14 protein-coding genes are annotated in these 40596 nt (G+C 38.7%); 2 read left to right on the top strand and 12 right to left on the bottom strand.

Translation table 11 applies throughout. The features are described 5' to 3' along the window. The 3 genes from CKF54_RS06715 to thiI form a co-directional block, all read right to left on the bottom strand. Positions 1-7581 (bottom strand): hypothetical protein (locus tag CKF54_RS06715; protein WP_147396836.1); only part of this gene is annotated, 7581 nt, incomplete at its 3' end. A gap of 61 nt (positions 7582-7642) precedes the next feature. Then, the gene (locus CKF54_RS06710) at positions 7643-8392 is read right to left on the bottom strand and encodes a 16S rRNA (uracil(1498)-N(3))-methyltransferase (protein ID WP_119525591.1); all 750 of its coding nucleotides are present in this window, start codon (positions 8390-8392) and stop codon (positions 7643-7645) included. A 135-nt stretch (positions 8393-8527) separates the two neighbouring features. Further along, positions 8528-10006 (bottom strand): tRNA uracil 4-sulfurtransferase ThiI, encoded by a 1479-nt coding sequence (gene thiI / locus CKF54_RS06705; RefSeq protein WP_119525590.1) that lies wholly within the window; start codon positions 10004-10006, stop codon positions 8528-8530. 2992 nt (positions 10007-12998) lie between these two features. Here thiI and CKF54_RS06700 point away from each other — a divergent pair. Together CKF54_RS06700 and CKF54_RS06695 are read left to right on the top strand one after the other, a co-directional pair. Then, entirely contained in the window at positions 12999-14714 is a 1716-nt protein-coding gene (locus CKF54_RS06700; RefSeq protein WP_119525589.1) for a hypothetical protein, read from the top strand. A gap of 100 nt (positions 14715-14814) precedes the next feature. Continuing rightward, a complete protein-coding gene (locus CKF54_RS06695; protein ID WP_119525588.1) occupies positions 14815-23205 on the top strand; it encodes a hypothetical protein in 8391 nt (2796 codons plus the stop codon). A 965-nt stretch (positions 23206-24170) separates the two neighbouring features. Here the strand turns inward: CKF54_RS06695 and CKF54_RS06690 are convergent. The 9 genes from CKF54_RS06690 to CKF54_RS06650 all read right to left on the bottom strand — a co-directional run bounded on the left by CKF54_RS06690 (position 24171) and on the right by CKF54_RS06650 (position 40411). Beyond that, the gene (locus tag CKF54_RS06690) at positions 24171-25223 is read right to left on the bottom strand and encodes a fimbrial protein (protein WP_119525587.1); all 1053 of its coding nucleotides are present in this window, start codon (positions 25221-25223) and stop codon (positions 24171-24173) included. A gap of 8 nt (positions 25224-25231) precedes the next feature. After that, positions 25232-27766 (bottom strand): fimbria/pilus outer membrane usher protein, encoded by a 2535-nt coding sequence (locus CKF54_RS06685; RefSeq protein WP_119525586.1) that lies wholly within the window; start codon positions 27764-27766, stop codon positions 25232-25234. Between the two features lie 257 nt (positions 27767-28023). Next, complete coding sequence (locus CKF54_RS06680) at positions 28024-28740, bottom strand: molecular chaperone (protein WP_119525585.1); 717 nt, start codon at positions 28738-28740, stop codon at positions 28024-28026. 65 nt (positions 28741-28805) lie between these two features. Further along, positions 28806-29363, bottom strand: a complete 558-nt coding sequence (locus tag CKF54_RS06675; protein WP_222987556.1) for a fimbrial protein — start codon at positions 29361-29363, stop codon at positions 28806-28808. A 1887-nt stretch (positions 29364-31250) separates the two neighbouring features. Then, positions 31251-32252 carry a fimbrial protein gene (locus tag CKF54_RS06670; RefSeq protein ID WP_222987555.1) on the bottom strand — a complete coding sequence of 334 codons (1002 nt, stop codon included), beginning with the start codon at positions 32250-32252 and terminating at the stop codon, positions 31251-31253. Between the two features lie 56 nt (positions 32253-32308). Then, positions 32309-34780 carry a fimbria/pilus outer membrane usher protein gene (locus CKF54_RS06665; protein WP_262407826.1) on the bottom strand — a complete coding sequence of 824 codons (2472 nt, stop codon included), beginning with the start codon at positions 34778-34780 and terminating at the stop codon, positions 32309-32311. Between the two features lie 232 nt (positions 34781-35012). Beyond that, on the bottom strand, positions 35013-35729 hold the full coding sequence (locus CKF54_RS06660) for a fimbria/pilus periplasmic chaperone (RefSeq protein ID WP_119525581.1): 717 nt from the start codon (positions 35727-35729) through the stop codon (positions 35013-35015). Between the two features lie 66 nt (positions 35730-35795). After that, the gene (locus CKF54_RS06655) at positions 35796-36356 is read right to left on the bottom strand and encodes a fimbrial protein (protein ID WP_119525580.1); all 561 of its coding nucleotides are present in this window, start codon (positions 36354-36356) and stop codon (positions 35796-35798) included. Between the two features lie 2303 nt (positions 36357-38659). After that, positions 38660-40411: a BspA family leucine-rich repeat surface protein gene (locus CKF54_RS06650; RefSeq protein ID WP_119525579.1), complete on the bottom strand. Its 1752-nt coding sequence runs from the start codon at positions 40409-40411 to the stop codon at positions 38660-38662. Positions 40412-40596 lie beyond the last annotated feature (185 nt).

Raw genomic sequence — 40596 nt, 5'->3', positions numbered from 1 at the left:
TTGCTCTTGAGTTTGCTCTTGAGTTTGTTCTTGAGTTTGAGCTTGAGATTTTTCTGTATTGTCCTCTGCTTTGGTAGCCTCTTGGCTATTTAAGTTTTGTCCCACAATACGGTCAAAGATCTCAATTAGCTGTTGTTGACTTAAAGGTTCAACTTCAGCTTCTTGCTCAAGATTCCAATAGTACTCAAAAATCGTATCAGCTAACGATTGCTCTACCTGATTAGTAAACCTTTTCTCTCTATTTAAAGAGAAGTTATAGTACCAATCAAAGTCAACGGTTCCACGATAATGGATTTTAAAGAGCTCACCTTTAACCGCTCCGAGATAACCACGCTGAGGTTTACCTTTGCTTTGCGCTTGGCTATTACGCCCTTTGCTTGAAGTTTGCTTCGAGCTTAGGTGCGCATCATCTCCGGTTGAGTTGTTAGCAAGTCGATCTAACTCTTTGCTAAGCATCTCAGTTAGCTCTTGGCTAGATAGATCTTGACTAGAGTTATCTCCCGAAGCTATTACTCCAAGATACTGATTTACCACTGGCAATTGTCCCGCAGAACCCACCATTGGCGCCGGAACAACTTTAGCTCCAGTTGCACCTTTTGGTGCAAGTTTTTGGATTTTCTCTTGCACTTTAGCGACAAGATCAGCTTCTGGAGAAAGGATATCAAAGAGGTCAAGGTTAGGGACATCTTTAACAAACTCATGGTAGCGTCCAAGTTTACTTAGATTTGCTTCGGTAGCACGCAGAGCAAGATCTCTTTGGTATAAAGATAACTCTTGATACTCATTAATTTGATCTTTGACCTGCATGATTTGCTCGCTCAGAGACTTATCTTGTAAACTCGGTTTAGGTAAAGTAAATTTATTAGTTTCATTTACTTGTACCTGAGCTTCAAGCGCTTGCTCCATTCTTACCAGCTCGTATAACTCGGTAACCCCAACCTCATGCGTAACTGGAGGTAGTTTAATTCCAGGCTCACGAGTTAAAGTCGAAACTTGCTCTGCAGAGAGTTTACCTTGGGCTAGGGTATCATCTTTAACCTTATCCAGAGTTTTTTGCGAAGCTTGCTCTTTTAATTGTAAAAAGGCATGGGCTTCTTGCTGGATGGCACGTCTTTGTTCTGCTACTTGGGCAAAGTAAGCAGTACGTTTTTGCTCAAGAGCTTGGCGACTAGCTTTTTTGGCTTTGTCTATTTGGATCTCTTCCCAAGTTTCTAGTTTAAAGAGATCTTGCAGGTTACCTTCAACAATACGTGCGTATAGTTTTTTACGTAAAGCTATCTCTTCTTCTTGAGAAAGGATTGAGTAGTTGACAAAGTTACGATCGTTAGCTTCGCTCACGAGGATGTCAAATAAAGAATTTGCTTCTGGAATTACACCTTCAACCTCATGCACTAGAGCTTGCGGTAAACGCGCAGCTAGTTCAGGATCTAGCTCTTCCTCGCGACCTGTGAGTGCTTGTTTAGCCACATGGTCAACAAACTCTTCACAATCATCTTCAGAAGCAAAGTATGGACGATCGTTAGCTATAACCATGCCCTGATCTGCCAGCGGATTGTACTCTTTATCTGCCAAGAACTTAGTACGCAGATTAAAACGCTCTGCGTCCGAATAATCGGTACGTTCTTTAACTTCATACTTAGCATTGTCTCTTTCTTTATTACGAGCAATGCGAGCATCAAGCATTTGCGATAAAGTGTGCATGCCGTTTACTGCCATGCGTGGAGTAAAACCACGTGCTTTTAAGATAAAGCAAGCACCAACTAGATCTTGGATTAGATCTATTTGCTTAGAGTCTTGCTCTTGATGCATGTGGTAATAGTCAACCCCTTTACGTCCGGTAATGCCATTTATACGAATTAAACGGCGGAACTGGAATTTTTGTTGCACTATCTGACGGGCAAAAAGATCAATGAGCGCTTTAGCTGGGAGCAATGGATAGCGCGCAGCTAGGCGTTGGTAGAGCGCAGGATCTTCAAGTACTTTACGCACATGCTCGTATTTGAGCTTACGGAAGTTACGCACGGAGAACTTAATTTGCTCATAGTAGTCGCTTAACTCGTTAACTGCTTGTTTTAATAAGAAGTCATCGAGGTTATTCATAGCGTCGTTGTAGATACGACGATATACACGTGCTGGAGTTTGTTTAAAGAACTCATCTTCAACACGTTGACGATAAGTCATCTCTACACGTTTACGTCTACTTACGCGCGGTAAAGGCTCAAGTGGAGCTAACTCTTTGCCCTCGCCCTCTTTGCTTGTACCTTTGCCACTAGACCCTTTAATACCTTTAGTACCTTGTCCACTAGCACCGGTAACATTTAAAACACTTGCAGCCAGAGGGTTCCCTTGAATAAAGGCTTGACCTTGCTCTACAACTTGTAATAGCGCTTGGTATTTGTCAAAATCAACTTGCCCCTCGTAAACATTACCCTCAACTGCTGGTAGCTGTAACGTTTGTTTAGTACGTTTAAGCCACGCATTTTTGAGGTCTTGGGCAGTTTCTAAGCTTTTGCGATTACGATGAATGTACTTGTAAACATACTCAAGCAGACTTAAATGGAAGTGAGGCGTTACCTCTTCAAAGATCTGGTTAATTACTTGGGTACCAGGACTTACACTTAAAACGCGTGCAAGATCTTTACACCAATCTAACTCGAGCTCAAACGCCTCTTGCATCATCGCGCTTTGTTGTTGCTCCACATATAAAGTTGAAGCATCAACTTTTGGATTTAAGTTACGTTTGATTACTTTGAGTTTAATTAAGCGTTCTTTGTTTTTCTCTTTAAAGTCGGTGAGAATTTGCTTAATCGCAGCGGCTGGATTTTGTAAATACAAGTAAGCATCAGCGTAGTGCTGCATTTTTGCGAGGTTAACATGGTTAACGGTCGCAAGGAAGTCATCTACGCTTGCTCTAAAATCATTGACCGCTAGGAGTTCATTAACCACAAGGTTAAAGTCACTCATTGCCTGTGAAATGCACTCTTTTAAACTATTTTTTCTACTGCTATCTAGTTTAAAAGATTTTTCATAGAAGTCATTGGCACGCTCTTGCAGATCAAAGATTGGTGTACTACCAACTTCGGAATTAAACTTACTGTCAGCTGCAGAAAGAAGAATACTTTCTTTACCTTCAAGGAGCTGTCTAAGCGCATAGGCTTTAGCCCCACCGCGCATAAAAGCTTGACGGAAGTTTATCCACACTTCTTTATCATTTTGCAACAACTGCTCTTTATTACGTAAGAGATTACTATTACGTCTTACTGCCCAACTATTGAGGCGTTTACGAGTGTTACTGTAATCATTGGCAATATAAAGCACTGCCATTAAGTCATGGAACTGCCCCGTTGCACGCTCTTGATTAAAAGCTAACTCTGCATAGTTCGGCACAGCAAAGTTTGGTGGCGAAATAGCGGTAGTTTCCTTGGTATAAGCCACAGTGTAAGCTGGATCAACTTCTAGGCTCTCTTCCCCTTGTAATGCTTGCAGTAGTTTTTCAAGCTGTTCAAGTTGGGCATGGTAGTTTACTGGTACTACTCTCTCATTTAACTCTTTTAAATGCGGAGTAAGAAGTTGGGTAAAGCTACGCATGAGCTCGGCAAAGATTTCCGTGCTTACAGTTTTGTACGGCTTAAATGGAATTTTATGCTGTACAGCATACTGAATAATTGCTTGCTGGAAGAAAGCAGCATAACTAATTTCTTCGCTATTCCCAAGGTACGGAAACTCACGGGTAGCAGCTGCCTGTTTACCTTTAGCTTGTTTAGCTTTACTTGCAGGAGCTTTGCCTTTAGCTTCTTTAGCTTCTTTAGCTTTTAAGCTTTGGTTAAAATGCGGAACTCCTAACTTCTCATGCTTCTCTTTGCTGTTGAAGTGCATATCTATCAAGAATCTATAGATAGCAATATGTCCCTCGTGTGTTGGCGTTGCTTTCTCAATTAACTGGTGCAGTAAAACCCAAGGAATATTTGCTTGAGCTCCATAATCTTTTGCTGGTTCAAGCGAGTAGTCTACTTGTACTTTGTAATAAGTAGGTTGCTCATGTTGCCAGATACTACTTGCAAAGAACTTAGCAAAGACATTATCTTGCAGGTTAACTACCAGACTAAGAGGTTTTGGCTCTTCGGTCACTTGATAATTAGCAAGTTCTGACAGATTATTGTCAAAAAGAGCACGCTCGTACATAGGTACGGCTAGAAGCTTAGGTAAAACACGCGTGTACGAGAACTTATTGTTCGCGCGTCCTACGCGCGCACTATCTTCTTGTGATACTGGACGATAGAAAACAATATCAGTCCCCACGTAGATTTTAAACTCTAAGCGTTTTAAATCATCGAAGTTAACTAGGTCAGCTAAACGATACTTGTCAAATACTAGAGGTAAAGCATAGTTCTCTGGAATTAAGAACTTAGTTTTGTCTTTACGTAACTCATGCCATGCACGGGCACTGCGCGCTGCCAGTTTGCACGCAAACTGATGCTCGGCTTGCAGCGTTAACAGTTTTTGCACATTTTGCACAATAAAGTTAAAGTCAATAACTTCTTTACGCTTAGTATTTAAGGTTGCTAGTTGTTTTTCAACATGAACATGGTTGAATTTACTATTGCCCTTGCTGTACTTACGCTCAGCTTGCGCTTGGCTTTCAAGCGCTTGACGCTCTTGACTAAACTCTGCACTTTGCGGGATATGGTAGTTCTCTTCAACCTCGTCTGCGTTAACTAGTTTGTCCTTAACAAGTGCTGACAGTTTTACTTTTACCCCACCAAAGGTAAACTCTGGCTCTTTATCTGCAACCTCTGGTGCACTTACCAGCTTAACCGCCTCTGCCAAGGTTTTACCAATTAACCCCGCTGCTTTAAAAGTTTGATAAACCGTGTTTACTAGTGGTTTTACACGTTCATCAAGGTAAGCGTTGCTGAGCACTTCGAGTTGCTCTTGCGGGAAAGTAATGATTGAGTTAGTGTCAGTGGCGTAATCTTCGAGTTGGGCAGCATATTTTTGCATTACCACACTACCAAGATCTGGAATGTCGTAATTTTGCTCGAGTTGACGCACTTCACGGTTTACTTTGCGCAGTGCATGCATTACTTCTAAGCCGCGTAAACGCGCTAAAAAGTATTCATCGATACTTAAGTAACCTAAAGCAAACTGCAGGGTAATATAGTCGATATAGAAAGCAAACTCTGGCGTGTTTTCTTTGTCCGCAAGATAAGAATGGTAAATGTTATGCACATTTGCCATAGCTCGCGGATCTATATCCCCTTTTTCTTCAAGGATCTCTTTGAAGATCTCGGTAAACACTTGATGCTCAACAAAGTTTTCTTTGTCGATTTTGGCATTAAGTAGTTGGGCAGCACTTTCTATTTCTTTACCAGCTTGCTTGCCTGCTTGTTCACCCGCTTGATTACCAGCTTGTTCGCCTGCTTCTGTACCAGCTTGAGCTAAAGGTCCTTCAAGTTCTTCAAGCAGTTGTTTAAAGGCTTTAGAAGTATATTTTGGCGTAGCTTTCCCTGTGTGGAGGCTAAGCGCACTTTCATTAATACTTTCAGCTTGTTGGAATTGGCTTTTACCAACATTGGCAAACAACTGACGTCTAAACTTGTATTTGCGTAAAAACAGTTTTTCTAGTTTGAGCTGTAAAACTTTTAAATTGTTGATAAAAACTTTGGCTTCTCTGCCTGGAGCAACGCTACCAAGGACACGGTAGTAGAGATCTAGATCTTCAATATAGTCAAGACCCATGATCTCAGCAAAGTAGCCTTGCAGATGTCCTGGAGTTAGCATATGCCAATCGCTTTCATCAAGCTTTTTCTTACGGACAAATGCTTTAGTCAGAGCGGTAAAGGCATTATCGACACGACTATCTGCCCCTAACAGAGCTCCAAGGTAATCCCAAGTTGTTAGTTCTGTTGGCGCGGTAAACCACTGTTGGTACGGAATTTGCAGTTTATGCGCTAATTTCTCTGGGCTAATAAACTCTTTTTTGTAAACTCTTTTCCACTCTTTTAAGCTATCGTCTGTTGCCATTCGATGGACAAAGCTGTCTGAGCTAATAGCACTTTGCAGTGAAGATAAGAATTTTTGCACCAGAGTTTGGAACTCTTTGTCGTTAACGTTTTTCTTCCAAAAGCTAGCGGCAATTTTCTCTAACTCACGACAAGCATGCTTGTGGACATTAACATAGCCTTTTCTTGGAGGAAGACTTTGAATAACTGCTTGTAGGTCTGTTAAGAAAACTAGTTGCTTTTCATAGCTATGGCTCAGGTCAAAGGGATATAACTCGGTTAGAGACTGACTATAGTCTTTGTCCTTAAGAATTACATCAACAAAATCAACTCTGTGGTTTTGCTTACGAAGTTGCTTTTGAATCTGCGCTTCAACTTTATCTAACTCATTAGCTACATGTTCTTTGTACTCAAACTCAAAGTAATTAATGAGCTCGTCATACTGTGTACATGGCTCTAAAGTTGCTTTTTGCAGAGCCATGATTTTTCCCAGCTCTGGATGAAGAGATGGATAAACTTCATCACCCGATGGGTACACTTCAAGCTCTTGCATTAAAGTAGGAGGACCTGGCTCGATCATTTTGTGTAAAGCGCGCTCAAGGCGTTTACCATGCTTTTCTTGCGCTTCTTTATCAAGTTGAGATTGCTCGTACCAGTCATAGTCACGAGTTTTCTTGTCAGTAATTGCAATGATTGCACGATTAAACCAGTCTTGACCAATTTGTTCGTCTAGTTTACCTTGCCCTGCAGGATCATCTTCGCCTAGCATTTGCGCTACTTCGAATTTCTTAGCAGCTAAGAAGTCATTGAACTCTTGGTCAGATTTCTCAAGATAAGCACGTAATCTTTCACTATTGTTACTTACCTTTGCACTTGTCCCAAAAATCCCTTCATCTTCAACCTCATCAATGAGGTTGTCCACCTCTTCTTCCGAATAAGAAGCTCGCAGCACTACTTGCGCTGGCTCTTCTCGCCAGGAAAAACGTAAACCTTGTTGTAAAGATTTTAGTTTGTTTTGTGCTAACTTAGCGCTATAGTCATTCTTGAGCTTAAGCTTTTCCATGGTCTCTGCAGCGTAGTCACGCTCAAGAGACTCTTGGTAGCTCGCGCGTAAATCCGCACTTGCTTGGTTAACTGCACGTAAGTCGTCTTGGTAATCAACAAAGAACTGTTTGATCTCAGTTAAAAAGCGTCCAGTGTGCTTACGGTCAAGGTAGTAAGTATGCTGATTAGCATTGTCATACATTAGTAAGCCAAGATCAGCTACTTCACCCCCGTAATAAACGGGGATGTTATTTAAATCAGTTCCAGCGAGCTTAGCTAGCTCTGGATCTAATTTCAGCGAAAAAGTATGTTCAGTTTTTTGTCCCAGATCAAGTGCTAAATACCCGGCACGGTTATCAAAAAACGTGCGATAGTCTTGGCTGGTAGTGCCAAGATAATCGCTTAGTGATGGCGCTTCGCCATCTCTGTCCGGTTGCTTTACTCTATGTAAAATTAAATAGTACTTGTCACTTGGTAAAGCAAAGTCACTTGCCTTGTAATTAAAGACAAAATACTTATTTAAGTAGTTACGCATATTATCCTTAGATTAGCGCTTAGTTGAAGTTAGATAACTTCACCTAAGCTAATGCTACCGATTAAAGGTCACCTAATACTGCTTGCAAGATCGAGATGGCTGCTAAACCTGCGGTCTCAGTGCGTAGTACACGCGGACCAAGGTTATAGTCACTAAAGCCAACTTTAGTTGCATCAGCAATTTCTTTATCTGACAATCCTCCCTCTGAACCTATGAGAAGATTAATACGAGTGTACGAGCCACTAACTTCTCCTAGTCTTTGTCCAGCAAAAGGATTGAGGTTCACAAACAATTCTTGACTATGATCGTTTGTTGCAATTTGTTTATAAAAATCTGCGAGATCTATTGCCGGATTTAACTGCGGAATAGTATCGCGATAACTTTGTAAGCAAGCTGAGATAATAATCTCACGCCAGCGTTGCATTTTTTTCTCCAAACGCTCGCCACTTAGGCGTACTTCACATCTCTCGGTAAATACTGGAGTAATCTCTTTAACTCCCAGCTCAACCGCTTTTTGAATAGTGAGGTCCATACGGTCACCACGAGAGATACCTTGGACTAAGTGAAGATGAAGAGGTGATTCGTTGGTAGCTTGCACGTATTCTTGCAGGTCAACTTGGGCACTACGTTTACTCACGTTTACAAGCATTCCTACGTAATGTCCACCCGAGCCATCAACGACGTGAATGGTTTCTCCGTCTTTAAGACGGAGAACTTTACATAAGTGGTTAAACGAGCCCTCTTCAAGTTCAAGCGTATAAGGTAAAGTTACCTCTAACACTTGTGGATGGTAAGTTCGATATAGACGCATCTTTTTTATTTCCCTTATTGCTATGTCACTGTAGTGCTATTTCACAGTAGTGTCACTATGGTGCTATTTCACAATAGCGCTACTTAGGTAACCCAGTTACCCTAGTAGCGCATTACTGTAAATAACCTTAACTAACTATTGTTCAAACTTGTAATCTTTACTTAAAACTACAACGTTTTTATAGCCGTTCTCAATAAGGTTAACTGCTTGGATACGGCTTAATAAGCCTTTAGTACAGTAAAGAACATAGCGTTTACTTTGGTCAAGGTCACCAAACTTGTCAACTAAGTGGAAGAATGGAATGTTAATCGCCGGTACAGGCCAAGGGTTATTTGCATTTTCAAAAGTCTCTTGGTCACGTACGTCAATGATTACATCTTTGTCGCTGTATAGTTGAGAAACAAAAGTTAATTGCGTTGCTTCGATATGCGCTAGATCTTGCTGTGCAAGTTCACGCATGTTTTCAACTTTGGCAGTCTCAATAGCTTTTGCTACTAAGGCGTCGATATCAAGTTTAGCTTCTTCTTGTTCAAGCTGTTTAACGTCAGCAGCAATGGTAGGTTTTTTCCCCATAATGCCACAGAACTCTTGGACACGTGCAGAGATCTCAGCAGTTTGAATTTGTTGCGCTAAGTGAATAATCTCTTCTTTGTCCATGGCAATTAATGGACGAAGAATTGGACGCTCACTTACCTGTTCAATTACTGCAAGATTCTTTAACGTTTGCGAGCTCACTTGCCCTAAAGCTTCACCGGTTACTAAACCATCAATGCGTAAGCGTTGAGCGATCGCATTGGCAACACGGTAGAACATGCGTTTTAAACAAACGCCGGTATAGCCATCGCTTACTGCGTTGGCAATATTGATCATAATGTCGTAGAAGTCTACGGTTACAAACTTCACATTGTGTGAAGCTGAATAACCTTGCCAAATTTTACGCGCAATACGTTTTACGTAATACTCGTGCTCTTGACCACCAAGGTTAAAGAAGAGGTAGTGCAGTTTACAACCACGACGAATCATTTGGTAAGAAGAAACCGCAGAGTCATAACCCCCAGAGATCATTGACAATACTGCGTCTTGGGTTCCAATTGGGAAGCCACCTAAACCAGAGAAAACATGCTCAATTAAGAAAGCTTGATCGTTTTCGATTTCAATTTGTACGGTTTCTTGAGGATTAGTTAGTTGTACTTTACTACCCTCGATATGTTGGCGTAACCCACCACCAACATAACGCTCAATATCAATTGAACGCACTTCATGCTTACCTTTACGTTTTACACGCACGCAGAAAGTTTTATTTTGTAAACGCTCACGGTTTAACTCTAAAACTTCTTCAAAGAGTTGATGCATGTCAGTAAAAGGAACAAGTTTGATTTTGAGGATCTTTTGGATACCTGGTACTTGACGGAGGATTTGGACAAATACAGGGTAGAGTGTAGGTTCGCATTTGGCTCTAACTAGGATATTATCCCAGTTAGGTTGAATTGAACAATCAAGGTTGTAAGTTTTTAAACTTTGTCTAATGTTCGAAGAAAGGATCTTTACAAAACGTTTACGTACTGAGTCTGACTTAGTCACAATCTCAGGATGTAGTTTAATTCGTAAATACATAATATACCGGTGAATTTTAATACTAAATTATTGGAGCAAAACTTTAGTCTCCAAGTTGCTATATTATACCGTCTTTTTTGATGTAATTTGCGGGAATTTGGACTAATTTAGCGAAGAAATCACAGGAGAAAGGGAGGGGAGAATTATGAATTGAAGAGCAAGTTAAACCTTGTGCTGGAGCATGTAGCTTTGAGGTAGGATTTGCGCAGTTTGCCTTTAATGAGGAGGACTTTACTTAACCATCTACACTTTTACTTTAACTTACTATTTTTGGTCAAGCTTTATTTTTTACGCCTTTACCTGAGCTGTACCCCAAATTACTATTCTTAGCCTAGCTTTCTTTTTACGACTTTGTCTTAAATTACTATTTTTAGCCCAGCTTTCTTTTTAAGCCTTTGCCTTAACTTGCTATTTTTAGCCCAGCTTTCTTTTTAAGCCTTTGCCTTAACTTGCTATTTTAGGTCTAGCTTTATTTTTAACGCCTTTGCCTTAAATTACGATTTTAGGTCTAGCTTTCCTTTTTCTTGACTAGTTTAAAGCTAGTTTTACTCAATCCTCAACCTGCCACTTTCTTGGTAATTTGTTATCACTCTCGTCTAAATAAAAATAAACGATCTACGAAAAATATAGTTAATTTCTCAATTTTTTAATTATTTATATAACAAAGGTAGATAATGCTATTTTTATTTATATCAATAAATCACAATAATCTCTAAGTCAAAAGATAATAAACTTTTTGATTATACTTATATAGATATGAGTAAATCTAAGTTAAACTTTCGTTTTAACCTACGAAACCATGAGGATATTAAAGCTATATGTCTTTTCCCTAGGAAATATCTCATTCTTTTTGTTGAGCTCCAGACAAAAGTGTGATCTACTTCACAGTTTGATAAATTTATATCTTCTATTTTATCATTTTTTAATAATTTTTATTTTTTCTGTTTTATAATATGTTTAGATTAAAAATAATATTTAATTTAATAATTGCGTTCTTTATCTTTTTAATGGCACTTTATTAATTTAATTTTTAGACTAATCTTTTTTATAAATAAACTCATTTGTCTCAACTAAACATTTAGTAAGTTTTGTCAAAACCATCTGTTTTCTTAGTTGTGAACTCCCTTTTATATTAAGAAGCATAAAGACCAATCACATACAAAGTTCTTTATACATTCCTACTTAAAACAACTAAGATACTCTCAGTTTAAATCCGAGAGTTGTAACAGCTAGGATAGCTTTTACCATTTTGCTTTATTAAGAGAAACAGAAAATAGCCTTTTTTGACTACCTGTACTATCTCCTCTGTACAGTTCATCAATGTGCCACTGCAGAGAAAAATTTTCTCTGGCATTGACGAAAGGATCTCTTTCAGTTTTTACTCTCTTCCACAGGAATAAAAATGTTTCCGCGTTACTTTGTAATTCCTCTTCCTATAAAGTAACATAATAGAGCAAATAAGCCTCTGACCGAAAGCTGTCAGTTAAAAGTAAATTCGGGGATGATTTTCTTTTAATGTACTAATGTTGTGTTATTAAATGATGTAGCCTAACATTTAATAAGCAAATTAGTCTACTGTTATTTCTCTCAGATTTTTTTATTTTTTTCAAATTGAAAAATCACTAAGTTTTCATATTTTAGCTTTTTGGCAAAGCTAAAATATGCATACTTGTAGTTCAACTATCTTTTCCTCCATAGACTTGGCTGAAATATTTGTGAGGAAGAGGTAGAATCTGGCATATTACTCATTCTTTTTCTTTAGTAGAGATTCTCTTTGAAGAAAAAATTCCACGTTATAAAAATAGGTGCTATGAGTATGCATTTTGTACTTTCTAAGTTTAAGCAGGATTAACTCAAAACTCTCTTGTAGCTTGTGGCAGCTCGCTACTTAATCCTCTTAAACTTAGTCATGTATCCCTGTCCTAAAAATGTAATTCTTAGAGTTAATATTCTTTCCTCTTTCTCCCTTTATGTTTTTTATTTCTGGTTTTATTAAAGGGAAAAGAAAAAGAATATTAACCCTTTTTTACCTCTAATAAGCTAAAACAGCAAAGGACATAAGGATAAAACAGCCCAAATTTATAAATCAGTCCAAAACTGATAAAACAAGGCAACAAATCTGCTTTAAAACCTTTTATAAAACCTACTAAGAATTTAAAACTAGTAAACTTTAAGCTTATTTAAATAACTAAAATCGACTACTTAAAAAGTCACTAGACCTCCAGCAAAACTTTTAAAGCTCCAGCAAAACTTTTTAAAGCTCCAAACTTATCAAAGTAATAAAAGCTCCGACTATTTTTAAATAAAGCTCCGACTTAAAGTTACTAAAAAAATTAACAAAGCCAAATTTTAACGACTACTACTAGTTGCCTACAAGCAACTAATAATTACTAACAAAGCAACCTTTTTTGTAAAAGATATTTAAGAATTCCCCCTTACCTTTTTTCTAAGTTTTTAGAAGATCCGTTCTTTTTATTTTTTACTTAAACTCTTTCCCTAAACAGTTAAAAAGTTTGAATCTACAAGCCAAACCTTTAACTTCCTCCTCCGTTGGTTAAGTACCGACAAAAAACTATAAACGTTCTTAAACATTTGTTATCTCCTAAATTTAACCATTACGAGTTTAACCTCATAATGGTTTTTACCCCTTAGTATCGCTTTTCAATTCAAAGGGAAAGCTGGTGCCACACGCCAGTTTTATAATAGAGAGATTCGGCAGACACATACTGTTTTTGAAAAGCGATACGTTGTTTTCTATTTGCGCGCTAATTTTACAAGGCGCTCATTCTAATTGCTATAAACTAACCTGATAAACCGAAGCCTAGTTTCGGTTTTTTCCTGCCGATCTCTCTAACCCCACGCTACAACCTCCTACTATAACCTCTAGCCTCCTATAATAACTTCCAACTAAATTCCCCTAAACCTCCGACCTTTATGCTATCCTATTATTACCATCCCCTAATTTTAACTTTCCAATCAACACAGACAAACAATGGACAATTACACTCTACCATTTCTAACTCGCATTGAAGGTGATGACCTGACCCTCTACAACTTCTTTGTTAGTGACCTGCATCTTGATGCAAGTACCAATGAGTTAGAACAACTCTTTACTAACTTTGTGGACAAGCTAACCCAGCTTGCCATTGACCACCGTTTACAAGCACACATTCGTCTCTTTATCCTTGGGGATTTTTTAGCACTAGGGATTGGGGATTTTATTCCTGACTGGTTTAAACCTATCCAAGCTAAACTTCTGGCGTTTAAAGAAGCTGGAGGCGAGATCTTCTTTATGGTAGGTAACCGTGATTTCTTACTCGGGAAGAAATTTTGTAAAGCCATAGGTGCTATTTACTTACCAGAAAATACTTTAATCGACTTCTCTATTAACCAAGAGGGAGACAAAGCAACTCTTGCAACTTTTACCCAACTTGATCCTCAAGTTGCAACTCTAAGTAACTATACCTTTACAAATCGTGATAGCTTACTTAATGAACTAAGATACAAGAGTAAAACTTTAGATCAAGCGCAAGACCCAGAGGGCTTACGCCTCTGGCTCTGTCATGGAGATAACCTTTGTTTAGCTGACGAAGCTTACCAAAGATATCGCCGTGTTGTCCGTTCTGGTTTTGTTCGCTTTATCGAAAAGATCATTCCTACTTTTTTAGTAAAAGCAATCGCTAATCGTATCTCACAAGCTTCGAAAGCTAAACGTAAACAGCAAGAAGAGCTGTTAACAGCTACAATTAACGCTAACAACTCTAGTAATTCTGCAAGCCTAAGCAACCAAGAGCAAGCTTCTCTAGGGCAAGCAAGTACCCTAGATATGGCTGACATAGAGTTAAACTACACTGCTTACTTAGCGCATATGAGCCAAGCTAACCTCATGATCTACGGTCATATCCATCGCCAGCGTATGCTCAATTGGTCACAAGCTTATGGACAAAGAGCACCGCAAATCCATTCTTACCAAAATATCCATGAGTTTATTGATTTTGGTAATCTGGCAAAAATGCGAGACCGTGAGGCTTACAGTGAAGTAGATTCTCTTTACCCAATTCCGGTGGGTAAAATTCGTACTTTTACTGCAAGTAACAACCTACGTGGGGTTAAAGAACAAGAGCAAGCCCTAACCACTTGGGATAAGTTACAGCTCCTAAATCAAGACTTTTTTGTGCTTGATCCGCAAGAAAACAACTCAAGCTTTTATGGCATTTCTATGGCGGACTGGTTAAGTCAAGCAGATTTGGATAAGCAACAAGCTCGTCAAGAGCAAGCGCTTCGCGCTTGGCAAGAAACTGCCCAAGATGACCTAGAGCAAGAAAGTGCCCAAGCAACTTGTCCAAAGAGCAAGAGTGCAACAACTTCGCAAGCTAGTTCACAAACTAATGCGCAAGCAAGCTCTCAAACTAATCCTCCAGAGGTTGCTTCTGCACAAAATACAGGTGCAAGTGCAAATGCAGGTTCAGGTGTAACTACTGGTGCAGATACTAATGCCAATGCAAGCACAGGCACTAACACCCAAGAACCTCTTCGTGTACAAACTTGCAATCCTCAAGATTTGCAAGAACGTATGGAAAAAGCTATTGCCCTTTGCACGCAACCACAAAGTCGTGCATCCGTAGCTTTACTTGTACAAGAAGCCTTTAAAGAAGGCAAAGCAATTAACCGTTTTACATTTGCATTTATTGATCCGGAAAACTTATAGAGTACCTAATTTGGTACTCTTTTTTTTATAAAAAATTGTTAAAATATAGTAAGGCTTAAAAATCCCTTTGAAGCCAAGAATATTTATTGATTAATTGTTTATGACAAAGGACAAAAGACAACCATTACAAGTCTATGCTTTTCATGGAGAGAACTCTTTCCAGCACTTGCAGGAAGAGTTATCTCCACGCATAGACTTACATGATTTTAAGCATGCTTATACCTATCAAAGCATTGCTAACTGGCGTCTGCACTCTATGCCATTTCTTAGTGAAATGGGGATAGATAGATATCGCAGTAACCCAGAGTTAAACTACTCGGCAAATCCCCTATTTCCGCAGGAAGTTTTTGACACCAAACTAATGGGTAACCTACCTCTGTTTAAAGAAGCAACCCGTAAAGTTATCCCTTTCCCTAACTTAAAAGACGCTTTATATAACTTTAGTGTCTATCGTTTAGTTTACGAGGAACTTTACCAAAACTACCCAGCGCGTAATGCAAATAACATTGCCAAGATCCCCGCGCTTGCTTCACCAACAGATACCCCTGCTCAACCAAATCCAGCGGTTGCCCCTAAGCTCTTTAACGCTGACCTTGACCTCTACTTAAACTATAAATCTGTAACTAAAAACTTTGCCCATAACCAAAGTTGGGAGCAAAGAAGCCAAGTACAGTTTATTGAGGAAAGTAATCCTGAAGCAAAAAAAATTCTTGCGAAAGCACTGGCGAAAGATCGCTTCTACTATTCTTTTTACCCACTACGCAGTGGAGGCAATGAAGCAGTCTCTCAACTCTTTTATAAAGAGTTGCAAGACAAAGGCGCAGCAAGCATTGCTTCTTACCTCTCACATACGGGGTTAAAAGAAAACGATGTTTACCTCATGGGGATAGAACAGAAAAACACTGCATTCAAAGATCTTGCTTCTTACCTCTACTTTATGGAGCTCGCAACGTTAAAAAATCCATTAGTAAGTAATTATAAAGAAATCCCTGCAGTTGTAGCTGAAGTTTTTCCGTTTACTAACTATAGTCAAACACCTTATTCAGCATGGTTAAATGCCCAAGCTTATGGTCAACTCCAAGAGCAACTCCAACTTGCTCATAAGCAAGTAAGCAAAGAGCTTAGTCAACTTAAACGCGCGCTGTCTCCTAAAGACAAAACCCGCGCCCAGCGTATTGCCTACGCCGAGGTGCTAGCTAAGTTTGCCCAAAATTTAACCGCAAACCTTGAGCACTACCAAGCGGACGCTATTCCAACCCTTTACCATAAAGCCCTTGAGAGTGCTAAAAAACAAGAGCGCAGCAATAACTTAGTGCGCATGATGGAGTATCAGCACTATCTCAACTGGATTGCTCCTCTAGGTGTAAGATCAATTAGCAATCTTGACCCAGAGCAAGTAAAAAGACGTAGTAACTCTTTTAGTCTCTCACAAATGTTTGAGAGTCACTATGACTCGAGTTTAGTAGCTACTGGGAAGTTTGATCAACCATACTACCTAGTAAACCCATTTATGGTGGCTGTGTATGGACGTTTATTTGGGGAGTATAACCACCCAAGTTTACGTAGCTCTTACTCTTACTTAAACCCAGCAGCGCCAGTTGCCTTAACTGTTAGTGCAAAACAACGTATTCTTCTTGAAAAGTACCGCCTCATGCAGGCTGACCATACGGTGACACCAACTAACTTACCGGTGCACTTAGAAGATACGACCCCACTAGCTTACGAGCAAATTATCTATCGTACAGTTCTCGTAAATGCGAGCATGGCAAAATACCTCGTGCCAGAGTTCCTTGTTAAGGACGCCCAACATGCGCAGTTTGTTCCTACAGAAGAAGCAATCGAAATCGGTGCTTTAGAAGCCCTTGCGTCTCTTTTTGCCCTCGAAGGACAAAAAGAGAGCTCAGCTTTAGGACAAGCAGGTAAGGGTAGCTCTACTAAGCAAGCTCAAGGTCAAGCTCAAAACCAAAACGGAGCTGATGACTTTAACCCTACGTTAATTGCGCCTCCGCAGCTTAACCAAGGAACCAATGCGTGGCAAATTCTTGCAACTAGCCAAGCTGATAGTCAAACATCTAGCGATAAAGCAAGCTCTGACGCTACTTCTACCTCTAGCAAAGATCAAGTTGCAAAAACTTCAGAGGAAAGCACAACTTCAGCTAGCAAGAAAAAAGCAAGCAAAGCTAAAAGTAAAGCTGACAAAGAGCAAGTATATAACCTTGATGACGGAGCTAGCTTTACTCCAGAAGTTGGGGTGCATACTAGCATTAACGACAATAGCTTTACTCAACTAGTAACCGAAGAAGAGAGAATGGAAGCTTTCTACCATCTCCTCTTTATGCACGGTTTTAAAGATGAGCATGGTAATGATCTCAATCCGGACAATTACTTAACGGCAGATAAAAGCAAACTGCTTTTAACCAAGATTATCGAAGAGTTTGGTGTAGATCTAGAATCTATTGAGAACATGTTTATGTTCCCAGAGCAACTCGAGGAAATCTTTGATAAGGACGAGATTGCCAAAGCTAGAAAGCAGAGCATAGAACCTAAACTAACGGCAAATATCGTGCCGGGAGTACAGTTAATTACTGCTTTTGCCATGAGTACCGATCCTGAAGTAGTGCGAGCTATCCTTCCTGGAGTACAAGAAAGTGACTATCTTGGTCTTTCTGAAGAAGCGACTGAAGAAGTTGCAAGTAAAGCGCACATGCGTTCTCTTGAAAGCTTTACTAAAGCTCCTGCAGAGCCTGCGGATAAAAGTAAAGCACCAGCAAGCTTTGCTGCTCATGTAAATGGGGAAGATGATGAGGAAGATGATGAGGAAGATGATGAGGCTGAAGAGCTAGCAATCTCTCCTGAAGAATTCGAATTCCTCAGAAAAGCTTTTGAAGAAGCTCTGGCTCTGAAGAGAAGCGGTGAAGCTTCGGCAGTTGAAGAAGTGGAGAGAGAAGTAGAAGCAGACGAAATAGACAGCTCTAACACTAATACCCAAGCATCTCATAGCCAAGTATCTAATAGCCAAGCAAATGACGATAAGGTTGCAACTGTAGCAGATCCTGCTCATGACCTTATCAAGGAAATGGAGCGCGAAGAGAGCTTACCTTATCCAAGCATGGAGGACAAACTTGCTCTTACTCAAGTTAACTTCGCTCGTCGTCCGCTTGATCTGTGGCTTGAAACTCGTTCAGACTTAACTTGGGACTTTTTCCGTGCAAAAAATCGTCTCAAACGTCAAACGCATGTGCTTAGTTACAATGCTTTAGGTTTTACCGCATACAACATAAGTACTAATGCGTTAAATAGCATTGAGTATCCGTACTTACGTACAGGAAATGCTTACCAACTCCAAGCAGTTACTCATCAGCAACTTCTTGAGATTTACCGCTCTCTACCTGTACGTCAAAGCTACGAAAGCCTCTTAATGAAAACTCTGTATAACCGTACACGTTATGTTTCTCTCAACATGTCGTTATATGAGTTCCGTCAAGAAGCTCACCCTGGTAATGTTAGCTACTTTGTCCGTGTAACCCTCGAGAACATTAACCAAGCTTTAAAAGTAGAGCCACATCTAGCGACTTTATTACCAGAGTTAACGCCTCTGTATCTTGATGTCTTTGCTCAAGAAGTTACTACCAGCAAAGCAAGCAAGTTTAAAGCCAAAACTCTGGCAAACAAAACTAGTCGTCTGGATAAGCTTGAGCAAGCTCAACCTGATCTCAAACGTCGCTTTAAGAGCAAGGCAGTATTGCAAAGCTATAACCTGCCAACTAATAGCTGGCAGTATATTGCTTCAGCAACCCTTGATCCACAAGTGTACACTTACGATGCTGATCCATTAATGAACATGCTTGAGCATCGTAACAATATCGAGTTATTTGCTTACGAGCCTTTACCGCTAGTACGCAATGCCTCTGATGTTTTCACTAACTACCAGCACTTAGAAGAGTTCTACGAGCGTTTACACTTAGATTTAACTCTAACTAACAGTGTGTTCCTCTCTAGTAAAACCTCAACTGATGGCTTTTTCACTAGTCTAGGACAAGAGTTAGATGACAAACTAAGTTTTATTAGTGAACGCGTAAGAGAAGCTTTTGCTTTACCAAAACTTGGGGAGCAATATAGTGCACGTGAAGGTAACTTGGTCTTAGTACCAATTCCTGTTGCCCATCAAGCAACGCAATTAGAAAAGGACTTAGAGTCACCATTACAAAAATGGCGTGTACCTTTAACTGCGCAAGATTACCAAGAAGCTCTTAAACAATACAACAGCGCTTCTAAACTTTTAACTTATGCAGTTAATCCAAGTACCCTTGAACTTTGGTTTATCTACCACTTACTTGGACAAGATAACCTTGACTTTATCCAAACTAACTTAGATAAGATCAACTTATCTCTGTTCTTAAAAGCGCTTGAACCAGCAGTACAAGAAGCTTACGAGCTCTCAAGTAAAGAGCTCAAACGCTACCAAGTAAGCCTCGGACAAATGCTTCCGCGCATTATGCCGGATCTTGAGCTTGAGCAAGCGCTAGCAACCCTTGCCGAGTTTGATGAAAAAGGCATGGCAAGCATGCTTGAGCGCGGTCGTATTCTCGCTTACCGCGAGCAAGTGAGCTTAAACCAAGCGCAAGTTCAAGAGTTAGCCCAAGAGCACAACTTAACTTGGTTACTAACTCTAACCGACAAAGGTGTACCACACAAGCTCGCAAGTCTGGTAAAAGACTTAACGGCAGAGCAAGTAGAAGTCGCGCAAACGATTATTGCGAACTTAGACGGCGCAGCTTTATGGCAAGCTAACCTTGCAAGTAAGCAAGATGCTAACTTAAAAGCCCAAGAGCAAGCTGGAACTTTCTTAAACCCAGATAGCTCGGTAGCCCTTGAACAAGCCAAAGGTCTAGAGATCAAAGACGTAGCTGGCTTTAGTGCTTACCTAAGTGGTGGGGTTAAACTAGCACCAAGTGCAAGTTACCCGCTAATTTCCATGCGCGCAGCTAGTAAGCTAACTAAAGTTAGTAGCAAAGAGGCAAACAAGGAAGCAAGTACTAGTAGAGAGGCAAGCAAAGAGCTCAGTTTTACAAACTTTGCTCCAGCCTCTAAAGAGTTACTTGCCCACCCAAGTTATGAGCAATTTGCCCTAGCAAATGCACCAGCCTTATGGCGCAACCTTAGCAAAGTACTCGGCAAACAAACGCGTCAACTACTCAACTCTGCTAAGTTCCAACTTGAGCAGTCTTTAACGCAAAGTATGTTCGCTCCGGGTAAAACTACCACCGAGTATGCCTTACAATGGCGTCAAGCTTTAATTAAGCAGTTGCAAACTAAAGCAGACACAGGTTTAGCTTTACGTCTCTTTAGTCAGCACCCAAGTGCGGTGTTTGCTGACTCGCCAAATCTGTATCGTCCGGCTGTGGGTTACCAGGGTGAGGATGCTTTAGTAGATGGTTTATTTAGTCGCTTTAACATCTTTAACCCAAATAAAGGGCAAGATGAGTTTAAAGTTCCGACCCTAACCGGAGAACTTGATCTCAATAGCGCTAAAGCGCAACTACTATACCTCTGGCAACAGGTGGGGTTAAAAGAGCACGAGCTTGAAAAAATTCTCGCAAGTTCTCCGTTAACTACAGGCTTATTAAACAAAGCAAGTATTGAGCAAGGTTTTGCCAATAACTTTGTGGCGTATCTCTACTTCAAGATCATGCCACAGTTATTAGCGACACCTCTCTATAACCTTGAGTTAATGGAGCAACAGCTAAATAAAGCGCTTGAGTTTGCTCGTCGTGATCTTAAACTCAACCGCGCTGCTTGGTTAAGTCTCGAGTACACTATCCCAGAGCACTTACTCCGTGCCTACGCGCATACTGCGCATGTACTCACTTCGCCAGATCAGCAAGCATTTGCTACATACCTTGGTTATAGCCTTGATCAAGAAGAGCACATTGTTAGTCAAAACAACGCTAGCCTTGTTGAAGTTAACCAACACCTCAACAATGCTTACTATCATTTAGCGTACAACTATCAAAGTGTAAATCGTGATGCTATGACTTCACGTTCAATTACGCTTACTCTAGATCCGGGTTACCTGTTATTTAAAGGAGTACTGCGTGGTGATCGTTATCTAACGCGTCGTGGTAAAGATATCTACTTTGAGCTAGAAACACAAACCCAACAGCCTTATGTTATTCTTGCTCCAGAAGCCCTTGAACAACAAAAATTCGAAGCTTCAGAGCATATTGTGCCAGTGCCAAATGAGTTTTTACCAGCTAAGCTCTTGGAAGCGGCTTTAGTGCATGACTTTATCTATCCATTTACACCACAAGATAGATTGCCACGCACTGTACCAGAGTACAATACTTTCATGCACAAAGCTGGCTTTGCTTATCAACCAGCGCTAGGGGCGTATAACCTCTACTGGTTGGCAATGAACAAGATGACCCTCTTGGAGCAAAACGATACGCTACCGCGTTTCTATCGTTTACCTCTGTATATGCCTTTTGCAGTGCATAACATTAAACTGCCTGATCCAAGCTGGCCATTAATGTTAAATGTTCCACAAATTGGTAGTTTACAAAAACTTTGGTACCAAGATCATGAGTTTGTAATTCATGGCAAAAAAGGTCGTCCATTGCCAATTAAGTTCGACTATTCACCAGTAACTAGTTATGCCCAAGATTTAACACCAACGTCACTGTTTAAATCTTATGGTCGTGAACTATTTAAACTGCTGTTAAGTCGCACTTATGCCGAGCGTGAAATTGCCCGTAACTTAATTCGCATTAATGCAAGTACTCAACTTGAACAAGCAGTGTACTTACCTAGCCGTCCACTTCACTTAGTGTACGCAACTAGCGAAGAAAGTAGCTTTATGGGACGTGATCATAGCGAACTTATTGCTACCTTTAAAGCACATGCGCAATTAATGGTACAAAAAGTATTCAATGCGGTAATGCAACAAAGCGATGCATTACAAGAGTATAAAGACTTACCGCCAGCGGTAACCTCTTTAGTTACTCTACCATTTGAATCTTTATCACACTGGCGTGTAACCTTAACTAAAGCTCCGTTCTATTCAGTGCAATTTGAAAGTGACAAGTTACGCGACTTTATTAGTCGCGAAGTAACGCAAGCACCGGTAATTGCGCCACCAAGAAGTCAGGACTTAGTTAATGATCGTTTACACTGGTTACTCTTCCAGCAAAGTCTAGATACTTTAAGCGGAGAACAACTAGCTAAGATCCACCACAAACTGGAATTAGCTGGTTTATACCAGGAAAATACCGACAAGTCTTATATCGCCTATGAACGTGAATTAAACTTCCACCACATCGGCGTAGACTATTCGCGTCTAACTCCGGTATACTTCTACCGCGAAAAACTTCTCCAAGACTTAGCTCAAGAAGAACTGGCACAAGATTACAAAGCTGAAGTTAAAGCCCAGTTTGATACTCTCAACACTGTGTTCAAAATGCAAGAGCATCGTAATCAAGAAGCTGTGCCGAACTTAAGCAGATTAACTCCGGCACAAGTGCAAGAGCTCTTTGGACAAGCAGAGCATGAGCAAAGCACACGTACAATCATTGACGTTGACGCAAACGCTAGCGTAAATACAAACGTTAATGGCAAGGTTAACAAAGATGACTTTGACAATGACTGCTTTGACGATGTGGACTTTGACAGCCTAGAGCGTGAACGCCAAGCAAGTCTTGCTTATCCAAGTGAAACTTATCAAGAGTTTGCGTTTGATAAGCAAAGTTTAGCACCAACTTTAGGATGGAAAGGGGAACCAACCAGTGAAGAACTAATTACTTTAGGAACAGTAACTTCACAACACTATCAGTTCCCATTACCGGTAGATAAGGTTACTATAGGTAATAACAACAGTAAGTACTTACAACGTATTAGAGGCAACACCTTTAATCTTGGTAAAGTAAATCCTGATCTTAAAGCTCTGTTAGCTAAGTTTAACCAACAAGGTGAAGTTAGCTTAACTGAAATTTACCAAGCAACAGGGTTAAAACCTTACTGGAAGTTTAACCTCAAAGACCTTAGTCAAAGTTACCACTTAACTGCTCAAGTGCTTATGCATAATTTAAGCAAGGTAAACCAAGAGCACCAGCAACTACCGCTGTGTGATCTGGTAGAGCTCTTTAAACATCTCTACTACAAGTTCACCGAGCTCAAAGTTATGCTGGTTGCTGATCAACGCTTATTTGAAGCAGTGGTTGCTAGTGATCCAAGCTTAACTAAAGCTCCTTACCTCTACCTTGTAGCAGATAAAGAGCAAGTAAAAGCTTGGGACAAAGACAATCGTAATAAAAATCCATTCCCAGCTGAGTTTATTTACTTAGCCCACAATCACCAAGCAAGTGAAATCTGTAACTCTCTTGCTCTGGCACGTGAACAAAGCTTGGATTTACTTGAAACTACTGATTGGTATCCTTACTTTGCTTACTTACGTAAAGTTTACCCTAGCAACAACAAAGGTAACAAAAGCAAGTAGTTAGTAAGTTACTGCTTAACTAGTTAAACTAACTACTATAATAAACGTAAAAATACTTATATGGCTCCCAAGCAATTGGGAGCCATATTTTTGTTTCTACTAAGAGCACCTAAGAGCACCTAAAATAGGGATTCCCGAACAAAGAAGAAGCTAATGATTAAATATTATTAAATTTCTTACCTTTAGATTAAGTCAACAATCGATTTAAAGAAGGGTAGTATGCCCTGCTAGAAATCGAGATAACCTAATGTTATTTAGTAATTTATTTAGAAGAAAATGATCAATTTCGGGAATCCCTACTAAAAGCACCTAAGAACACAAGAAGAACACAAGAAGAACACAAGAAGAACACAAGAAGAATACAAGAAGAACACAAGAAGAATACAAGAAGAACACAAGAAGAGCACTTAGGAGCACAGAAACAAAAGTAACACAGCACAAGAGACAAGAGTAGAACCTCAGAGCACAAAAGACAAGAGTAGCACCACGAGTACAGGCACAAACAAAACAGAAAAAAACTCAGGTCTTAAAAACCTGAGTTTCACTGTTGCATTTTCACTTGGTTATTGCCTAAGAAATAAACTGCGCAGATGTTAAAGTAGAAAACGGGGCATGTAGAGAATGTAAAGAGGTTTGTTCTCTTTTGTTAGTCTTAGCATATCTAAGACTTTAAAAAATTAACCCCTCTACATCTCATCAACGCTTGCTAAGCCTGATCTTCTTCACCTACTTAACTAATTTATCCCCTCTAATTTACTCTCTAACCACAATGCTTGGTATTTGTTTTACTTTTTACCTTATTACACTTAAGTAGTACGTTTTACCTAAGCATACCTATAAGTACCCTTTATTATGAGCACCTAACCAGCACCCTATTATCGTAGCGTACCTACCAAAAGATAACTCATAGATACTTAACGAGCAACTAACTAGTACTTAAATGGTACCTCAATAGTACTCTGTAGCTAACGGTAGTAAAAAGAATAAATCATTTGCGCATTAACTGTTCCAGCACTAACATTACCGTTTTTTACATAATTAACCGTATAACTACGATCAATTACACGACGAGTACCATTAGCAGCCGTAAACAGCGTTGCGTCGTTTAAACCAATAAAATTAAAACTTGGTTGGTTGGCAAACTTAATCGCTTGTCCAGTCGAGTTATCAACTATCTGCAAACGTACTCCTTTAGCCGTGGAAGCACGGCTTAAGGATAGGGTTTGCGAAGTATTGCTTGGAGTGTTACTATCAGTGTAGATAACGTAAGCATTAGCAACTGTAGCTTGTAAACAGTTAATTCTGATTGTAAAATCTCCACCTTTAACTGTACGTTTGGAATCAAGAGTTGATTTAAGAACTGTATCAAGCTGTACGGTTTGATTAGCTTGTCCACCAACACGACAAGTTTTTTCCGTGAAGTTTAAAGTAACGGCGTTACTTGATCTAAATACCATTTGGAAGTTAGCCGGACCTCCACGGAAGATATTTTGGTTAACAGTTGAAAGAGAAGTATTATCTCTTTGGACATAGAAACAGTTACTTGCAGTCGTACGCAGTAAACTATTGGCAGGGATGGTTATATCCCCACCGTTAAAGAGAAAGTTCTCATCAAACTCCAAATCAAAATAGATTTTGATTCTATCTTGATAGTAAAAGTTCTGGGTTACACGTAGAGCACCACCGCCATCACTCACAGGGTAAAGGTTGTAGCCTGTACCCGCAGCTCTTTGCACACGGAAGTAAACTCTCTTTAGTTTAAGGTAGCGACTAGTTTCAGCAGAGTTAGGTGAAACTGAAAAACGCCAGTCTACGATACGATAACGATAGTTATCGTAGTCTACATTTCCACAAAGAAACGAGTTAATGTCGTAGTAGCTCACCGATTCATAGTTCACCGTTTTACCATCAGCATTGAGCTTACCAGTAAACTGTACTACGGTATTAGCATGTGCTGGGATGTAATGCAAGAGACTACCAGCTAGTAAGCTAGTACAAAGGTATTTTACAATTTGCATAAATATCCTTAGAATTTACAACTAACCGGAACAATTACCGGTAAATTACTATCTATATTGCTGCTAAGCTTATAGTCAATCTTACAGCTTTGCTCGCCCCAGCTGAGGTTTAACTCCCCAGAGCTTGAAACTCCACGAGTGTATATACGTCCTCCTTGAGTTACCACTCCGACATGCTCTCCTGCACCATTAAACACTAAGGTTCCCATAGGTGGAGGTAACATATCGCTATTGGTAATATCAAAGAAAACAGTATTGCCAATGGTAGTATCAAACTCAACTAACATTGCCGTATTCGCACGTGGAATAACTTGCATACTTGTAGCTGCAAACTCTACATTGTCTGGAATACTATCAATGTTTAACCCCACCGTATTTAAAGCATATGGGTTTAAATACGGCACAATCCCATTACCAAAACGGTCAATTTGGTTACCAATAGTTCCGTCAATTTGTGCTCCTTTGGCACCTTTAGCGTGCACTATGGCAAAGGTTTCACTTAAATCGTTGGCTAAGGTAACACCTTTTGGATGGGCAACAATTGCGCCAGACATACCGTAAGATAACTGACGGTTGTCTTTGTTATCTTTACTAAAAGAAGCATTTAAAGTAGCGTAAGGGCTGACGTAAGTATTGCTTAGACTAACCGCATTGTACTGTGAGTTGTTGCTATGGTCATAAGAGACGTTATAAGAATAACGTCCGTCTTTACCTAACGACCCAGAAATAGAAGTATTACTACTAAAGTTATTACGACTACTTTGCGACAGAGTTTGGCTTAGGTAAGGACGGTTATTGCCCTTAGCAGCAAAATCAAGCGGTAAAGACAGAGTGAGATATACCTGACTGTCTTTAAATCCAAAGCTATCACGGATTTGTGAAAGGGAAATACTATAGTTAACCCCGCGGTAACTATTCGAATAACCTACTTGGTAGTTAAACTGCTTGGAGCGCTTTATCCAGTAAGTATTCATTATGCCTCGGACGTAAAAGTAGCCATAGCCTTTAGCTAGCTGTTGGCTAACTGTGAGTTGCAACTGGTGCTTAGCTTGGTAATGCCCAATAATACGATCACGTGGTTTGATAAACTGATTCTTTAAATTATCTAGATTAATATAGTCTTGTAAACCTAAGTACTCTTTGGAGAGAAAGCGGTAAGCTGCTACAGTTACGTTGGTATTTGTTGGCTTAATAACAGTATTGTAAGATACGGAAAAACTATACCCACGGAACTTACCACTTTCATCACTGAACACCAAACCATTTAGCAAGGCATGCGAGAAAGTAACATTGGTAGCAAAAGCCCCAATTGGAGTATTAAATGCCGTACCTATTACCTCCGAATGATACCCTTTGGTACCATTAAAAGCTAAATTAAGAGTAATGTTGTTAGTTAAACCATACTGCCATGAAGCTTGCACCACTTCATTGTTAAATACCTTGGAGCCTTCGCGATAACGTCCAGCTGCCAGCATATAACGGCTATAGCCAGGGCGCATAAGCTCGGCTGTAGCTGTATAAGGTACGACAAATCTTTGTACTTGCCCATTGGCTTCTTTGACTTCAACCTCAAGATTACCATTGTAGGCAATCGGGAAGAGGTCGGAAATAGCAAAAGGACCAGGTGGAACTGTCATTTGACGGAGAATGTTACCATTTTGACTAACGGTAACTAAAGCATTGCTATTAGCAATGCCTCGAATGATCGGAGCATAACCTCTTTCAGAGTTAGCTAGCATACGATCATCGGAAAATACCATCGCTCCGCGTAGGCTAATATTGTCACTAATACTACTGTTGGTAATGAAGTCACCTAAACGGATTTGTCCACGAATTGGGGCAATATCATGTTGCAAGTAAGTATAAGAACTTGCATATTCTCTCCCATGGCGCTTTGACCATACCAGAGAACCAAAATGACGAATACTAAATCGTCCAAGGTTTAAGCCCGCGTCAACACCAAGGTAGTATTGACTGGAACTAAAACCTTTACTGTTACTCATATAACGATTGATATTGTAACGAGTGTATAGCACAGGAACCCCTGTTTGCCAACGTGCTGGTGCGATGTAACCAAAAGGACGTTGCTTAACATAGGCTTGGGCAATACCCACTTGCAAGTCAAGCTCTGCCATATCAAACTCAAACTTGGCTTCTGGTACTACTTGCGCAATGGACGGACAGATTGTAGAAGCTAGCAATTGTGAATCTATAGCTTCGGGTGTCAAATCCAAGATAGCAAGTAGAGTTGGAGTAGCACAAAGTTTGGTAGTATTGTTTTCTGGGTCATCGACATATACCAGCTCTACCTTACCAAGGTAGACATTGTTTAAAGTGACATCAGCAATATACTCACCTGGAGGAATGTAGTTCCCACGACTAAAGCGAGAGATGTCAATATTCTCTCCTCCAGTAGCTAGCAAGAAGTTAGCATCAAACTCCACATAAGGCGAGTTTGCCAAAGCTAGCGATGATGTCGCACTTAAGCAGGCAAGACAAAGAGAATTTATTGATCCAAGTGCTAATCTCTTAAATCTTTTCATAGGGAAAAATGATCTTGTTTGCGAGAGAAAGAACAAGATAGGGATAAGGCTGAGACCATAGAAACCTAGATAAAGCTAAGGTATGGAAACCTAAAAGAACCCAGAGCTCTAACTGATCTAAAGACCTAAGCGACCTCACTGTTCTAAAGACCTAAGCAACCTTACTGATCTAAAAAGCTCAAAGTCTCTCTTTAACCTCTCTTTACTCTCTACAAACCATTAGTTATTTTTGTAGGAATAACCAGACATTACAGCCATTACTTTAAAGGAGTAACTCCTTTTGGACGTCCACCATTGTCATCAATGGTAGTCCATTGTACTTGAGCGCTTGGGCTTACCGCACGCGGTAAGGCATAGCGCACAGTTGAAAATGGGGCAACCATATCTGCCTCTGGCACAGCCACGGCATTTTTACCTACCATTAACTCAATTTGGTCATAAGTAATGTAGTAAGGAGTTGGGTTATTCACTACAAGATAGTTTTTATTCTTTTCTGTGATTAAGCTAAACTCTACTTTGGTAAAAGCATCGTAGAGGCTTATATCTAGCGCAGGACGATAAAAAAGCTTAATACGGCTCTTAATTGCAACTTGCAAATAATTCACCGGAGCATTTTCTCCTGATGGTTTTGGGGGAATATCTAAAACATTGAGATAGAAAATAGATTCTCTATCTGCAGGTAACGCCTGACCTGTGTAGGTAATTCTTAGAGTTTGACCTTTACCTGGATCAACACGAGAAATTGGTGGCGTAATTACAAATGGGGCTTTGGTTGTTGCTGGACTAGAGTTCGGATCACCACTATCAATCCATACTTGCACTAAAGATGGACTGTCGTCTGAAGCTGTTAAACTAAAAGCAACGCTTTTTTGGTTAGCAGGGTAAATCACGCGAGTCGCCATGATTACATTGGCTAGGCTTTGCTGTAAAGTAAAGGCTCCAAGTAACGCGGTAGCTAGGATACGTTTAAACATAAACACCTCATCACAAGAAAAGGGCTGAGAATAACAAAGCCCAGCCCTAACTTAAAACTATGTCTTTACTTGTACACTAATTCGAACTTAGCGATAGCTTGTACGTCGCCAGCAGTTACACCTGTATCTGTTGCATAATACTGCGCATAGAAACGTACAGTTTTATCTTGATTATTTTGTAAGGCAACATAATTAATGTTGCTTACATCATCTGTAGCACCGATCTTAATAGTTTTTAAATTAGCATCCACTAACTGAAGATTTACATTAGTTGCTTGACCTGATGTTAATGTATTTTTTAATGTGCCTGTTGTTACATCTACATTTGCATCAACTAACCAGTGAACGCCTCCTTGGTTACTACCTGTAGCTACATTTGTACAACCAGTAATTGTAATTTCAAAAGCTGTTTGACCAGCAACGTCACCTTTCTTAGTGAAAGCAGATTTTGCAACGCTTGGTAAAGTTACAGTTTTGTTTTGATCATCTGTTTTTACATAACAAGTTGTATCAATAACTTTACCACTAAAAGTTACTTTACCAGATTGAACCGCAGTGTTTGCAAACGCGCTTGGAGCTAATAGAGTTAAAGCCAAAGCAGACGCCAGTGCTAATTTTTTCATGTTAAACCTTTTTTTATTCATTACTAATTAATAGAGACCCACATAGACTTGTAGGTATAGATAATTACAACCTAATGAAATAACTTAGAATTAAGATGAAAAATAAGAGAAAAAATTAGATAGTAGCGGAGAATTTAAAAAATAATTTGGGAAGAACGAGGCAAAATGGAGGCAAAGGGTTTAACTTAGCTTGTTACATAAACTAACTAAAGGATAAACATAAAAACTCTAGATAAGAATATAAGAGAAAAGTAGATACTTTTGAGAAAGGAAAGGTATATACGTGGGCTTATAGTCGACTTATAAAGACAGAATTACAGCGTACGCTATTACGTATAATCTCGTCATTATGGTCTCATGCAGATAGTATTTGGTCAATACTAGAATGGAGGAAGTTGAGAAGAGAAACGATATTTTTGGCTAATATCGTGGGAGTTTAATCTTGGTCTTGGTCAAAGAATTTAGTGTACTTGGATAAATACTTTTTGGGTACTTGGCTTACTTGAGTATGCTTAGTATGTTTAGTATGCTTAAACCGTCCAACCGGAGATTAGACTTAACATTCAATTGTCGCTATTGTTAATATCGAATATCGAATGTACTTCTTACTTGAGAACTTTAAGACGTATTCACTTTATTGACGTTATTTACTTTATTTGCATTATTTACTTTCTTGTTAACTTTTAACGCAGTTAAAAGTTAACTTTAATTTAAATTAAAGTCTTCAGTCTTAAAGTCTTGCAGGAGATAAATGAACGATTAACGTAACTTGTCTAAATAAGTTAGGTTATATATTTATTTGTAGATATGTAAATTTAAATACAAAAAGTATTTAAAATCGCTAGTTAAACTAGGATTTTGCTAGTTATGCTAACTAACCGATCTAAATCAGGTTTTTCAAAGTTTATTTTTTTGGATAAAGCTTAGTTTACTTAATTTAACGGTCAACAAGCTGTTCTCTAAATCGCTTAATTTTTTAATCTTATTTCTTCTTAAAAAGAGCAAAACAACTTGACCAGTAAAAACTGATTTATGAGACGTTGCTTTGCAAAATTAGCAATTTAATAATCGCTTATTAAGTTTATAACCTTTAATTTTTTTAAGTGCAAATAAGTGCTTTAGAATTAAAGGTCTATTAGATTGATGTACTTATTAAATCACAAAATTAGACAATTTTTACACCTAAGAAATTTTACCCCCCCCCGACTTTTTACGTAACTTATTGTTTATTAGAGCAAAATTCTGGTCAAAAATTTATGCAAAAATGCTAATAACCCCAAGAGGTAAGTGGTAATAGGGTAGTTGTTACTCACTTTTAATTGCAAATTAAAGGAAAATAAATGGATTTTTTTATTTTGCAAACTAAGCTTTTTAGCAAAATAAACCTACAAGCTAGCTCATAATTTAGCAATAAAATCGAGCACTTTAAGCTATTTATCCTTACAAAAACTAATTCACAACACTTTTAACTGCACAGAGTTTTAACAACAACTAACTTAAACAAGCAAAAGTGCACTGAACTAAAGCTAAGCAAATAAAATTTTAATTACAGCCAACTTAATCATATAAAAATCTCAAATTTACCTAGATAAGTAGGTTAAGAGAAGTTTTAGTTTAAGTAAGTCTAAGTAAATCTAAGTAAGTGAAGTACAATAACTCATGCTATTAATTTCTTATTAACCCCTCTTTAAGAACAACAGCATCCCTATAGTTCAGAAGATCAGATAGAGAGGCGTAAATTAACCCCTCTATGACCAGACATAAAAAACTCAGACTTGCGTCTGAGTTCCACTTCAGTTTCTACCCTATAATGGACTTTGCCCAAAGGGAGTTTGTAAAGTTACTTTTGCTTCTATCTTGAGAGAGCCTAAGTAACCAAATTTTGTTTTAACGATACAATAAGGTGTAAACCATTTTTGCCGAGAGATCTCCAGCAGTTACTGTACCATTTTTAACATAGTTAACCGTGTAGTTACGCGTAATATATCTATTTGCACTATTTACTGCGCTAAAGCTAGTTACTTGACTTACTTTAATAAATTGTGCAGTTGGTATTGGAGCAAACTTGATTGCAGCCCCAGTTGTTTCATCAACTACTTGGATTCCTACCCCTTTGGCAGTTGATCTGCTATCTAGGGTAAGTAAGTTTGACGTATTAGCGTTGTTGTTACCGTCCGAGTAAACTATGTACGAATGGGTTGCTGTAGCCTGTGAACAGTTTAACCTAATTGCAAAGTTACCTGCTTGCACCGTAGTATTTCGATCTAACTCATGTTTAAAAACTGTATCAAGTTGCACTGTCTGATCAGTTGCCCCATCGATTGCACAAGTTTTTATATCAGGGTTTACCTTAACAGAGTTAGATGATTCTAAACGTAAAGATAAATTAGACTTTAATAAATACGCTGACTGGTTATAACTACTAAATTTAGAGTTCATTGCAGGTACCATGTAGCAGTTACTTGAAGTCATACGTAGTAGACTGCTAGGAGGAATGGTAATATCAGTATCGTTTAAGATGTAGTCATCGTTATTAAAAAGTAAATCAAAATAGATTTTGATATTAGCATTTTTATGAAAGTTAGAAGTAAAACGATATGAACCTGCATTATCTCCTACTGCCACATGATCCTGACTAGAGCCACGTCCTGTCACGTTAAAACCAATTCTCTTTAGAGTAAAGAACTGACCAGCTGCTTGATCGACGCCACCGCCACTAACATAGAAATGCCAGTCTATAATGCGGAATTCGAAACTATAGTCAGCATTACCACAGAGTAAAGAGTTTACATTGTAATAGGCAGTTGACTCGTATCTAACGGTTTTGCCATCTTCAAGTACTCTACCAATTAACTGGATAGTCGTTGCCGAAGCTGGAAGTGTATGCAAGAGGCAACCTACCAACAAGCAAGTTATGATATATTTAAAAATTTGCATAAGTACCCTTAGAATTTACAACTCACCGGAACAATTACTGGTAAAGACGGATCTATATTTGCTGAAAGCTTATAGTCAATCTTACAAGTTTTATTATCCCAACTGAGGTTTAGTTGACCACTATTAGATACGCCTCTGGTGTAGATACGTCCTCCTTGAGTTACCACTCCGATATTGGCACCGTCACCATTGAATACTAAAGTACCCATAGGTGGAGCAACTCCTTCGTTAGTGATATCAAAGAATACCGTATTCCCTACTGTAGTATCAAACTCTACCAACATTGCCGTATTTGCACGTGGAATAACTTGGGTACTTGTTGCCTCAAACTCCACATTGTCTGGAATTGAGTCAATCCTTAACCCAACAGTATTTAGTGCGTAAGGAATGAGGTAAGGTAGGATACCATTCCCAAAGATATCAATTTGGTTTCCTAAGGTTCCAGAAATTTTTGCCCCAGTTGCACCTTTAGCATGAACTATTGCAAAGGTATCACTCACGTCATTAGCAAGAGTTACACCTCTTGGATGAGCAACTACCGCTCCGGAAATACCATAAGAGAACTGACGATTATCTTTGTTGTCCTTACTAAAAGACGCATTTACTGTTGCATAAGGACTAACGTAAGAGTTACTTAAGTTAATCGCGTTATACTTCGAGTTGTTTGCGTGATCATAAGAAACGTTATAAGAGTAACGTCCATCATCTCCTAAAGTACCATACAATGAAGTATTACTTGAGAAGTTGTTACTACTACTTTGCGAAATAGTTTGCGTTAGGTAAGGACGATTGTTCCCACTACGAGCAAATTCTAACGGCACTGAGAAAGTAACATAAAGTTGACTATCTTTAGTTCCGTAACTATCACGAGTTTGTGAGAGTGAAACGCTATAAGTAACCCCTTTAAAGTTATTTGAATAACCCACTTGGTAGTTAAACTGTTTCGCACGATTTGCCCAGTAAGAGTTCATTATCCCACGTACATAAAAGTAACCATAGTTTTGGGCTAACTGCTGACTAACAGTCAGTTGCAATTGGTGCTTAGCTTGATAGTTACCAATAATATCGTGACGTGGTTTTATTCTCACATTTCTAAGGTTAATCAAGTTAATGTAGTCGGACAGAGCTAAGTATTCTTTGGATAGGAAACGATAAGCTGCTACGGTTACATTGGTATTTGTTGGCTTAATTACAGTGTTGTAAGACACCGAGAAACTATAACCACGGAACTTACTGCTTTCATCACTAAACACAACTCCATCGAGTAAGGCGTGCGAGAAAGTCATATTCGTCGCAAAAGCCCCGATTGGTGTGTTTATTGCCGTACCAATAACTTCAGAGTGATAACCTTTAGCTCCATTAAAACCAAGGTTTAACGTTACGTCATTGGTTAAGCCGTACTGCCATGAAGCTTGGACTATATCTTGATTAAAAACATGCGTACCTTCACGATAACGCCCTGCTGCTAGCATATAACGACTATAGCCTGGACGCATTAGTTCCGCAGTGGCTGTATAAGGTACTTCAAATCTTTGCACTTGCCCATTGGCTTCTTGTACTTCTACTTCAAGATTACCGTTATAGGCAATTGGGAAAAGATCTGTAATCGCAAACGGTCCAGCTGGGACTGTTAGCTGACGGAGGATATTACCCCCTTGTCTTACGGTTACTAGCGCATTGGTGTTTGCTATCCCACGAATGATTGGCGCATATCCCCTCTCTGATGAGGCTAACATACGATCGTCCGAGAAAAGCATAACCCCACGTAAAGATACATTATCTGTTATCGCGCTGTTAGTATAAAAGTCACCTAAACGTAATTGCGCACGTAAAGGAGCAATATCATGTTGTAAATAAGTATAGGAACTACTATATTGTTTACTTTGACGATTAGACCAAACTAATGAGCCAAAGTGTCTGATACTAAAACGACCGACATTTAAACCAGCAGCAACACCAAGATAATATTGGTCTGTCTTGTGTCCTTGATTGCTACTTGTATAACGGTTGAGGTTGTAACGAGCATACAACACTGGAACCCCTGTTTGCCAGCGGGCTGGTGAAATATAACCATATGGTCTTTGACGCACATATGCCTGAGCTATGCCAACTCTGAGTTCTAATTCTGCCATGTTGAACTCAAATTTAGCTTCAGGTACTACTTGCGCAATTGACGGGCAGATTTCCCCTGCTAAGGCTTGAGAATTAATTGCCTCAGAGGTTAAATCTAGGATTGCCAAAAGTGCTGGTGTGGCGCAAAGTTTGGTCGTGTTGTTTGCAGGGTCATCAACATATACAAGCTCTACTTTACCAAGAAATTTGTTATTCAACACTACATCAGCAATATAGTCTCCAGGAGGAACATAGTTCCCACGACTAAAGCGAGAAATGTCGATACTTTCTCCACCCATAGCTTGTAAAAAGCTAGCGTCAAACTCAACATAATCAGAGTTTGCATAAGTGGTAGCTGGTAAAGTCAAACTAAGCAAGGCAAGACAAAGAGAGTTTATAGGTTTTTGAGAGAACCTTTTAAATTTCTTCATACAATAATTTTTATTCATGCCTTTTAGTTAAATGCCAAGAAGCAGTGAATTTAGACTGTTAACAGTTAGAAACTAACTGTAACCTAAACAGTAACCCTTAGCTACTGTTGACTAAACGCAATAAACTGCTTGCGATTTAACTAAATTTTTTCTGTTAATTTAAGTTGCCTTACTTGAGTTTGCTGCTTCCTTGAGGACGAGCACCATTATCATCAATTGTTACCCAACGTACTTCAGCGTTAGCATTTACCGCACGCGAGATCTCATAACGCACACTTGCAAAAGGAGCTACCATATCAGCGTCCGGTACTTTTACCGTGCTGTTGCCTGCCACTATCTCAATTTGCTCATAGGTAATATAGTAAGGAGTAGGATTGGTTACTACAAGGTAATTCTTTTTCCCCTCTTTACTTACACTCCACTCTACTTTTGCAAAAGCTTCGTATAAACTGATATCTAAAGCTGGACGATAAAAGAGTTTAATACGACTCTTGATCGCAATTTGCAAATAGTTAGCAGGAGCTTTCTCACCTGTTGGTTTTGGCGGAATATCTAAAATATTGAGATAAAAAATCGATTCACGATCAGTTGGTAAATCCTGACCTGTGTAAGTAATTCTTAAAGTTTGCCCTTTTCCAGGGTCAACACGAGAAATTGGTGGGGTGATAACAAAAGGAGATTTGGTTGTTGCTGGATTTGAGTTTATATCACCACTGTCAATCCAAACTTGTACTAAAGAGGGAGTTTCTCCCGAAGCTGTTAAATTAAAAACTACGCTTTTTTGATTAGCGGGGTACACCACGCGAGTTGCCATGATTACATTGGCAAAGCTTTGCTGTAAGGTAAAAGCTCCAAGGAAAACAGTTGCAAGAAAACGTTTTAACATAACACCTCTATAAAAAAAGGAAGAGGGCTAAGAGAACTAGCCCTCTATTGTTGTAACTGTGTAATCTTACTTGTAAACTAGTTCGAATTTAGCTACAGCTTGTACGTCACCAGCTGTTACAGTTCCGCTAGTTGCGTAGTATTGTGCGTAGAAACGTACAGTGATGTCTTGGTTGTTTTGTAAAGTTACGTATTTGATACTGCTGATGTCATCAGTTGAACCGATTTTGATCGCAGCAAATGTGTTATCTAATAATTGAATGTTAACACCAGAAGCTTGGTTTGATGTTAAAACGTTGTTTAAAGTACCAGTTGTTAAATCAACGTTTGCGTCTGTTAACCAGTGGATACCACCTTGGCTTGCACTTGATGAACCTACGTTAGTACAACCGTTGATAGTTAATTCAAATGGAGTTTGACCAGCTACATCACCTGTATTTGTAAATACTGATTTTGCAACTGTTGGTAATGCTACAGTTTTGTTTTCATCACCTGATTTAATAACACAAGTTGTGTCAATAACTTTGCCATTGAAAGTTACTTTACCTGATTGGTTAGCTAAAGTGTTTGGAGCTAAAACTGCTGTTAATGCCAGAGTTAAAAGAGACGGAAGAGCGAATTTCTTCATGTTAAAAACCTTAATTATTTCATTTTTTAAAATTCATAATGACCACCAACATCTGCCATACGTAAGTGGACAACTCAAATCAGAATAAAAAAGGTACTTAACCAGCAATTAAAAAGAAAAATAAAGACTAGGGAAATGCTACCGCTACAAGAGGGTAGTAAGGAGGCGTGAGCAAGTTAGAGAGATTTATCTTTAGCTAATACCTAACTAAATACAAAATCCTTGCTAGAGGATAGGTTAGCCCGTTATGTTATCCCTTGCATGTCAAGCAAGAACAAACAAGGAACTAGGACTAATGTACTTTGATCTAAGAGATTACTTATCTTGTGTTTTCTTTACACTAAACACTCTCAGAAACAGCGAACTACTTTAGGCTGAACAGTATTTATCATCTTTACGTTTACGTTTAATTTACGCGTTTGAATTTACGTTTAAACTTGCATTTAAACTTACTTTTAAATTTACGTTTAAATTTACGTTTACGTTAGGGTTATTACGTACAAGTATTGAATATGCCAAAATTGTAATATGCCAAACAGAGCAATACCCTAAGTTTTGTAAAGGCTGTAATAGATCTTATATACCCAATAAATGCAAATAAGCAAATAGACTTGGCAAGTAAGAAAAGTCTTTGTCACTAATATGGTTGCTTTTACTAAGTACTAAATACCTAGAGCAAGATAAATAAATGACAAGAAAGTAGTAAAAATTGTTAAAGAAAGTAGTTAAGCGAGTAATTTGTTATAAACAAATTAAAAGAGAGACAAAATAAATGTGGTTAAAATCTTTAATCGTAAGGTGCAAAGATAAAATGAGTTTATTGGTTTGCTAAATTTGGGTTACCTATGGTTACTTAGGGTTATACCTTTAGTTGCTTCAATGTACCCTAATGTTACCCTAATGTTAACAAAAGGTTACACTGTGATTAACCTGTGGTTACCATAAAAGAAACCTAGTCACTAGTAAAAGTTAGCCACACTAAACTGCATAAAATAACTTTATTCAGCCAGATAAACTATCTAATTACAAGCTTTAGCAACTTTAGCTATACAGATTTACCATTTTGTTCGTTTATTTTTAACAACCAAAAGTAGATATTGCTGTAAAAACTCAACTCTAAAGTGCGCTACTTAGTTAATCTTCGTTTTTCTTAAAAAGTGCAAAATAACTTTACCACTAAATTAAATTTATCTAAGAAAATACCTAGAAAACCAGTTATAAACTGGACAGATTCTTGGCATTGTCTCAGTTATTTTAACTTTAGGTAAAATTGTATTTTTTAAGTAACTAATTTAACTGATATATAGTATTAAAGCACAGATTAACGGCATTTATATCTAAATAATTGCCCCCCCCCCCGTCAATTTTACAAATTGTTGATTTTTAAGGTTAAAAATATTTCAAAATTTCACAAAAAAGGCTAATAACCCTAACTTATCAATGGTAATAAGGTGGTTTTTGATATACTTTTTGTATAAAAATTTTTTCACTTTTAAGAGCAAAAATTGCATTTTTGCCCCAAATTAAAAGTGGTAAAGGAAAAATGCAAAAATAAGGCGAATTTGAGGGTTGATTTGTAAATCCTATTTTTAGCTAAACTTCAAATCAGAGTAAATTAAAAAATAACGCTACTCGATGTTGAAATAAAGTTCTTAAATAAGTGGTTAACTAGATTGAGGTTAGCTAATCCTATTTAAAGTTACCTGATGGTCTTATAAGCATACACAATAAAATAGCGCTTATAAACTGCATACTTCGCCATATAACTCCACACTTCCCCATATAACTGCATAGAACTACGTATAAGTACAAACTGAAGAGACTTCAAACTAGTAAGCCCTTTCTGCAGTACCATTTTTAACTGGCTACCTCTATAAACCTATTTAGCTAACTACCCCTAGTAAACTCTTTTAGCTGTTACCGTTTCAACAAGCTATCTCTAGTAATAGTAGTAATAGTAATCTTTTTAACAAGCTTCTAGATCCTAATTTGCGGTGTTTTTTAGGATAGATCGATCTAGAGCTATAGAGTTCTAGACGAACTCTTCTCATGTCTCTTGCTTATTACTAACAGCAAAGAACCCCACAAAAGCGCTTAGTCTTTTATGGGGTTCTTGTTTATTTAAGTCTCCGACTTGCTAGTTTATTACAACTCTAACTCATTAGTTTATATTAAGGCTCTAACGCACTATTTTGTTTAAAGCCATAACTTATTAGATTACTTAAAGCTCTAACTTGTTAAAGCTACAACTTACTCGAAGCCACAGCTTCTAAAGAAGTAACTAGTGTTAAAGCCACAACTAATTAAAAACCTAAGTTAGCGTAGATTTTTGGTTTTTGGGTTTGCCAAGTTGCAACGCTAGCTGGAGTAATACCACTACCGGTAAACATGTAAAGAGCGGTACGTAGAGAAGTTAACTGCCAGTTGTTTAAGTTAGAAGTAAAGTTTGCAGCGTCTCTAAACATAAACGACATATCTGTGACATTACTCACATTCCAACCACTTAAATCAGAAGTAAAACTTTTTGCTCCAGCAAACATCATTGCCATGTTATCGACATTACCTACATCCCAATTACTAAGGTCTGAGTTGAAGTTAGAGGCGTTACGGAACATAGCACTCATACTTGTTACGTTACTTACGTTCCACTTACTGATATTACCAGCAAAGTTAGTTGCATCAGCAAACATGCTTTCCATAGAGGTAACTTTACTTACGTCCCAGTTGTTTAAGTCACTATTGAAGCTTGTTGCTCCGTTAAACATGCTTTCCATGCTTGTAACATTAGCAACATTCCACTGACTTAAATCCGAGTTAAAAGCACTCGCATTTGAGAACATGCTGTCCATATCTTCAACCGCACTAACGTTCCATTTGCTTAGATCTTGGTTAAAACTAGTCGCATTGCCAAACATATGAGTCATAGTTGTTACCTTAGAGACGTCCCAGTTACTAACATCACCGTTAAAACTTGTCGCTCCAAAGAACATACCCCCCATATTATCAACCTTACTAACGTTCCAGTTAGTTAGGTTACTATTAAAACTTTTAGCACTGGTAAACATCATACCCATGTCAGTTACATTGGCAACATTCCATTTGCTAAGATCAGAGTTAAATTTCTCTGCATGATAGAACATAGAGAACATGTCTTTTACCGCACCCACTTGCCAGTTACTTAAGTCAGAGTTGAAGTTACGTGCTTGACTAAACATAGTACTCATGTCTGTCACCTGACTAACATTCCACTTACTTAAATCACTATTAAAGTTAGTTGCTCCGTAAAACATCGAGCTCATGTCAGTTACTTGCCCAACATCCCAATTACTTAAATCACTGGTAAAACTTGAGGCGTTAGAAAACATCGACATCATAGTTTTTACTTTGCCTACTTGCCATTTACTTAAATCTCCTTTAAAGGCAATTGCATCAGCAAAGGTATTATTCATGTCTTGTACGTTTGCAACATTCCAAGCTGAGATATCTCCATTAAACGCTTGGTTTAATGCAAAAGTCGCACGGAGAGATTCAACGTTAGAAGTATCCCAATTACTTAGATCAAACTGGTTATCACCACAAGCAAAAGTATAAGCCAGAGATTTAACTTGGCTAGTATTCCATTTAGAAATATCTACAGCATAGCTTGGAGTAGTCTCACAGACAAAAGCCAGATCTTCTTCGAGGAAGATAAATTTGGAATTATTTTCTAGTACATCAGAATCTGCAAAGTCATCTTCAGTGAGAAAACGATACTTCCCTGCAAAGAGGTAATCTAAATCTGTTAGTTGTGAAACATCGATAAAGTTTAAGTCCACTATCTGATCGTGTTGTGCACGTTCAGCAACGTAAGCTTCAACAAAGGCTTTTAACTTCTCTGAAGAAGTAAAAGTAAATTTAGCTTTAGTTTTACTTAGGTCAACACCGTAGTATTTACCTAGGTCAGCAGTGTAAGCTTGGTCAATAAAGTTTTGTTGGTTGTTGAATTTGTTGTAAGCGTAATAGCCGCCACCAAGAACAAGCGCAGCTAGCGCTACTGGAAGAATAATTTTGCGCATAGTAATTTGCAGAGTAAAGTAATTAAAAAAGGATTCGGTTTCTAGCTTCTAGTTTCTAGCTTCTAGTTTCTAGCTTCTAGTTTCTAGCTTCTAGTTTCTAGCTTCTATCTTCTAGTTTCTAGTTTCTAGTTTCTCGTTTCTAGTTTCTAGTTTCTAGTTTCTAGTTTCTAGTTTCTAGGTTCTAG

Origin of the sequence: Psittacicella hinzii, from assembly GCF_003585885.1 — a bacterium.
In the GTDB taxonomy this organism is placed as follows: domain Bacteria; phylum Pseudomonadota; class Gammaproteobacteria; order Enterobacterales; family Psittacicellaceae; genus Psittacicella.
This window is presented reverse-complemented; position numbering and strand designations above follow the sequence as displayed.

Coding starts and splice junctions, on each gene's coding strand:
- CKF54_RS06675 (WP_222987556.1), bottom strand. CDS start 29,363: ATGAAAAAATTAGCACTGGCGTCTGCTTTGGCTTTAACTCTATTAGCT.
- CKF54_RS06660 (WP_119525581.1), bottom strand. CDS start 35,729: ATGTTAAAACGTTTTCTTGCAACTGTTTTCCTTGGAGCTTTTACCTTA.
- CKF54_RS06680 (WP_119525585.1), bottom strand. CDS start 28,740: ATGTTTAAACGTATCCTAGCTACCGCGTTACTTGGAGCCTTTACTTTA.
- CKF54_RS06710 (WP_119525591.1), bottom strand. CDS start 8,392: ATGCGTCTATATCGAACTTACCATCCACAAGTGTTAGAGGTAACTTTA.
- CKF54_RS06655 (WP_119525580.1), bottom strand. CDS start 36,356: ATGAAGAAATTCGCTCTTCCGTCTCTTTTAACTCTGGCATTAACAGCA.
- CKF54_RS06690 (WP_119525587.1), bottom strand. CDS start 25,223: ATGCAAATTGTAAAATACCTTTGTACTAGCTTACTAGCTGGTAGTCTC.
- thiI (WP_119525590.1), bottom strand. CDS start 10,006: ATGTATTTACGAATTAAACTACATCCTGAGATTGTGACTAAGTCAGAC.
- CKF54_RS06650 (WP_119525579.1), bottom strand. CDS start 40,411: ATGCGCAAAATTATTCTTCCAGTAGCGCTAGCTGCGCTTGTTCTTGGT.
- CKF54_RS06700 (WP_119525589.1), top strand. CDS start 12,999: ATGGACAATTACACTCTACCATTTCTAACTCGCATTGAAGGTGATGAC.
- CKF54_RS06685 (WP_119525586.1), bottom strand. CDS start 27,766: ATGAAAAGATTTAAGAGATTAGCACTTGGATCAATAAATTCTCTTTGT.
- CKF54_RS06695 (WP_119525588.1), top strand. CDS start 14,815: ATGACAAAGGACAAAAGACAACCATTACAAGTCTATGCTTTTCATGGA.